We start from the raw sequence: 55,062 nt of genomic DNA on the forward strand, positions 1-55,062 counted from the left end.
GCGGCGAGAGTCTTTTTCAACATGCTTTCTATTCCTTGTGAGTCGAGGTTGAACATCAGGCTTTGCGCCCCAGCATACGAACCAGGGTCACATCACGATCAATGAAATGGTGTTTCAACGCAGCCACACCATGGAGGCCGGCGAACACCACCAATACCCAGGCCAGGTACAAATGCACCACGCCTGCGGTGTCTGCCTGGTCCGGTAGCCCGGAAACCAGTGCAGGAATCTCAAACAGGCCAAACACCGGGATCCCGACACCGTCTGCGGTGGAAATCAGGTAACCGGCAATCATCACGGCAAACAGCCCGAGATACAGGAATGCGTGGCCAAACGCAGCCCCCAGACGCGTCATGCGGCTATAACTGGCAAGCGGTGGCGGCGGCGGGCTGAGCAAACGCCAGACAATGCGCACCAGCATGATGGCGAACAGCGTGATGCCGATGCTTTTGTGCAGGTCCGGGGCGTCTTTGCGCCAGGTGCTGTAGTAGTCGAGACCCACCATCCACAGGCCCAACGCGAACAGACCGAACACCACCAGGGCCACGCCCCAGTGCAAAACAATGCTGACCCAGCCATAGCGGGCCGATGAGTTACGTAGCTGCATGTTCCAAATCCCGTAAGAACTGTGCCAAGACTATCGACTTACCTATCGATTTAAAGCGGAAAATTTCGCTTTGAAATATCGAGAAATACGATCAAGAGCGTATGCAGAGTAAGTTAACAAGAGATTAAGGACTATCCAGAAGAAACGTGACGGACTGTCCTGCGTTTACCACCAATTTACGCTTCCACCTCGCAATGGGTTGTGACACAGGTCTGCATTGCATAGGCTTGCGCGATTGTTTCGCCCGCGCACGTCGCGAGCCGCTTCGAGGAGAATGAAGATGGGTTTGAATAATCAGTGGATGCAACGCGACCTTGCGGTGCTGTGGCATCCCTGCACCCAGATGAAAGACCACCAGCAACTGCCGTTGATCCCGATCAAGCGTGGCGAAGGCGTCTGGCTGGAAGACTTCGAAGGCAAACGCTACCTCGACGCCGTCAGTTCCTGGTGGGTCAACGTGTTTGGCCACGCCAACCCGCGCATCAACCAGCGCATCAAGGACCAGGTGGACCAGCTGGAGCACGTGATCCTCGCCGGGTTCAGCCACCAGCCGGTGATCGAGCTGTCCGAGCGCCTGGTGAAGATGACGCCCGAAGGCCTGACCCGCTGCTTCTACGCCGATAACGGCTCGTCGTGCATCGAAGTCGCGCTGAAGATGAGCTTTCACTATTGGCTCAACCGTGGCCTGCCGAACAAGAAGCGCTTTGTCACCCTGACCAACAGCTATCACGGCGAAACCATCGCCGCGATGTCGGTAGGCGATGTGCCGCTGTTCACCGAAACCTACAAGGCCCTGCTGCTGGACACCATCAAGGTGCCGAGCCCGGACTGCTACCTGCGCCCCGACGGCATGAGCTGGGAAGAACATTCCCGGAACATGTTCCTGGCCATGGAGCAGACCCTCGCCGACAACCACGACACCGTGGCCGCCGTGATCGTCGAACCGCTGATCCAGGGCGCCGGCGGCATGCGCATGTACCACCCGGTGTACCTCAAGCTGCTGCGCGAAGCCTGCGACCGCTATGGCGTGCACCTGATCCACGACGAAATCGCCGTGGGCTTTGGCCGCACCGGCACGATGTTCGCCTGTGAACAGGCCGGCATCCGCCCGGACTTCCTGTGCCTGTCCAAGGCCCTGACCGGCGGCTACCTGCCGCTCGCCGCCGTGGTCACCACCGACGACGTGTACGACGCCTTCTACGACGACTACCCGACCCTGCGTGCCTTCCTGCACTCCCACAGCTACACCGGCAACCCGCTGGCCTGTGCGGCGGCCCTGGCGACCCTGGATATCTTCGAAGAAGACAACGTCATCGAAAACAACAAGGCCCTGGCCCAGCGCATGGCCACCGCCACCGCGCACCTGGTGGACCACCCCCACGTCTCGGAAGTGCGCCAGACCGGCATGGTGCTGGCCATTGAGATGGTGCAGGACAAGTCCACCAAGACCGCCTACCCGTGGCAGGAACGCCGGGGCCTCAAGGTGTTCGAGCATGCCCTGGAACGTGGCGCGTTGCTGCGGCCATTGGGCAGCGTGGTGTATTTCCTGCCACCGTATGTGATCACCCCGGAGCAGATCGACTTCCTGGCCGAAGTGGCCAGCGAAGGGATTGATATCGCCACCAACAGCAAGGTCAGCGTGGCGGTGCCCAAGGATTTCCACCCGGGGTTTCGTGATCCGGGCTGATTGAGTTCACTTGATTAATCGGGTGCCGCTGCTGCCTGACCTGTAGGAGCGAGCTTGCTCGCGAAAATCGTCAACGATAATGCGGGTATCCTGTTTAAACGCGGCGCCCTTACGTTCTTCGCGAGCAAGCTCGCTCCTACATGAACCTCCCCAGAGAACAGAAATGAGACTGTCCCGCTTTTTTGTCGACGCCCCACTGAGCCTTGGCGACCACGAGTTGCCGGAAGCCCAGGCGCATTACATCAGCCGCGTGTTGCGCATGAGCGAAGGCGACGCCGTGCAACTGTTCGACGGCTCCGGCCATGAGTTTCGCGCCAGCTTGCTGGAAGTCGGTAAAAAGCGCGTGGTGGTGCAAGTCACCGAGACTTTCGCCGGGCAGGTCGAATCACCGTTGCAGATTCACCTTGGCCAGGGCCTGTCCCGTGGCGAGCGGATGGACTGGGCGATCCAGAAAGCCACCGAGCTTGGGGTAAATGAAATCACCCCGATCTTCAGCGACCGCTGCGAAGTGCGCCTCAAGGACGAACGTGCCGATAAACGCCTGCAGCACTGGCGCCAGGTGGCGATCAGCGCGTGCGAGCAATGCGGTCGCTCGCGGGTGCCGGTGATTCACCCGCCGCTGTTGCTGGCGGATTGGCTGAAACAGGCAGAGGCGGACTTGAAACTGGTGCTGCACCCGGTAGCCGAGCCGCTGGTGAGCCACGCCAAGCCGGGAAGCCTGGCCTTCCTGATCGGGCCGGAGGGTGGCTTGACCGATGGCGAAGTCGAGACGGCCCAAGGTGCGGGTTTTCATGCCGCACGCCTGGGCCCTAGGGTGCTGCGCACCGAAACTGCGCCAGTCGTGGCGCTGGCCGTAGCCCAACAACTCTGGGGCGACTTCTAAACCCTGCCTTGCAAACCCAATCAAATGTGGGAGCGGCGGTGCGACGATTCGACTTGCTCGCGAAAGCGGAGTGCCAGTCAATACATGTGTGACTGATCCACCGCATTCGCGAGCAAGCCCGCTCCCACATTTTGATCGGGTTACCAACCTCAGACCTGTTTACTCCACCGGGTCACTCACCGGCTTGGCAATAATCGCCTTCAACTCACTGGTCATCGGGAATTCCAGGTTCAAGCCCTTGGGCGGAATCGGCTGTTCAAACCAGCGTTGGTAAATCCCGTTGATCTCCCCCGAGCTGTAAAGCCCGGCCAGGGTTTCATTGACCACCGCGAGAAACTGCGGGTCGTCCTTGCGCACCATGCAGCTGTAGATTTCCCGCGACTGCTCCTCCCCCACCACTACCCACTTGTGCGGGTCCTTGGCCTTGGCGCGCTCGCCATAGAGCAACGCGTCATCCATGTAGAACGCCGCCGCCCGACCCGATTGCAGCATCTGGAAGGCTTCGCCATGGTCCTTGGCGCTGATCACCGACATGTTCAGTTTGTGATCAACGTTGTAGCTCTTGAGGAACCGTTCGTTGGTGGTGCCGGCGGTGGTTACCACGTTCTTGCCTTGCAGGTCGGCGAAGCTTTTGATGCCGCTGTCGTTGGCGGTCAGCAACTGGCCTTTCACATAGATAAACCCGTAGGAAAACGCCACCTGTTTCTGCCGCTCGGCGGTCACGCCGGTGGAACCGCATTCCAGGTCCACGGTGCCGTTTTGCACCAGGGCAATGCGGGTCTGGGAGGTCACCAGGTTGTACTTCACGTTGAGCTTCGGCACCCCGGTTTTCTGCTGGATGCGCTCGACGACCTTGTTCGCCAGCTCCACCGAATAGCCCATGGGCTTGCCGCTGTGATCACCCACATAGGAAAACGGCACCGAGGCATCGCGGTAGCCGAGGGTGATGCTCTTGGCGTTGGCGATCTTGCTCAGCGTGCCTTCCAGGGGGGCTTCGGTTGCCTGGGTCTGTGCGCTCAATATCAGGGCCAGGAAGAGTATGGGGCTGCTGCGCAGCCCGACGGGGACGAGCCCCCTCGCCACAGTTTTTGCATTGTTATTCTCCGTTTTTGTTTTAGTTATGGACGGCGCACGGCAATGACGCTGATTTCAACGAGCACATCCGGTCGCGCCAACTGTGCCTGCAACGTGGTACGCGTCGGTGCCTGCCCCGGCGATAGCCAGGCGGACCAGGCTTCATTCATCGGCGCAAAACCCTCCTGGATATTGTTCAGGTAGATGGTCGCGTTCAGCAGATGATCCTTGTCGCTGCCGGCCTCGGCCAGCAGCGCATCAATCCTGGCCAGCACCTCTTCGGTCTGGGTCTTCACATCGCGGCCTTCGCCCGGCACCTGGCCGGACAAAAACACCAGGTCCTGAAGCACCACGGCGCCAGACAGGCGGCTGTTGCTGTTGATTCGGGTGATGGTCATCTAAACATCCTCAAGCGGCACGGGGCGCGAAGCCCTGCATATCAATGGAAGTGGTGTGCCGGCCAATCAACTCGGCCAGCACCTGGCCGCTGCCGCAAGCCAGGGTAAACCCAAGGGCGCCGTGGCCGAGGTTAAGCCACAGGTTGCTATAAGCGCTGGCGCCAATCAGCGGCACCCCCGTAGGCGTCGCCGGGCGCATGCCGGCCCATTCGACCGCCTGCGAGTAATCTCCGGCCAGTGGGAACGTCTCAAAGGCCTGACGTTTAATCAGCGCCAGGCGCTTGGGTTCAAGGCGGGTGTCGAAGCCGACGATATCCACCATCGCCGCCACCCGCAGTTGCTCACCGATGCGCGCGTAGACGATCTTGCGGTCGTAGTCGGTGATACTGATGTTCGGCGCCTGATGCTGCGCGCCAATCGGCACGCTCAGGCTGTAGCCCTTGAGGGGATAGAGCGGCAGCGACATGCCGGGCAAGGCCAGCTCGGGGCTGCGGTGCCCGGCGGCCAACACCAGGTGCTGCACGGGCAGCCGCTCACTGCCCATCTCGATCGCCTGCACGGTGCCCGCACTGTGGAGAATCCCCGTCACCTTGCGCCCCAGCAGGAACGTGCAACGCCCCGACGCTTCAAGCCGCGCCGCCAGCTGTTGGCAGAACCCATGGCAGTCACCGACTTCTTCATTGGGCGTATAGATGCCGCCAGCAAAACGGGCACCGTCCAGGGTCGGTTCCAGCCGGGCGCAGTCCGCCGCCGAAAGCACTTGTTGCTGCAACGGGTCCGTCACTTTATTCAGCGCACGTTCATAGCTGTCGAGGCTGCGAAAGGTCACCAGCTTGCCATTGCGCCGCCAGTGGAAATCCCCCAACTGGTCCTCTTCACGCCAGCGTTGCAGGGTGTCCTGGCTCAGGGACGCCAGGCGCAGCAGATGGGCCGCATTGCGCTGGTTCACCGTGCCACGGCAGGCACCCAGGAACGACGCCATCCAGCGCCACTGTGCCGGGTCCATGCGCGGGCGCAGCCTCAGCGGCGAGTCACCCCGCAACATCCAGCCGATGGCTTGCAACGGCACGCCCTTGTCGGCCAGCGGTGCGACATAGCGGTAGGACAGCTGCCCGCCGTTGGCGAAACTGGTCTCGCTGCCCAGGGTTTCCCGAGCTTCGACCACCGTCACCTGCATACCGGCACGCACCAGGGCGTAGGCACTCGCCAGGCCGATAACCCCACCACCGATGATGCAAACCTGCTGAGCCATGTGCGTCCCTTAACCGTGCGATATCAGGCTTGAAGGTTAGAGGCAGGTGACAGCGGCGGGACAATGAATAAAGATGGGTCACCCATAAACAAAGGTTATGGACTGCTCATGCGCTTGCGTCATATCGAAATCTTCCAGGCCATCCGCCAGACCGGCTCCATCAGCGCCGCGGCCCAACTGCTGCATGTCTCGCAGCCGGCGGTGAGCAAGGTGTTGCAGCATGCCGAGTTGCAGCTGGGGTTCCCGCTGTTCCTGCGCATACGTGGCAAGTTGCAGCCGACGCCGGAAGCATTGGCGCTGGAGCGGGAAGTCGACAAGGTGACCGAAAGCCTGCAAGGCGTGCGGCGCCTGGCGCAGAACCTGCGGCGTGAGCCAGGCCAGAGCCTGCGTATTGGCGCCACACCGGCGCTGGCCCTGTCGTTGCTGCCGCCGGCCATCCGCGAATGGACCCAACGCTACCCGGACATTGCCTGCGAGCTGTCCAGCGCCCACAGCCGCGAGCTGGTGCAAAACCTGTTGATGCGTGAAGTCGACGTGGCGCTGACGCTGCAGCCGCCCGATCACCCAGGGCTGAACGCCCAGCCGTTGGCCCACGGCGTGCTAGTGGCGCTGGCACCGCAGGGTTACTGGACGGAAAACGAGCTGGGCAAACCGTTGCCGCTGATGGCCCTGGCGGGCGCACCGTTGATTGGCCTGTCCAGCGCCGACCCGTTGTCGGCGAAGCTGGACAGCTACCTGGAAGCGGTCGATCCACCGCCCCGGGTCAGCATCGCAGTGCAGACCTATTCCCTGGCCAGGGCCATGGTCGAATCCGGCGCCGGGCTGGCGGTGATCGATCCGTTCACCGCCCTCGGCGCATCACCGGCCATCACTTGCATTCGCCCGCTGGCGCCACCGCTGCCAATCACCTTGTACGCCCTGACCCGCGCCGACGAACCGCCGCCGCATATGCTGGCGAGCCTGCTGGAGATCTTCGGCAGCCGGGCCCAGGAGCAGTTGGACCGGCTATAACACGTACCCCATGATCGCCACGAAATGCAGCAGGCTGCCGCCGATCACGAACAAATGCCAGATCCCGTGGGAGTGCCGCAAGCGGTCCTCCAGGGCAAAGAAAATAATGCCCACGGTGTACAACACCCCACCCGACGCCAGCCACGCAAACCCCGTGGGGCCCAGCGCGGCAATCAGCGGCTTGACCGCCACCAGCACAATCCAGCCCATCACGGCATAGATCACGATCGACAAAATCCGCGCTTCGGAGCGGGGCTTGATCTCCTGCAGGATGCCGATCACCGCCAGCCCCCACACAATCCCGAACAGCGTCCAGCCCCACGGCCCGCGCAGCGTCACCAGGCAAAACGGCGTGTAGCTGCCGGCGATCAGCAGGTAGATCGAAAAGTGATCGACCTTCTGCATGATCGCTTTCTTGCGCCCGCGCACGCTGTGGTAAACGGTCGACGCGCTGTACAGCACCAACAACGTGAAACCGTAGATCGCTACGCTGACAATCTTCCAGGGGTTGCCGTCCATACTGGCCACCACCAACATCCATACCGCACCCCACAAAAGCCGCAACCGCCCCGAGCAAGTGGCTCCAGGCGTTGAATCGTTCCCCGTGATACATGTGTCACTCACCTCGAATAACGGTTATCACCTCGACCATTCTGACGTCACCCACCCAATATCAGGTAACAACCTTTCTTCATTTGCCCAAATGGCCCGCGCCGATGGATGATTCGGGCCATAGCACCCTGCCCCGGACCCCCTCCATGCCCGACCTTGAACCTGCCCAGCCCCACCCGAGTCTGTGGCAGTTGTTTTACAACTTCGCCATGGTCGGCCTGTTTGGCTTCGGCGGCGTGATGCCCTGGGCGCGGCAGATGATGGTCGACCGCAGGCAGTGGGTCAGCGAACAAGGCTTCAACGAGCTGCTGACCACCGGCCAATTTTTCCCCGGGCCGAATATCGCCAACGTCGGCATCATCTACGGCCGGCGCCTACACGGCTTGCCGGGTGCGGTTGTGACCGTGGTCGGCTTGTATCTGTTCCCCTCGCTGATCACCGTGCTGGCCGGCTTCGCCTATGCCAAATGGTGGAGCCATGATGTGGTGCAGCAGATCTTCGGCGCGGTGATGCCGATCGCCACCGGGCTGATGCTCGGCACCACGCTGCGCCTGCTCAAGGCCATGCCGCGGACCCTGGCGAATTACAGCGCGTTCGTCCTGACCTTCGTGTTGATGGCGGTGCTGGTGTTGCCGTTGTGGATGGTCTTGTTGATCTGCATCCCAAGCTCCTTGGCCTTGAGTTTCATCGGTTCGCATAAGGTGGCCGGCTGATGCAGAGCGTGTTGTTTCACCTGATGATCCAATGCGCGCTGTGGTCGCTGATGGCGATTGGCGGCAACACCGTGGCCCTGAGCGATATCCATCGCTACACCGTCACCGACATGAACTGGATCACCGACGCCCAGTTCGTCGCCTTCTTCGCCCTGTCCCAGGCATTGCCCGGGCCCAACGGCATGTTCCTGGTGTTTATCGGCCAGCAAGCCGCCGGGTTGCCGGGGGCGCTGGTGGCGCTGACCGCCAAGCTGGTGCCCTGCTCGGTGCTCACCTACTTCGGCGCCGGCTGGCTGGAGAAACACACCGAGACGCCGTGGGTGCAGCGGGTAAAGCGCAGCCTGTTGCCGATCTCCATCGGGCTGATCCTGGCCGCCAGCTACATCCTGATGAACAGCCTGGAAAACAATGCCACCAGCCTGGTGCTGACCCTGGCCAGCGCCGCCGTGGTGTATTACACAAGGCTCAACGCAATCTGGCTGATCATCCTCGGCGTGCTGCTGGGCCTGTGCAGTGCATGGCTGGGAGTGAACTGGTTTTAGGGGCACAATCGACGGCATTCGAACAAGAGTCACGCCCATGCTGATCGACGAAGAGTTCACCCTCAAGAAGCTGGAAATTTTCCTGGCGTTCATGCGCACCGGCAACCTGGCGCGGGCGGCGGCTGAATTGCAGACCAGCAACGTCAGCGTGCACCGGGCGATCCACTCCCTGGAAAACGCCCTGCGCTGCCCGCTGTTCAAGCACGAAGGGCGCAACCTCACGCCGCTGGAAAGCGCCTATGTGCTGGAAGAGCGCGCGCAGAAGCTGGTGCAGGACGTGGTGGACAGTGTGCGGCTGACCCGCGAGGCCGCCGGCTTTTCCGCCGAGCGTTTCAAGCTGGGCTCGCTGTATTCGCTGACGGTGAAGACCGTGCCGCAGTTGATCATGGGGCTGAAGATTCGCCGCAGCGAACTCAACATCGACCTGATCCTCGGCTCCAATTTCGACTTGCTCTACAAGTTGAAGAACATGGAAGTCGACGCGATCCTGATCTCCCTCGACGAGCACGCCAACGATCCCGACTGCGAGCAGATCGCCCTGTTCTCCGACGATATTTTCCTCGCCACCCCGGCCGACTCACCCTTCGACCGCGAGCAGGAAATCGACCTGGCGGATGTGCGCGACGCCACCTTCATTACCCTCACCCAAGGCTTCGCCACCCATCAGGACGGCAACCGCGTATTCAAGCAGGCAGGGTTCGAGCCGAAGGTGGCGATGCAGGTCAACGACATTTTCACCCTGCTGAGCATGGTCAGCTCGGGGGTGGGTTATGCGCTGCTGCCGGGACGGATTGCGGCGGTGTATGAGAACCGGGTCAAGCTGATTCCCCTGCAACCGCGCTACCGTTTGCAGCAGCACATTGGCGTGGTGTTTCTGAAAGCCAAGGAGCGCGACCCGAACTTGCTCGCGCTGTTAGCGGAGTGCCGGATGTATGCGAACCGCCAAACCGGACAATGATCCCCTGTGGCGAGGGAGCTTGCTCCCGTTCGGCTGCGCAGCAGTCGTAAAATCAGCGCCCCTGTTGTTTCAGGAAGAATGCATTGGGACCGCTTCGCGCTCCAGCGGGAGCAAGCTCCCTCGCCACAAAAGCGGTCGCCAAATCTCGGGTTAGCCGACGATTCCTCGCACGATGAAGTAAAGCAACGAAGGCCCCAGCAAGCACCCAAGCCCAGTGTGAAAGGTGGCAGTCAACGCGCCATACGGCACCAGCCGCCGGTCCGTCGCCGCCAGGCCTGCCGTCACACCGCTCACCGTGCCGGCCAAACCACCGAACACCATGGCCGAGCGCGGGTTATCCAGGCCCATCCAGCGTGCCGCCATGGGCGTGCCGACCATCACCAGGATCGCCTTGATCAGCCCAGTCGCGATGGACAGCGCCACCACATCCGAGCTTGCACCCAACGCCGCCCCGGTCACCGGCCCAACGATGTAAGTCACCGCGCCCGCACCAATGGTGGTCATGCTGATCGCATCGCGATAACCAAACGCCCAGGCGATACTCGCGCCCACAATAAACGGCAACACCGTACCCAGCAGCAAGGCAATCGCACCAATCAAGCCGGCCTTGCGCGCCTCGGTGGCCTGTACTTCAAATGCCGTGGCCACGATGGCAAAGTCCCGCAGCATGGCGCCGCCCATCAAGCCGATCCCGGAAAACAGCGCCACGTCCGCCAGGCCTTTCTGCCCACCGGTCAAGGTGCCGCCCACCCAGGCCAGCACCAGCCCGATCACAATCGCGATGGCTGAGCCGTGGATGCGGCCGAAGGTCAGGCGCTTGGACAGCACCACCGAAATCCACATCACCACGCCGACAAATGCAAAGGCGGTGACCAAGCCGTTATTTGCCAGGCCTTTCTCGATGAGTTCCCACATATCAGCGACCTCCCGCGACAGGTGCAACCGCGATCAGCGGCTCTTCATCGGGCAACGGTTCGCCTTTGTGCGTACGGCTGATCAAGGCAATCGTGCACCCGCACACCACCACCGAACCAATCGCCGCCAGCACCGCCACCGGGCCGCCGTGCAGCGCGGTCACCACGTTTTGCTGAGCCGCCATCGCCACCACCACCGGGATGTACATGGCGCCCCAGAAGCCGACGCCCATCTCGCATTCCTTGGTCATGCCGCCGTGCTTGTGCATCCACAGCCGCGCGCAGATCAGCAGGATCATTGCGATGCCCACCCCGCCCACGTTGGATTTCACGCCCAGCAACACGCCGAGCATGTCTCCCAGAATCACGCCTGCCAACATGCAGATCGCCAGCAACGCCACACCGTAAATAATCATGATGGTTGTCCTCAAAGTGCTTCATCGAAATTGTTGTTTTTGTGCTTCGAAAGCCTTGGGCGGCAATGCCGATCCGATAAAGATGAATACCGTACCTGTGGCGAGGGAGCTTGCTCCCGTTGGGCTGCGTAGCGGCCCTGAAATCCTGGGAGCGCTGCGCACTCCAACGGGAGCAAGCTCCCTCGCCACAGGTCATGGGTGACCCGCTCTATCTCTTAACCGACCAGCATCAGCCTTGGTGGAGCTCTATCGGTGATGGTTTCCCTCCTCTCGCAGCAAGGCCTGCAAGGTGTCCAGACGGGCGCCTTCGAAGGCGATGACGGTGCCTTGCTCGAATACCCGGCGCGCGAGGCCCGTGAGCACGGCGCCGGGCGGCAGTTCGAGATGCAGGCGCACGCCACGCTCATAGGCGCTTTGCACGGTGCCGCGCCAATCGACGATGCGGCACATGTTGAAAGCGAGGTCGTCGCGCAGGTGTTCGGTGTTGTGGATCGGCCGGGCGCGGGTGCTGCTCAGGTAGGTAATGCTCGGCGTTTTCAGCGTCACTTCAGCGAAGGCTTGGGCCAGTGTTTCGGCAGGTTTTTCCAGCAGCGCACAATGGGACGGCACGCTGACGGCCAGGCGTTTGGCGACGCCGTTGCCGCGGACCAGATTGGCGACAGCTTTCATTGCCTCGTCGCTGCCGGCGATAACCGTCTGGTTATCGGCATTGATATTGGCCAGGTAAACCGGGGTTTGTGTGCTGTGGACCTGGGCGAGCAAGGCTTCGACGGTGGACAGGCCCGGGCCGATAAGCGCGGTCATGCCGTAGCCGTGGGGATACGCGTGTTGCATCAATTCGCCGCGCAGGCTGACGAGTTTCAGCGCGTCGGCAAAGTCCAGGGAGCCAGCAATTACAGCGGCTGGATAGGCGCCGATGGACAGGCCGGCGACGTAATCGGGGGTGTGTTCCAGCAAACGCGCACTGGCCACGCCGGCAATCAACAGACAGAGCTGCACGGCGCGGGTCGAGGCCAGCGCTTCGGCCGAGTCGAGTTTCAGCACGTCTTCATTCAAGGCAGCACTGGCTTCGTCCAGCACCGCGCGCGGCAGCTGCTGGAGCATGCCGGGACGCTGGGCGCCCTGCCCCGGGAATGCCAGGAGGCTACTCATGCCACGGCCTGCCACGGGTCGATCACCAACTGCGCGCCGCTGGCGTTCTTCAGCAGCACGCGACGCGAACCACCGGCCCATTCGCGCAATGCCACCGCGCCAAAGGGCGTTTGCAGTTGCAGGTCCACGGCGCACACCGCAGTATCGAGTATTGCCAGCAAGTCTTCGGCATCGCCGCGATCCATTCGCTCGGGCGTGCGCAAAATCAAATCCAGATCGCTCTTGGCGTGCAGCGCTTCGATGCCGCTGGCCAGTTCGAAACCGGCGCTGCCGGTGACGCCCCAGTTCTCCTTCGCCAGCACCGGGCGCAGTTGAGTGAGGGCCTGCAACGCCGGTAAATCCCGTGGCGAAATCACACCGCGCAGGTCTTCCGGCACCACGCGTCGCCGCACGGCGGCCATCGGCATCACGGCGGCGAAGCGCTGCTCGCGCAAACGCCCACGCACACCCACCGGCACATAGCCCAGCGGCGCGATGGCACGCCGCACCACCACCGGATGCCCAGCGGCCAATGCATCCAGCACCCAGGCCGGCGCATCAGCGGGGGCATGCACCGGGGTCATGCCCCAGAGCAAGTCGTGGGCGTTCACCATTGCTCCCGCAGCAGTTGACGCACATGGCTGGAGGCCGCGCGATTGGCGGCGCCCAGCCGGCCGCTCAGGTCACGGCCGCCTGCCTGCACATCTTTGATCGCCTGCAGCAGGCAATCGCTGACCCGCGCAATATCCTCGGCAGTGGGTTGCTCAATCTGGCTGACCGACAAGGTCTCCCAGAGCAAGCCAAGGCTCGCATAACTGTCGATGTCATAGGCCATCGGCGGCACGCTGGCGGCCAAGGCTTCCAGCTCTTCGACACTGCGCAGGGTCACCCGCGCCGCCGAGGCTTTGCCCATGGCATGCACCATCACGCCGGGATCGCGCAGGGCAATCAGGCGGTTGGCCTGATAACCATGGGCGAGGAACGCGCCGGACATCGCCTTGCCCACCAGCAGCGCGATCACCGGGTGACCGGCCAACCGGGCGCGAGCGTAGCTGTCGGCAGCGGCGGCCAGGGCTTGATGGATGCCCAGGGCCTCTTCGCGACGACCGTAAGCCTGGCTTGGCACATCGACGATGGCAATCAGCGGACGCTTGTCGCCGGTGTCGATCGCTTCATCAACCGCCTTGGCCAAGCCCCAGCCTTCCAGCAAACCGACTTCACCGTTGCGAGCGCGGGGGAAACGGTTTTGCGCATCGGTGACCACCGCGATAAAGCGCACAGGCTGATCACCGAGCACACCGTCGGCGACTTTCAGCGAGTTCGGCAAACCGCTCACCGGCGTTGCATCGCCGCTCAGTGCGTTGAACCACTGCAAACCTCTCATGGGCGTTCTCCCTGATACAGATCGCGAACCGTCGCCGGGTCGATTTGCGGTTCGGCGCTCAGTGCGGCCAGGCGTTCCAGATAGTGTTCGACCTGACGGCTGCGCTGTTTTTCCGGCAAGCCTTGTTGCAGCAGCTCAGTGATTTGCTGATGAATCTGCGCCACGTCGTCGGCCACATACCGGTCGGCCAAGCCGCTGTTAAAGCGTTGCTCACCGCCGGTCAGGCTCCAGATGAAGGGCCGGTCGCGGGAGTCGTATTCCTCAAGCCCGGCTTCCTGTTCGATCACCTGCGGGCCGTTCAGGCCAAGGCGCGCCTCACGGGTCACCAGCAGATAACTGCACAGGCCTGCCGCGATGGACATGCCGCCAAAGCAACCGACGCTGCCCGCCACCACTCCGATCACCGGCTGGTACTGGCGCAGGTCGACAATCGCTGCGTGGATATCGGCGATGGCGGCCAAGCCCAGGTTGGCTTCCTGCAAGCGCACGCCGCCGGTTTCCAGCAGCAGGATGGCGCGGGTCGGGATGCCGTTGCGGTTGTCCTCAGCGGCCAGTTCCAGTGCGCCGGCCATCTTCGCGCCGCCGACTTCACCGAGGCTGCCGCCCTGGAAATTGCCTTCGATAGCGGCGATGACCACCGGCAAGCCGGCGATGCTGCCCTTGGCGATCACCACGCCGTCATCTGCCTGAGGCACCACGCCCTGGCGACTCAGCCATGGCGACATGACGCGCTGGAACGGGTCGATCAGTTCGCGATAGCTGCCCGCATCGAGCAAGGCCTTGGCCCGCTGCCGGGCGCCGAGTTCGACGAAGCTGTGTTTGTTGAGCAAGTCAGTCATGACCGATCTCCTCGAAGCCCTGCTCCAGGCGCAAGCGCACCACGCCGGGTGTGGCGCCAAAGTCGTGGATATCGATGTTCAATGCAGGGGGTGTCTGCTCCTGGAAGATCCGTTCAAACAGATGCTGCCAACGTAGCTGCGCACCATTGACCGAGGTCTGCACCTGAATCGTCAGGGTGCCGGCGGTGCCCGGTTCCAGCAGCACTTCGAGGTCGCCGGAGCCGACGCAACCCACCAGCGCGCGGCCCTTGGCGGGCTGCCCGGCGGGGAATTCAAAGGATAAGGTTTCCATCACAGCGCTCCGTCGAGGCGGTCGATAAACAGGCAGGCGGCCAACAGGTCGGCGGCGCCACCGGGGGAGGCATTCAGCGCCAGCAGTTGCTGGTCCAGCTCATGCAGTTGGCGGCGGCCGGCGAGGCTTGCACTGCCACCGGCGTCCAGCACCGCTTGGGCGCCTTGTTGCATGGCCTGCAAGCCTTCAGGGCCGGCGCGGTAGAGCACGCAGGTGTCGGCCAGGTCAGTCATGATCGCCAGCAAGGCATCGAGGCGCGCGTTCTGTTCGCCGTGTTGTTGCAGGCGGCTTTTTTTCAGCTGTGGCAGGCCGCGCTGTAGCACTGACGGGAAGCCCAGTTGCGCTTCTTCACGGGCCCCCCGTGCGCCGTAGCGTTGTGCGACCTGGGCACCGTGGCTCAGCGGTTGAGGTGCGTAGCGATCGTTGAGCAAGGCCAGGCGGGCGGCGCGCAACGTCACCGCGCTGGCAGTGCAGGATTCGGGTTGCAGTGCGGCAGCGGCGACTAACAGGCCGAGGGCCCAGATCGCGCCGCGATGGGTATTTACGCCGCTGGTGGTGACGAGCATCGCCTGCTCACCTTCGCGACCGATGCGCCCGAGGGCTTCACGCAGGGGCAAACCGACTTCGCCAAATTCGACAGCGGCCTCGGCCATTTCCTTGAACGCCGGCCACAGCGACAGCGCCGAGGCGTGCATCAAGCCGAGGTGCAAATCGGTATGGGCACCGTTGCCGCGACGGTCCACCAGGGCGGGTTTCGGCGACAGGTCGGCTTCATCAATCAAGGCGTCGACGGCCATGTCGGCCAGGCGTTCGGCCAGTGTCAGGTCGTGCAGTTTGAGTGCGTGCATTTACCAGCTCCTGAACTTGGCGGGCGGGTTGTACAAGCCACCGGACCACTCCACCAGATCGGCCACGCTCTTGGCGGCCAGCAGCTCGCGGGTGGCATCTGTGCGGCGGATGCCGAGGTCTTCGGGCAGCGCGATCAGGCCTTCGCGACGCATGCGTGCGGTGTCCTTGGGGTTGTGGCGCATGCCGATGGCGGTCACCCCGGCGACGGCAGCGATCATCGCCTGGCGCTCTTCCAGGGAGCGGGCCTTGTACAGGTAGGCGATGCCTTCTTCGGTGAGCAGGTGCGTGACGTCATCGCCGTAGATCATGATCGGCGCCAGGGGCATGCCGCTTTTGCGGGCGACTTCCACCGCGTCGAGGGTTTCGACGAAGGTGGGTTTACCGCCTTCCTGGAACGTCTCGACCATCTGCACCACGAGCTTTTTGCCGCGTTCGAGCAAGGCTTCCGGGGCGTCGTCGTGGCGCATGTCGAGCCAGGCGGGTGTGCCGTGGCGGCGACCGCGTGGGTCATGGCCCATGTTCGGCGCACCGCCAAAGCCGGCGAGGCGGCCACGGGTGACGGTGGAGGAATGCCCGTCGCCATCGACCTGCAAGGTGGCGCCGATAAACAGATCCACCGCGTATTGGCCAGCCAGCTGGCAGAACATCCGGTTGGAACGCAACGAGCCGTCGCGGCCGGTGAAGAACACATCCGGGCGAGCGGCGATGTAGTTTTCCATGCCCAGTTCGGTGCCGAAGCAATGCACGCTTTCGACCCAGCCACTTTCGATAGCCGGGATCAAAGTCGGGTGTGGATTGAGCGTCCAGTTGCGGCAGATCTTGCCCTTCAGGCCCAGGGATTCACCGTAGGTCGGCAGGATCAATTCGATGGCGGCGGTGTTGAAACCGATGCCGTGGTTCAGCGACTGAACGTTGTGTTTTTCGTAGATGCCACGGATCGCCATCATCGCCATCAACACATGCACGGGCTTGATGTGCCGTGGGTCGCGGGTGAACAGCGGTTCAATGTAGAAAGGCTTGTCGGCGACCACCACGAAGTCGACCCAGCTTGCCGGGATATCAACGCGCGGCAGGTCGGTGACGTCATCCACCAACTGGTTGACCTGGACGATCACGATGCCATCGCTGAAGGCGGCCGGCTCGATCAGCGCGGGTGTGTCTTCGGTGCTGGGGCCGGTGTAGATATTGCCGGCGCGGTCGGCCATGAAACCGGCGGAGAGCACGACGTTGGGGATCAGATCCACCACCAGCCGCGCGTAGAGTTCGATGTAGGTATGAATCGCGCCAATTTCCAGCAGGCCGTCTTCCAGCAACTGACTGATGCGCAGGGATTGGGTGCCGGCGAAGGAGAAATCCAGCTTGCGGGCGATGCCCTTTTCAAACAGGTCCAGGTGCTCGGAGCGGCCGACGCTGGGCATGATCATGTGCAGGTCGTGGAGCTTGGCGGGGTCGGTCTTGGCCAGGGAGCGCGAGAGGAAATCGGCCTGCTTCTGGTTGTTGCCCTCCAGCACCACGCGGTCGCCGGGGAGGATCAGGGCTTCCAGGGCTTCGACAATGCGCTCGCTGGGCAGCACGGCGCCATCGGCGAAGGATCGCACCAGTGCGAGCCGGCGCTGCTTCTCATCGCGCCGCCGCGTCCAGCGCGAGTCGGGGGAAGTTATTGTTGTCATGGTCGCTCCACGGGATTTGCTGTCGTGGGCTGTACCTTAGGAGGGTATTGGGGGGGCATCAATCAAGCTGCGCGGTGAACCGTTACGATTGGAGTAATGGTTCGCCAGAAAACGCTGAGGCTCGGGCTAAGCGCAGTTCAAATGTGGGAGCGGGCTTGCTCGCGAATGCGGTGGGTCAGTTGATAAATCGGGTACTGACACACCGTATTCGCGAGCAAGCCCGCTCCCACATTTGCTCAGCGCTGTTCGGGAGAACGTGCGCAGAAGTCCCAAAAAAGGAACGATCAGTCCCTTTTTGGGACTGATCCCACTTCGTCACATCGCCGCTGGGCTCACCTGCTCCAACGCCTGATCAACCAGTAACTGCCCCAGCTCACTCATCTGCTGAATGGCCAGCACCACGCCGCGCTGGGAACCTTCCAATTCAAAGGCCAGGTTGGAAGTCAGGGCGTTGAGTGAGGCAAAGGTTTCAGAAGCGTTGGCCAGCAGGGTTTCGGTGGATTGAGAGGGCGTGACGGTAAAGAGTGACGATGAAGCGGAAGTAGGAAAGTAATGATCCATGGCACGCTCGGCGGCGGCCTGGAGTTTGCGGTGTTCGATTTCAGCGCTGTGGGGCGGATTGGGGGTAGGTTTGAACATGATGTGCAGCTCCGATATGTATTAGGGAAGCTGACACCATCCGCTTGCACGCGAATAAGGTGGCAGCTGTGCGCAGGTGTGCAAGACCGGGCATATCGGACCCCGGCAGACCCCAAGGGATCTCCCACGCACAGCCGCCATAAGAAATACAGCAGGCATAAAAAACGCCCGTTGAATGGCTATGGGCGTTGGTGCGCCGACATGTAACCGGACTTGCACGTCCGTGTCACCGTTTTTTGCGATGACGCACGAAGACTAGGCGCGATCGCAGGGCACAACAAGTTCATGCACAGCGCGAGAGGTTGCAGGAAAAATCCGACTGTAAAGCACACGCCGATGCGATCGTTCCCACGCTCTGCGTGGGAATGCATCCCGTGACGCTCCGCGTCACCACAGCGCGAGACTTGAGCCTTGCATCGCCAGTTGGACGCAGAGCGTCCAAGGCTGCATTCCCACGCGGAGCGTGGGAACGATCATCATCAGTCCCTTTTTGGGACTGCTCCCACTTCGTCACATCGCCGTTGGGCTCACCTGCTCCAACGCTTGATCAACCAGTAACTGCCCCAGCTCACTCATCTGCTGAATGGCCAGCACCACACCGCGCTGGGAACCTTCCAATTCGAAGGCCAGGTTGGAGGTCAACGCGTTGAGTGAGGCAAAGGTTTCAGAAGCGTTGGCCAGCAGGGCTTCGGTGGATTGAGAGGGCGTGACGGTAAAGAGTGACGATGAAGCGGAAGTCGGAAAGTAATGATCCATGGCACGCTCGGCGGCGGCCTGGAGTTTGCGGTGTTCGATTTCAGCGCTGTGGGGCGGATTGGGGGTAGGTTTGAACATGATGAAACTCCTAAACAGATGAGTAAGGAGCGCCACCGTTCGCTTGCACGCGAATAAGGGTGGCGACCGTGCGCAGGTGTGCAAGACCGGGCCTGTTTAGGACACCCAGCAGGTCCGAAGACCTCCTGCGCGCAGCCGCCATAAAGCAGCGAGCACAAAAAACGCCCGTTGAATGGCTGGGCGTTTGTACGCCTAAACAGTTTCGTCGGACTTGCACGTCCGTGTCACCGTTTTTTGCGATGACGGACGAAGACTAGGCGCGATCGCAGGGCACAACAAGTTCATGCACAGCGCGAGAGGTTGCAGGAAAAATCCGACTGTAAAGCGCACGCCGATGCGATCGTTCCCACGCTCTGCGTGGGAATGCATCCCGTGACGCTCCGCGTCACCACAGCGCGAGACTTAAGCCTTGCATCGCCAGTTGGACGCAGAGCGTCCGAGGCTGCATTCCCACGCGGAGCGTGGGAACGATCATCAACATGTGTAGCTCAGGCCAACCCCGCCTCCACCAACAACGCCTCCAACCCCATCAAGTCCGGCACCCTGGCCACATGCTCCCCCACCTGTACCGCCGCCAGTTCCAGCGGGCACAACGGCACGTCCACATAACTCAACTGGCTATCGAGCTTGTACGAACGCGGAATCCCCTGGATCACCAACGCAATAAACTTCAACGTCGGCCGTCCTCCAAGGGTGTTCAACACCACGATCCGCGCCCGCTCTCCCACCACGCCCGACTCGCCACACGCGGCCTCAAAGCTGATCAACGGCAACTGCCGATCCCGCCAGGTAACCTGCCGCAAATACCACGGCGGCGCGTCGCTGGCCGGTTCGCCGCGCTGGAAGTCGATCAACTCGGCCACAGCGACGTTGGGCAATAACAGGTGACGGTCGGCCAATGGCAGCAGCAAGCCGGTGAGTTGCGTAGCGCGGTGATCAAGCACGGGACTTGCTCCAATAAGCGATGCTTTCCAGCAACACCGACTCTTGATAAGGCTTGCCAAGGTAGTCGTTGACGCCAATCGCCATCGCACGATCACGGTGTTTTTGCCCGGTGCGGGAGGTGATCATGATGATGGGCATGCGCATCAGCCGTGGGTCGTCGCGCACCTGGATCGCCACTTCGAAGCCGTCCATGCGCGGCATTTCGATGTCGAGCAGCATCAGGTCCGGGGTGTGTTCTTCCAGCACGGCCATGGCGTCGATGCCGTCCTTGGCGGTGAGCACGTTCATGCCGTTGCGCTCCAGCAGGCGACTGGTGACTTTGCGTACGGTGACCGAGTCGTCCACCACCAGCACCAGCAGTGGACGCTTTTTCAGGGGGTCGTTGAGGATCAAGGGCGCCTCGACCGCCTGGGCCGGCAAGGCCGGTGGCCGCGCGCGGATATGCGCCAGCAGGTCGATGATCAGTACCACGCGGCCATCGCCCAGGATGGTTGCGCCCGACAGGCCCTTCACCCCGGCAAATTGCGGCCCCAGGCCCTTGACCACGATCTCCCGGGTGCCGGCCATGGCATCTACCTGCACCGCCACGCGCCGCTCGTTGCACTGCACCAGCAGCACCGGCAGCGGCTGGTATTGGCCGAGCAGGTTCGGGCGGCCCACGGTGTGCAGCAGGTCGCCAAGGTAGAACAGCTCGTAGCGCTGGCCGGCGTATTCGTAACGCGGTGGATTCAGTTGATAGTGCCCTTCCAGCTCATGGGGCATGACCCGCACCAGGCCTTCGATGGTGTTCAGCGGGATCGCGTATTGATCGTCCGCGCACTGCACCATCAACGCCTGGTTGACCGACACGGTGAACGGCAGGCGAATGCGAAAGTGCACGCCCTCCCCCGGCGTCGAATCGATAACCATCGAACCGCCCAGCTGGCGCACTTCTTCATGCACCACATCCATGCCGACGCCACGCCCGGAAATCTGGGTGATTTTTTCGGCGGTGGAAAACCCCGGTTGCAGGATGAACTGCAACACGTCGCGGTCGCTGATTTCCAGGTTGGGGTCGAGCAAACCGCGCTTGATCGCCTTGCGCCGAACCGCTTCAAGCGGCACGCCGGCGCCGTCGTCGCGCATGTCGAAAACGATGTCGCCGCCTTCGTGGGTCAGGTCCAGGGTGATCCGGCCTTTTTCAGGCTTGCCCGCCAGCAACCGCGCATCGCGGGATTCCAGGCCATGGTCGACGGCGTTGCGCAGCATGTGTTCCAACGGCGCGACCATGCGTTCCAGCACGTTGCGATCCATCTCGCCTTCGGCGTTACCGACGATAAATTCCACATCCTTGCCCAGTTCGCCCGCCACCTGCCGCACGATGCGTTTAAGCCGCGGCAGCATGCGTTCGAAGGGCACCATGCGCGTGCGCATCAGGCCTTCCTGCAGCTCGGTGTTGATCCGCGCCTGTTGCTGCAAAAGGTTGTGGGCGTCCTGGTTGCGACGCTCGAGGGTTTCCTTGAGGTCGAGCAGGTCGGAAGCGGACTCGAACAGGGCCCGGGACAGTTGTTGCAGTTGGGAATGGCGGTCCATTTCCAGTGGGTCGAATTCTTCGTAGCCCAGGCGTTCGGCCTCAGCTTGTTGGCGGCTGAGAATGCGGCCCTGGGTTTCGGTATCGAGGCGGCGCAGTTGGTCGCGCATACGCTCGATGGTGGTTTCCACTTCGTTGAGGGCAATGCGCGCATCGTTGACCTGCTGCTCGATGCGCCCACGGAAGATCGAGGTTTCACCGGCCAGGTTGACCAGGTCATCCAGCAAGTCGGCAGAGATCTTTACCATGTCGGCGGCCGGATCACTGGCCGGCACCGCCTCGGTTTTAGTGGCCGCCAACGCCACCGGCGCGGCCGTCACTTCAGCCGGATGCACCAGGCTTTTGATCCGCTCGATCAGCAGGTCCACCGAGCCCACCGGCATTCCCGCCGCCACGGCTTCGATCATCTGCGCCAGGCGGTCGTGGCAACCTTGCAGCAACGCGAAGAGTTCCGCCGACGGCGCCAGCAAACCAGCGGACAAGCCTTCGTAGAGAAACTCCAGCTCATGGGCCAGGTCGCCAATCGGGCCGATCTCGACCATCCGCGCGCCGCCCTTGAGGGTGTGCAGGTCACGCAGCAGTGTCTCGACTTCCTGGCGATTTTTTGGCTCGGCCTGCCAGCGCAACAGCGCGGCGCCGGAGCTGTCGAGGATGTCGGCGGCTTCTTCGAGAAAGATATCCAGCAGCTCGGGATCACTGCCCGGCGTCTCGACTTCGGCGGCTGCGGCGGGCGCCGCCTGTCCGATGCCGTGGCGCAACTCACGCAAGTGGCTGATCAGGTCGGTGGAGTCGATCAGCGGTTGTTGGTGTTGCAGCTGCTCAAGCAGCAGCGCCAGTCGCTCATGACTGGCCATCAACCCGTTCGCCAACTCGCTGGAGTAGCTGTAGCGACGGTCCACCAGGCCTTCGTAAAGGTTTTCCAACTCAAGGGCCAAGTCGCCCACCGCGCCGATTTCAGCCATGCGCGCGCCACCCTTGAGGGTATGCAAATCCCGTTGCAGCGACGACAGCGGTGCGGCGTTATCCGGGTCCAGCAGCCAGCGCTTCAGGGACTGGCCGGCGCTGTCGAGGATGTCCACCGCCTCTTCAAGGAAGATCTCGACGATCTCATCGTCTATCGCAAAGCCCTGGTCCAGCTTAGCCGTGGCGGCACCCAGTTCGGAGATGCTCAGCGCGCGGCTGCCATCGGTCTTGATCAGGCCGGTGGCGGACGGGTCGAGACCTTCATCCAGCAGCTCGCGCAGGGCTCGAACGCGTGCCGGCGCCGCGCTGATTTCCTGGCCGGCGGCCAGTTGGTCGAGCATGTTGATCAGGGCTTCGTGGGCCTGCTCAGCTTCGTGGAAGAAGCGCTCGCTGACCGCCAGGCTGCTTTCTTCCACCGCGCCGTAGAGGTCGAGCAAGGCTTCGCACAACTCATCCATCGGGTGCAGGTCGGCCAGGTGCGCGCCTTCGCCGAGGGTGGTCAGCTCGTCCAGCAGTGCGCTCAGTTCCTGGCGTTCGCCGGGGTGCTGTTGCCAGCGGCGCAGCAGGCTTTCGGCGTCCAGCAGGATGTCCATGCCCTGGGCCAGGAAGTTGGTGATCAACTGCGGGTCGCGCTTGATGCGCAGCCCTGTGCTGGGTGCATTCAGCAGGGCTTCAAGCTGGCTGTTCAACAGGTTTTGCGTGCGTTCGATCAAGGCTGCTGCGCCGTTGATAGGCGCGTGGGGATCACTGTCCAGCTGGCGCACACCACGCTGGAACAGCGCCTCAGCCTCCAGCAGTAATTCGATTTCATCCAGGTCCAGCGGCAGGCGATGGGCCTTGTATTCGCGGGTCAGGTGATCCAGCGGGCGCGCCAGTTCGGCTATAGGCAACACACCGGCCATGTAGGCGCTGCCCTTGAGGGTGTGCAGGGCGCGTTGCAGTTCATCGCTGACTTGCAGCGGCAGGTGCTCGGTGGCCTGTTGCAGGAAATGGTTGAGGCTGTCGAGGTGGCTCTGGGCTTCGTTGCGGAAGATTTCCAGCAACTGCGGGTCCAGGGCGGCCGGGTCTGTGGCCGAGGGTCCGACACCGCTGGCCAAGGCATGGGCGCGTGCCGCCAGTTCGTCTACGTCGTCGCGCTGGCGCTGGGCATCGTCGGCAAAATCGGTGATCAGCTCCGGCAGCAATTCCAGCACATCATCCAGCACCGCTTGCACATCAGGGCCCGGCGCAACGCTGCGTTCCAGCACGCGGTTGAGCAGGTTTTCCACGGCCCAGGCCAGCTCCGCCAACACCAGGGCGCGCACCATGCGGCCACTGCCTTTCAAGGTGTGGAAGGCGCGGCGCATTTCGCTCAGGGTGGCCTTGTCTGCCAGGCTCGCGGTGCCGGCGGGTACGTGGCGGTGCAGCACGTCGAGGACTTCGGCGGTTTCTTCGAGGAAGACTTCCCGCAGCTCGTCGTCGATGGGCTCTTCGCCGGCAGGCGGTGGCAGCAGGCTGCCAGGGCGTTGGAGGGCTGGCGGGTTAAGGCGCGAGGTAGGGCTGGCCAGCGCATCCGCGAGAAACGGGGTTTGTTCCGTCGGCGTATCATCCTGGGCGAGCAGCGCCTGGCGCCACGGCTTCTCGGCCGGCAAATAGCCCAGCGCTGCCAGGCCTTCGGCGGCCACTTCCAGCACCCGTTCGCCTGGGGCGTCGTGGTCCTGCAGCATGCGCTCCAGGTAGTACTCGAGGCTGGTGAGCACATCGGCAAAATGCTCAAGCTGCGCCTCGGAAGGCGCGGCCTCACTGACCATCAATTGCTCGTTGACGTAATCGTTGCAGCCGCGCATCAGGCTCGCCGCACGGGGCAGCGGAATCATCGCCAGCGCACCGCGCACCTGGGTCAGCAGCTCGGGCAGCGACTCCAGACGCTGGCGGTCCCAATGGGCCTCGATGCAGTCGATCACCAGCTCTTTGGCCTGGGTCAGGCACTGGCAGGATTCGCGGATCACCAGGTGGTGGATCTGCGTCAGATCGGTGGTGGGCAGGCGGCTTTCTTCCCGGCGCTCCGGCTCGACCGTGCCGACCATCCCGGCCAGCGTCGCCTCGACGTAGAGCAAGGCACCGGCGACGTCCATCAACACCGCATCGTTGGGCTCGCGCTGCCCCTGGGCCAGGCCGAGCACCACCGCCAATTGGTCGATGATCACTTTGCGCGGCTGGCCGAAACCCAATACCGCCAGGGTATCGGCGATCTGGCGCAAGGGCGCCAGCAAGGCCTCAAGGTCGGAGGCGTGCTGGCGGTCGCTGCGTACGAACAGGTCCAGGCGTTCCTTGACCCGCACCAGCTCCTCACACAACGCGCCGAGCACCGAGCCCATCGCGTCGCGGTCCGGGCCGGCCAGGCGGGCGCGTTCGGCGTCCACCACGGCGCTGTCGGGCAGGGCTTCATCGAGGCCATAACGTTCTTTCAAACTTTGCATCCGTGGAGTCGGTCGGGTGACTTTGGCGACGTAGAACAACAGGCTTTTGAGCAGCTCATCCGGGGCCGGGGTGTTGATGCCGTTGATACCCTGGATCAGCAGGCGCTTGAGTTCCTTGTCGCAGGCTTTGAGCAAACTGCGCAACGCCGGGCTGTTGGCGACCACGCCAATGAGCATGCCTTCCACCAGCGCCGAGGTCACCTGCCACAACGGTAACAGCGGCGCACCATGGCACAGGGCTTCGAGGCGGGCGAAAACCCGCGCCATGTCTTCCAGGTTGCTGGGGCCGTGGTCTTCGCGCAGCAAGCCGACCAACGCCTGTTGCAGCATCTGCCGCCACTGACGCAGCAGCTCGGGGAAATCTTCCGGCGTGCGCTGGGCCAGCGCTTCCTCGGGCAGCGGTGGGATCACCAGCAGTTGCGGGCTGAACAGGCTGGTTTCCGAGAGCAGGCTCTCGCCGCGCACGCTGCGCAGGTCGTTGAGCAGCGGCAGCACCACCAGGGGCAGGTCGCGGCGGGCGCCGTGCACGCGGTCGAGGTACAGCGGCAGTTGGCCGAGGCCCTGTTGCAGCAGGCGAATGCCTTCGTCGCGCTGGCTGACGCGCGCGCCTTGCAGGGCAAGGGCCAGTTGCTCCATTTCTTCGGCGAACAAGGCTGCGCCGTAGAACTCGACCATCAGCAAACTGCCGTGGACCTGATGAATGCATTCCAGGCATTGGCCGATGGCCTCGCTGCTGCCTTTTTCAACATAGGCGTCCAGCGCCGAACGGGCCTGCTTCAGGGTTTCGGCAATTTCGCCCTTGACCCATTCGAGGGCCACGTAGTCGTGCCGATCAACCATAACCGCTCCCGTCTGAATTCATGAGTTGCCGTGTTGCTTGAACATAACGCCCTGTAGGAGCGAGCTTGCTCGCGAAGAGCGCTAACGATGACGCGGGCATTCTGAATGAACGCGGCGCTCTCGGGTTTTTCGCGAGCAAGCTCGCTCCTACGGGGCTGGCGGCAAGGTGAACCCCGACACCGACCGCCGCAACTGACTGGCCATTTTTGCCAGGTTGCCGATGCTCTCGGCAGTGGCCGTGGAACCAGAAGAAGTCTGAGTGGTGATCTGCTGAATCACGTTCATCGTCAGGGAAATCTGCCCCGCCGACGACGTCTGCTGCTGCGCCGCGTTGGAGATACTCTGGATCAACGCCGCCAGGGTTTTCGACACGCCTTCGATCTCTTCCAGCGCCACGCCGGCGTCCTGGGCCAGCCGCGCACCGCGCACCACTTCGGTGGTGGTCTGTTCCATGGAGATCACGGCTTCGTTGGTGTCCGTCTGGATCGCTCGCACCAGGGTTTCGATCTGTCGGGTCGCCGCTGAAGAGCGCTCAGCCAGGCGCTGTACCTCATCGGCTACCACGGCAAAACCGCGCCCGGCGTCACCGGCCATGCTCGCCTGGATCGCAGCGTTGAGGGCAAGGATGTTGGTTTGCTCGGCAATGTCGTCGATCAGGCTGACGATGTCGCCAATCTCCTGGGACGACTCCCCCAGGCGCTTGATGCGCTTGGCGGTGTCCTGGATCTGTTCGCGGATGTTGTCCATGCCGTGGATGGTGTTGTGCACCACCTCATTGCCTTTGTTGGCAATCTCTACCGAACGCTCGGCCACTGCCGACGATTCGGCGGCGTTGGCCGATACCTGGTCGATGGACTGGGCCATCTGGTTGATCGCGGTGGACGCTTCGGCAATCTGTTGCGCCTGATGCTCCGACGCTTGGGCCAGGTGCATGGCGGTGGCCTGGGTGTCCTGCACCGCACCAGCCACCTGGCCGGCAGTGAGGTTGATGGTCGCCACCAGGTCGCGCAGCTGGTCCACGGAGTAGTTGATGGAGTCGGCGATGGTGCCGGTGAAGTCTTCGGTGACCGAGGCGGTGACGGTCAGGTCACCGTCGGCCAAGTCTTCAATCTCATCCAGCAGGCGCATGATCGCGTTCTGGTTGCGCTCGTTCTTCTCGGCGGTTTCCCGCAATTGGCGGTTGGTCTCGCGGACCATCACCAAGCCGATCAGGATGATCGAGGCCAGCGCCAGCAAGCCCAGCACGTAGCCGCCGATGGTGTCGAAGGTGCGCCCGTCGGCCAGGTTTTCAAAACCGGTGGCCAGGTGCGAGGCTTCGTCCAGCAGGGTTTGCGACAGGTTGAAAATATTGCTCGCCGAGGCGCGCACCTGGAACAACTGCGGCGAGGTCTCGAGGATTTCATCCACGGAGCCGGAGACGAATTCGAACAGCTCGGCGATTTCCGCCAGCCGCGCCCGCGCATCGTGATCTTCAACCTGAGAGATACGCAGCCCGGGGTTGCCCTGGAGCATGCCGTTGAGCACCTGGCCGAAACGGTTGGCATCGCGGCCAAAGGCATCGGCGGCCTGCACGGCGGTTTCGTCGCCCGCCAGCACGGTGTTCACCGCGCCGAGGATGCGTTCGGCCAGCAACGATTGGCGCTGGGCCAACGCCACCTGGCTGGCCGGAGCACCGCGTTGCAGGAGGATGTCGACGACCTTCTCCGACTCCATCTGCAATTGCGGAACGGTTTCCGCCAGGGTCGCGGCCACTTGATGCAGTGACAGCACCGTTTGCTCGCTGGCCAGAATCGCATCGGCGTTTTTCAGCAGCGCTTCCCAGTCGGTCTGCACGGCGCGCATTTCTGCGCGCACGGCGGTGGGTGCGGCAGGCAGGCCGGTGGCCGGGTCGCCTTTTTTCAGGTAACCCCAGCGCTGGGCAAAATCGTTGCGCGCATCCCCCAGCAGCTTGAACGCAGCGGCCTTGCCGGCGGCGGCCTCGGTGGCGTTCTTGGCGATGCGCTGGGACAGCACCCGCAGCTCACCGGCATGGCCGATGTACTGTTTGTCGTAGGTGGACTGGGTATTGAGGTACGCGAAGTTGGCGAACAACAGCATGATGAACACGATCAGCGCGATAAACAGCACGATGATCTGCGAGCGGCTGCGGGACGCTTCCTGGGGTTTGGCGGGGGTAACGGTACTCATGCGGCAACATCCATGAAGCCTGGAGCCTGGGCCAGGGCGAAGGGGCTGAAGACCTGCCACAGCTGATCGCCGTCGAACTGGCCCTGGATAAACGGCGCGTCGCCTGCGGTGCTCGTCGACAATGCGTCTTGTGCGAAATGCTGCATGCCCACCACCTCGTCCACCAACAGGCCGACAAACACGTCCTGATATTCCACCACCAGCACCCGCCGCTGCTTGCGCGCCACCGACAGGTCAAGGCCGAGGAACCCGCCCAGGTCCATCACCGGCAGCAAGCGCCCACGCAGGTTGGCCACGCCCTTGACCCACGGTTTGACGCCGGGCATCAAGGTGCAGCGCGGTTCGTGCAGCACTTCCGCGACCTCACCCATGGGCGCCACGTACCAGTGCTCACCCAGGCGAAACCCGATTCCGCTCCAGCTGTGCAGCCGGGTTTCCTGGGACGGCAGGTCGGCGGCCAGCAAGCGGCAGCGGCGGTCGATGTCCAGCAGCAGCTCGAAGGCGGTTTGCGACTCGGTCATGGGAACGTGCCGTCAGCCGGCCAGCACCTTGTTCAGGGTGGCGATCAGGGTTTCTTCGTCCACGGGCTTGGTCAGGTAATCCTTGGCGCCCTGGCGCTCGCCCCAGATCTTGTCGGTTTCCTGATCCTTGGTGGTGATGATGATCACCGGGATGTGCCCGGTTTCAGGGTCTTTGGTCAGTTGCCGGGTGGCCTGGAAGCCATTGAGGCCCGGCATGACGATGTCCATCAATACCGCGTCAGGCTTTTCCTGGCGGGCCAGCGCGACGCCGTCGCCGCCGTTCTGGGCCTTGAGGACTTCGTGACCATGCTTTTCGAGCATTTCAGTCAGTTTGTACATTTCAGTCGGCGAGTCGTCGACGATCAGAACACGTGCCATGGTTATCCCCACTTCTTTAGTAGACGCCAGCCCTCGTGGGGCCCTCGTCAGTGTGCTTGTTCTACTGCGGCGAAGCCCGGTACATAGGCCTTGATCGCGCTCAGCAGTTCTTCCTTGCTGAAAGGCTTGGTCAAAAATTGATCAGAACCGACGATGCGCCCCTTGGCCTTGTCGAACAGACCATCCTTGGAGGACAACATGATCACCGGGATCGACTTGAACGCCGGGTTGTTCTTCACCAACGCGCAGGTCTGATAGCCATCCAGGCGCGGCATCATGATGTCGACAAAGATAATGTGCGGGTGATGGTCAACAATCTTGGCCAGGGCATCGAAACCGTCGATGGCCGTGATGACGTCGCACCCTACGTTCTTCAACAGTGTTTCGGCCGTGCGGCGAATCGTTTTCGAATCGTCGATCACCATCACTTTCAAGGCGTTGGAATGCTGTTCCATATCTGCTCTACCATCGCCACAGCGAATAGGTTTTCGGTGTGTACTGCCTGATGTTGCACAGGACGAGCGTCAAAAGCCTCGGAATTCAAGGGCTGATGTGCCATGGCAGCCTTTTTAGCACAGTCTCAGAACGCAATCTATCGGCCGACCCGCGCGGTGGTTTTTCCTTGACCCACAACAGCCGCAGCGCCACTCTGACGCCACTTTTATGCGCCCTTATTTGCTAGAGGAAATCCCCCATGAGCGTTCGCGTCGGCATTGTCATGGACCCTATCGCCAGCATCTCCTATAAAAAGGACAGCTCGCTGGCCATGCTGCTGGCCGCCCAGGCCCGCGGCTGGAGCCTGTTCTATATGGAGCAGCCGGACCTTTACCAGGGCGACGGTGAAGCGCGGGCGCGGATGCGCCCGCTGCAGGTGTTTGCCAACCCTGAGAAGTGGTTCGAGCTGCAAGACGAAATCGACAGCCCCCTGAGCGACCTTGACGTGATCCTGATGCGCAAGGATCCGCCGTTCGACATGGAGTTCGTCTACTCCACCTACCTGCTGGAGCAGGCCGAACGCGCGGGCGTGCTGATCGTCAACAAGCCCCAGAGCCTGCGCGACTGCAATGAAAAGCTGTTCGCCACGCTGTTCCCACAGTGCACACCGCCCACCGTGGTCAGCCGCCGCGCCGATGTGCTGCGTGAATTCGCCGCCAAGCACGGTGATGTGATCCTCAAGCCGCTGGACGGGATGGGCGGCACGTCGATCTTCCGCCACCGCGCGGGCGACCCGAACCTGTCGGTGATCCTGGAAACCCTGACCGCGCTGGGCACCCAGCAGATCATGGGCCAGGCCTACATTCCGGCAATCAAGGACGGCGACAAGCGCATCCTGATGATCGATGGCGAGCCGGTGCCTTATTGCCTGGCGCGCATTCCGGCGGCCGGCGAGACCCGTGGCAACCTGGCAGCCGGCGGCCGAGGTGAAGCCCGCCCGCTGACGGACAAGGATCGCTGGATTGCCGCCCAAGTCGGCCCAACCCTGCGTGAAAAGGGCCTGCTGTTTGTAGGACTGGACGTAATTGGCGAGAACCTCACCGAGATCAACGTCACCAGTCCGACCTGTATTCGCGAGATCGACAATGCATTTGGCACGAACATCGGCGAAATGCTGATGGCAGCCATTGCCTCCAAGCTACAAGCCAAGTGACATAGAACAGCCGGACACAAACCAACATTGCGTTATCATGCGCCACCTGTGAAACGCGCGATGTTGGTTTTCTTGTCATGACGCTCCCGCCCGATCTGCCCCCCGAACTCTCCCACAGCGGCGTGCGCCCGGCTGATCGGCTCGGATTTACCCTGTTTCTCGCGGCGTTGATTCACCTGGCGTTGATCCTCGGCCTGGGCTTCACCTTTGCCGAACCCAAGCAGATCACCAAGACCCTGGAAATCACACTCGCCACCTTCAAAAGCGAGAAGAAGCCCGAGAAGGCTGATTTTCTCGCCCAGGACAACCAGCAAGGCAGCGGCACCCTCGACAAGAAGGCCGTGCCCAAGACCACCGAAGTGGCGCCTTTCCAGGACAACAAGGTCAATAAGGTCACGCCACCGCCAGCGCCCAAGCCGGAGGTGAAACAGGCTGCACCCAAGGCCGCTGTCACCACCGTCGCGCCCAAACCGCAAAAAGCCCCAACCCAGCGTGAAAAGGCCAAGACCGAACCCACGCCTGCCCCGCCGGCCCCGACGTTTGACAGCTCGCAACTCTCCAGTGAAATCTCCAGCCTGGAAGCCGAACTGGCCCACGAACAACAGCTGTACGCCAAGCGCCCGCGGATCTACCGCCTGAATGCTGCCTCCACCATGCGCGACAAAGGCGCCTGGTATAAGGACGAGTGGCGCAAAAAGGTCGAGCGCATCGGCAACCTGAACTACCCGGACGAAGCCCGCCGCCAGCAGATCTACGGCAATTTGCGACTGCTGGTGTCGATCAACCGCGACGGCACCTTGTACGAAGTGCAGGTACTGGAGTCCTCCGGCCAACCGCTACTGGACCAGGCGGCACAACGCATCGTGCGCCTGGCGGCGCCTTTTGCGCCGTTTACCGGGGACTTGAACGACATCGACCGTCTGGAAATCATTCGCACCTGGCGCTTTGCCAAAGGTGATCGACTGTCCAGTAACTAACCAACCCTGCTTTCTGTAGGAGCGAGCTTGCTCGCGAAGATCGTTAACGATAACGCGGGCTTTCTGGCTTAACCCGGCGCTCTCAGGTTTTTCGCAAGCAAGCTCGCTCCTACAGAGAATCAACACGCCAAACCAATTCCTGCGCATCCTCAGCTTGTCAGTTCGCCCCTCCAACGCCACACTAGCGGACATGAAAAATGTCAGCCCGACCTACCTCAAGCACCAATTCCTGATCGCCATGCCCCATATGGCCGACCCGAACTTTGCGCAGACCTTGACCTACATCGTCGAGCACACCGCCAATGGTGCGATGGGGTTGGTGGTCAACCGCCCGCAAGACCTGAACCTGGCCGATATCCTCGAGCAACTGCGACCGGACATCGACCCGCCCGCCAACTGCCAGCACGTACCGATCTACATCGGCGGGCCAGTGCAGACTGACCGGGGTTTTGTGCTGCACCCCACCGGGCCGAAATTCCAGGCGACCGTGGACCTTGAAGGGCTGTCGCTTTCCACTTCCCAGGATGTGTTGTTCGCCATCGCCGATGGCATCGGGCCTGATCAAAGCGTGATCACCCTGGGCTACGCCGGTTGGGAAGCCGGGCAACTGGAGGCCGAACTGGCGAGCAATGCCTGGCTGACCTGCCCGTTTGACGCCGACATCCTGTTCAACACCCCCAGCGAACTGCGCCTGGAAGCGGCGGCCGCCAAGCTGCGGGTCAACCTCAGCCTGCTGACCAGCCAGGCGGGGCACGCCTGATGGCCTTGCGTCTGATCCTCGGTTTTGACTACGGCACCAAACAGATCGGCGTAGCGGTCGGCCAGGTCATCACCGGCCAGGCCCGCGAGCTGTGCACCTTGAAAGCCCAGAACGGCGTGCCGGACTGGAACCAGGTCGAAGCCCTGATCAAGGAGTGGAAGCCCGACGCCGTCGTGGTCGGCCTGCCCTTGAACATGGACGGCACCCCGAGCGAGATGTGCCTGCGGGCCGAAAAGTTCGCCCGCCGCCTGAATGGCCGCTACAACCTGCCCTTCTATACCCACGATGAACGCTTGACCACCTTTGAAGCCAAGGGCGAGCGCCGCGACCGTGGTGGGCAGAAAGGCAGCTACCGCGACAACCCGGTGGATGCCATCGCCGCAGCCTTGCTGTTGCAGGGCTGGCTGGATGAAAACACCGCTTTATTTGAATCCTGAATTGCCGCATTGCTTTTTGTAGGAGCGAGCTTGCTCGCGAAAAACGTCAACGATTACGCGCGCGTCCAGTGATGCACGCGGTGCCTGTGAGTTCTTCGCGAGCAAGCTCGCTCCTACAGTGTCTTTTACGTTTGAGCCCGGACCTTGCCTGCGCAAGGCCTTGAAGGAGCCACCATGAGCCTGCCCAATCCCGCCGACCTGATCAGCCAGATGGCGATCCGCCTCAAGGCGCACCTGGAACACCGCGCCATCAGCGAGCCGCGCTTTATCGGCATTCGTACCGGTGGCGTATGGGTGGCCCAGGCGCTCTTGGAAGAACTGGGCAGCGACTCGCCCCTCGGCACCCTCGATGTGTCCTTTTACCGCGACGACTTCAGCCAGAACGGCCTGCACCCGCAAGTGCGCCCTTCGGCCCTGCCGTTCGAGATCGAAGGCCAGCACCTGGTGCTGATCGATGACGTCCTGATGAGCGGTCGTACCATCCGCGCCGCCCTGAACGAACTGTTCGACTATGGCCGCCCGGCCAGCGTGACGCTGGTCTGCCTGCTGGACCTGGATGCCGGCGAATTGCCGATCAGCCCGGACGTGGTCGGCGCCACCCTGTCCCTGGAAGCCCACCAGCGGGTAAAATTGTCCGGTCCTACGCCGCTCGAACTCGAACTGCAAGACCTTGCCCTTTAAACCGCCTTGTAAAGAGTCCCCGCGATGACGCCTCTAGATGCCAAGCGCCCGCTGCAGCTCAATGCTCAGGGCCAGCTGCAACACTTCCTGTCCCTCGACGGCTTGCCCCGCGAACTGCTCACCGAAATCCTCGACACGGCCGACTCGTTCCTCGAAGTCGGCGGCCGGGCAGTGAAAAAAGTCCCGCTGTTGCGCGGCAAGACCATCTGCAACGTGTTCTTCGAGAACTCGACCCGCACCCGTACCACCTTTGAGCTGGCGGCCCAGCGCCTGTCGGCCGACGTGATCACGCTGAACGTGTCGACCTCGTCGGCGAGCAAGGGCGAAACCCTGCTCGACACCCTGCGCAACCTGGAAGCCATGGCGGCCGACATGTTCGTGGTGCGCCACGGCGACTCCGGCGCTGCGCACTTCATCGCCGAGCACGTGTGCCCGAACGTGGCGATCATCAACGGCGGCGACGGCCGTCACGCCCACCCGACCCAGGGCATGCTCGACATGCTGACGATCCGCCGGCACAAGGGCAGCTTCGAAAACCTCTCGGTGGCCATCGTTGGCGACATCCTGCACTCGCGGGTAGCGCGCTCGAATATGCTGGCCCTGAAGGCCCTGGGCTGCCCGGACATCCGCGTGATCGCTCCCAAAACCCTGCTGCCGATCGGCATCGAGCAATACGGCGTGAAGGTCTACACCGACATGGCCGAAGGCCTGAAGGATGTGGACGTGGTGATCATGCTGCGTCTGCAGCGCGAGCGCATGGCGGGCGGCCTGTTGCCGAGCGAAGGCGAGTTCTATCGCCTGTTCGGCCTGACCACCGCGCGCCTGGCCGGCGCCAAGCCGGATGCCATCGTGATGCACCCGGGGCCGATCAACCGTGGCGTGGAGATTGAGTCGGCAGTGGCCGACGGCGCGCAGTCGGTGATTCTCAACCAGGTGACCTACGGCATCGCCGTCCGCATGGCCGTGTTGTCCATGGCCATGAGCGGGCAAACCGCACAACGTCAATTCGAGCAGGAGAACGCCCAGTGAAGCTCAGCATTCTCGGCGCCCGAGTCATCGATCCGGCCAGCGGCCTGGATCAAGTCACCGATCTGCACCTGGAAGCCGGCAAGATCATTGCCATCGGCGCCGCACCCGCAGGCTTCAGCGCCAGTGAAACCATCGACGCCAAAGGCCTGATCGCCGCGCCCGGGCTGGTGGACCTGAACGTCGCCCTGCGCGAACCGGGTTACAGCCGCAAAGGCAGCATCGCCAGCGAAACCCGCGCCGCCGCAGCCGGCGGCGTCACCAGCCTGTGCTGCCCGCCCCACACCAAGCCGGTGCTGGACACCTCGGCCGTGACCGAGCTGATCCTCGACCGCGCCCGCGAGGCCGGCAACTGCAAAGTGTTCCCCATCGGCGCCCTGAGCAAAGGCCTGGACGGTGAACAGTTGGCCGAGCTGATCGCCTTGCGCGACGCCGGCTGCGTGGCCTTCGGCAACGGTCTGGAAAGCTTTCGCAGCACCCGCACCCTGTGCCGCGCCCTGGAATATGCAGCGACCTTCGACCTGACGGTGATTTTCCACTCCCAGGACCGTGACCTGGCCGAAGGTGGCCTGGCCCACGAAGGCGCCACGGCAAGCTTCCTTGGCCTGCCGGGCATCCCGGAAACCGCCGAGACCGTGGCCCTGGCCCGGGACCTGCTGCTGGTGGAGCAAAGCGGCGTACGCGCGCACTTCAGCCAACTGACCAGCGCTCGGGGCGTGGCCCTGATCGCTCAGGCCCAAGCCCGCGGTTTGCCGGTAACGGCCGATGTGGCGTTGTATCAGCTGATTTTGACGGACGAGGCGCTGATCGACTTCTCCAGCCTGTATCACGTGCAGCCGCCCCTGCGTACCCGCGCTGACCGTGACGGTTTGCGGGCAGCGGTGAAGTCCGGGGTGGTTTCGGCGATTTCCAGCCATCACCAACCCCACGAGCGGGATGCCAAGCTGGCGCCGTTCGGTGCGACGGAACCGGGCATCAGCAGCGTCGAGCTGTTGCTGCCGCTGGCAATGACATTGGTGGAGGATGGCTTGCTGGACCTGCCGACGCTGCTGGCACGTCTCAGTGCCGGCCCTGCCGAGGCGCTGCGCCTGCCGGCGGGCAAGCTGGCGGTGGGTTCGGCGGCGGACCTGGTGCTGTTTGATCCGGCCAGCTCCACGATTGCCGGGGAACACTGGCTGTCCAAGGGCGAGAACTGCCCATTCATCGGCCATAGTCTGCCGGCGACTGTGCGGTACACCTTGGTGGATGGGCGGATCAGCTACCAGGCTTAAATCCGATCCAGAGTGGGCACAGTAAATGTGGGAGCGGGCTTGCTCGCGAAAGCGGTGGGTCAGTCAATAGAGATGTCGACTGACACATCGCATTCGCGAGCAAGCCCGCTCCCACATTTGGATCTTCACAAATCTTATCGACCGCCGCTGCGCTCGGCATTGCGGATCGAAACCTGCGTATTCAGCGTCCAGAAGTCATACAGCACGCCGATCAGGAATAACCCGCCGGTCAGCAAGTAAACGATCCCGCTGATCCATTTGCCCTGATACATGCGGTGCAACCCGAACACACCCAGGAACGCCAACAGGATCCAGGCCACGTTGTATTCAATCGGCCCGGCCGTAAATCGCAGGTCTGCTTCCCGGTCCATTGCCGGAATCAGGAACAAGTCGATCAGCCAGCCAATCCCGAACAAACCGAAGGTGAAAAACCAGATCGTCCCGGTCACCGGCTTGCCGTAATAAAAGCGGTGAGCACCGGTAAAACCGAAAATCCAGAGCAGGTAACCGATCACCTTGCTGTGGGTGTCTTGCTGCGAAACATCCTGTCGATAGGTGTTCATGGAGTACCTCTTTCGCCTCGATAGATAAATTTTTTCATTTTCTTTGTGACTTTTTTACGGGCGCCCGACGCACGGCAAATGGTATCTTCCCTCCCGCAAAGCCTTATGCCACCTGACCTGAGTCGGACAATAGCGACAATTCGTCGCGTTTTTCCTGAATTTGACCCCAGGGTTCAGTCGACAAACGGCCTTAGAACGACACTAAAACCTGTTATAAAGTTGCGCGCAAACCAAAAAGAGCCACGCCTAATGCGACCATTTTTCAAGACATGGCTAACCATTTGCCTATTAATGCCACTGGCCGCCCACGCCACCAATCGTGAGCAACGACTTCCAAACGTTAACGGTTTCACCCCTAAAGTTCACGCCACTACCAGCTCCGCCAAATCGGTAAAGCTGACCGTGAAGCGCCCGACTCAACTGAGCAAGGCCAACGGCAAGGCAGTTCCAGGGTTGATGGCCGTCAACACCAAGCAAAGCAGCAACGTCCTCAGCCGCGCCGTCAACGTGCTCGGTACTCCTTATCGTTGGGGCGGCAGCAGCCCAAGTAAAGGGTTCGACTGCAGTGGTTTGGTGAAATATGCGTTTAACGACGTAAAAGCCGTGGATTTGCCGCGCACTTCCAACGCCATGGCCGCCGGCCACGGGCAAAAGGTTGAGCGCAAGGATTTGAAACCGGGCGACCTGCTGTTCTTCAAACTGAAGAGCCGCCAAGTGAACCATGTTGCCATTTACCTGGGCAACGACCGCTTTATCCACGCACCGCGTCGTGGCAAGTCCGTGAGCATCGATACCCTGAAGAAGCCGTTCTGGGACAAGAACTACGTGATTGCCAAGCGTGTCCTGCCTAAAGAGCAGAACAATCTGCGGATTGTGCAGCGCTGATTGATCGTTCCCACGCTCTGCGTGGGAATGCCTCACTGGACGCTCCGCGTCCGCTCCTGTGACGCAGAGCGTCACGGGCTGCGTTCCCACGCAGAGCGTGGGAACGATCATGATCTTAAATATCCCCGGGCACCCTCGCCTTCTCCCGCGCATGCTCCCGGCTGATCAGCCCCTGGCTGACCAACGCCTTCAAACTCATGTCCAGCGTCGTCATCCCCAACGCCCCACCCGTCTGGATCGCCGAATACATCTGCGCCACCTTGTCCTCGCGGATCAAGTTACGAATTGCCGGCGTGCCGAGCATGATTTCGTGAGCCGCCACCCGCCCGCCGCCGACCTTCTTCACCAGCACCTGAGAGACCACCGCCTGCAATGACTCCGAGAGCATCGAGCGGACCATGGCCTTTTCCCCTGCCGGAAACACATCCACCACCCGATCCACGGTTTTAGCCGCCGACGTGGTGTGCAATGTGCCGAACACCAGGTGCCCGGTTTCCGCCGCCGTCAGTGCGAGCCGAATGGTTTCCAGGTCCCGCAATTCGCCCACCAGGATCACATCCGGGTCCTCCCGTAATGCCGAACGCAGAGCGGCCGAGAAACTGTGGGTGTCGCGATGCACCTGCCGCTGGTTGATCAGGGCGCTTTTCGGTTGATGGATAAATTCGATAGGGTCTTCAAGGGTGAGGATGTGCTGGCGGCGATGGGTGTTGAGGTAATCGATCATCGCCGCCAGGGTCGTGGACTTGCCGGAACCGGTCGGCCCGGTGACCAGTGCCAGCCCTCGGGGCAGGTCCGCGATGCGCCGGAACACCTCGCCCAACCCCAGGCTTTCCAGGCTCTGCACCGCCGAGGGGATGGTGCGAAACACCGCGCCCATGCCCCGGTGCTGCTGGAACACATTTACCCGAAACCGTGCGACCTCGGGCAACTCGAAGGCAAAATCCGTTTCAAGAGATGTTTCGAAATCCTTTTGCTGATGATTGTTCAGCAAAGGGCTGAGTAACTCCGCCACTTGCGTAGGGAGCAGCACCGGCCAATCGAGGGGCCAGACCTCGCCATCAACTCGCAGCATCGGCGCCAACCCGGCCGACAGATGCAGGTCCGAGGCCCGCCGGCGTACGCCGGCAGCCAGCAGTTCAGTGATATCCATAGGGCTTTCCATTTCCAGTAGAATGCCGCGGACTCCATATCCACGGGCGCAACTTGAATGTCGACCATAGCAGACAACATCAGCCTGGTTTCCGAGCGGATCCGAGCCGCGGCCCAAGCCTCGCAACGCGACGCAGACAGCGTGCACCTGTTGGCCGTGAGCAAGACCAAACCCGCACAAGCCATACGCGAGGCCTATGCCGCCGGGATGCGTGAATTTGGCGAGAACTATCTGCAGGAAGCCCTGGGCAAACAGGCCGAATTAACCGACCTGCCCTTGAGTTGGCACTTCATCGGCCCCATTCAATCGAACAAGACTCGTGCGATCGCCGAGAACTTCGCTTGGGTGCATTCCGTGGACCGCCTGAAAATCGCACAACGCCTGTCCGAGCAACGCCCGGCTGACCTGCCGCCGCTGAATATCTGCATTCAGGTCAACGTCAGTGGCGAAGCCAGCAAGTCCGGCTGTACACCCGCCGACCTGCCCGCCCTGGCCGAAGCCATCAGCGCCCTGCCGCGTCTGAAGCTGCGCGGTTTGATGGCGATCCCCGAGCCAACCGACGACCGCGCAGAGCAGGACGCAGCCTTCGCAACCGTACGCGACCTGCAAGCGAGCCTGAACCTGGGGCTCGACACACTTTCCATGGGCATGAGCCATGACCTTGAGTCGGCCATCGCCCAAGGGGCCACCTGGGTGCGGATCGGTACCGCGCTGTTTGGTGCCCGCGACTACGGCCAGCCGTGAAATGGCTGACTTCCATCTGAATAAGGACCTGTCATGAGCAACACGCGTATTGCCTTTATCGGCGCCGGTAACATGGCGGCCAGCCTGATCGGCGGCCTGCGGGCCAAGGGCCTGGAAGCACAACAGATTCGCGCCAGTGACCCGGGCGCCGACACGCGCTCCCGCGTCAGCGCCGAGCACGGCATCGACACCTTCGCCGACAACGCAGAAGCGATTGAAGGCGTGGACGTGGTGGTGCTGGCGGTCAAGCCACAAGCCATGAAAGCCGTGTGCGAAAGCCTGCGCCCAAGCCTCAAGCCCCATCAACTGGTGGTGTCCATCGCCGCCGGCATCACTTGCGCCAGCATGACCCACTGGCTCGGCGCCCAGCCGATTGTGCGTTGCATGCCCAACACCCCGGCGCTGCTGCGCAAGGGCGTGAGCGGCTTGTACGCCACCTCCGAAGTCACTGCCCAACAGCGTGATCAGGCACAAGAGCTGCTGTCCGCCGTGGGTATCGCCGTGTGGCTGGAACACGAGCAGCAACTGGACGCCGTCACCGCTGTGTCCGGCAGTGGCCCGGCGTATTTCTTCCTGCTGATCGAGGCCATGACCGCCGCTGGCGTGAAACTCGGCCTGCCACAGGAAGTCGCCGAGCAATTGGCCGAGCAAACCGCACTGGGTGCCGCGCAGATGGCCGTGTCCAGTGATGTCGACGCCGCCGAACTGCGCCGTCGCGTGACCTCGCCGGGCGGTACTACCCAAGCGGCAATCGAATCGTTCCAGGCCGGGGGCTTTGAAGCCCTGGTGGAAAAAGCACTGGGTGCCGCAGCACATCGTTCGGCCGAAATGGCCGAGCAGCTGGGCAAATAGTCGTCCCCCACATAGGAATCAAACATGCTCGGAATCAATGACGCTGCCATTTTCATCATCCAGACCCTGGGCAGCCTGTACCTGCTGATCGTGCTGATGCGTTTTATCCTGCAACTGGTGCGGGCGAACTTCTACAACCCGCTGTGCCAGTTCGTGGTGAAGGCCACGCAACCGCTGCTCAAGCCACTGCGCCGGGTGATCCCGAGCATGTTCGGCCTGGACATGTCCTCGCTGGTGCTGGCGCTGCTGCTGCAGATCCTGCTGTTCGCGGTCATCCTGTTGCTCAACGGCTACCAGGCCACCACGCTGCTGTTGCTGCCGTGGGCCTTGATCGGGATTTTCTCGCTGTTTTTGAAGATCATTTTCTGGTCGATGATCATCAGCGTGATCCTCTCGTGGGTCGCTCCCGGTAGCCGCAGCCCTGGCGCAGAGTTGGTGGGGCAGATCACTGAACCGGTGCTGGCACCGTTCCGTCGCCTGATACCGAACCTGGGTGGCCTGGATATCTCGCCGATCTTCGCGTTTATTGCGATTCAGCTGCTGCAAAGCTGGGTGATTCCGCGCCTGGCTTTCTACGCGTTCATGCCCAAAGAACTGTTCGGTCTGATCTGACGACAATGTGGCGAGGGCGCTTGCTCCCGCTGGGCTGCGCAGCAGCCCCAAAAAGGCCGACCGCGTTGCATCTGCAAAATCGCGGCAGCCGGACTGGGACCGCTTCGCGCTCCAGCGGGAGCAAGCTCCCTCGCCACAAAAGCCTTAAAAACACCAGCAGCCGGCCTTTGCTTGCCGCTGGGTGCAGCGGTCTTTAGACTTACGCCTCATTTAAACGAGAGCAGGGTCGATGCCAGCTGCCTTCCCCCCGATTCTGTTGGACTGGTCGTGCCCCAAGTGGCGCACTTCAGCGAACCGCTGGCCCTGGCCTGCGGCCGTTCGCTGCCCGCCTACGACCTGATCTATGAAACCTACGGCCAACTGAACGCCACGGGCAGCAATGCCGTGCTGATCTGCCACGCCTTGTCCGGCCATCACCACGCTGCAGGGTTTCACAGCATGGACGAGCGCAAGCCCGGCTGGTGGGACAGCTGCATCGGCCCGGGCAAACCGATCGACACCAACAAGTTCTTCGTCGTCAGCCTGAACAACCTCGGCGGCTGCAACGGCTCCACTGGCCCCAGCAGCCTCAACCCGGAAACCGGCAAACCGTTTGGCGCCGATTTCCCGGTACTGACCGTGGAAGACTGGGTGCACAGCCAGGCGCGCCTGGCCGACGTACTGGGCATCGCCCAATGGGCCGCCGTGATCGGCGGCAGCCTGGGCGGCATGCAGGCCCTGCAATGGACCATCACCTACCCGGACCGCGTGCGCCATTGCCTGGCCATCGCCTCGGCCCCCAAGCTGTCGGCGCAGAACATCGCCTTCAACGAAGTGGCGCGCCAGGCGATCCTCACCGACCCGGAGTTCCACGGCGGTTCGTTCCAGGAAGCCGGCGTGATCCCCAAGCGCGGGCTGATGCTCGCGCGCATGGTCGGGCACATCACTTACCTGTCGGATGACTCCATGGGCGAGAAATTCGGCCGTGGCCTCAAGAGCGAGAAGCTCAACTACGACTTCCACAGCGTCGAGTTCCAGGTCGAGAGCTATCTACGTTATCAGGGTGAGGAGTTTTCCGGGCGTTTCGACGCCAACACCTACCTGCTGATGACCAAGGCCCTGGACTACTTCGACCCGGCGGCGAACTTCGACGATGACCTGGCGCGCACCTTCGAGGCGGCCACCGCCAAGTTCTGCGTGATGTCGTTCACCACGGACTGGCGCTTCTCCCCGGCCCGCTCGCGGGAGTTGGTGGATGCGCTGATGGCCGCGAAGAAAGACGTCTGCTACCTGGAGATCGACGCACCGCAAGGCCACGACGCCTTTCTGATCCCGATCCCGCGTTACTTGCAGGCCTTTAGCAATTATATGAACCGAATAGCACTGTGAGAACGCCATGAGAGCCGACCTGGAAATCATCCAAGACTGGATCCCCGCCGGCAGCCGCGTGCTCGACCTCGGTTGCGGCGATGGCGAACTGCTGAGCTGGCTGCGCGACAACAAGCAAGTCACCGGCTATGGCCTGGAAAACGACCCGGACAACATCGCCCAGTGCGTGGCCAAGGGCATCAACGTGATCGAGCAGGACCTGGACAAGGGCCTCGGCAACTTTGCCAGCAACAGCTTCGACATCGTGGTCATGACCCAAGCGCTGCAAGCCGTGCACTACCCGGACCGGATCCTCGACGAAATGTTGCGGGTCGGCCGCCAGTGCATCATTACTTTCCCCAATTTCGGCCACTGGCGCTGCCGCTGGTACCTGGCCACCAAGGGCCGCATGCCAGTGTCGGATTTCCTGCCCTACACCTGGTACAACACGCCCAACATCCACTTCTGCACCTTCGAAGACTTCGAAGCGCTGTGCAGCGAGCGCGAAGCCAAAGTCATCAACCGTCTTGCCGTCGATCAACAGCACCGTCACGGCTGGGCGAGTAAGCTATGGCCCAACCTGCTGGGTGAGATCGGGATCTACCGGGTCAGCAGCCCGGGCCTGACGGACCACCAGATTGCCGTCTAACCATTTTCAAGGAGGACGAACATGAGTCGTTTGGCTACTTTTTTACTCACCGCGTGCCTGAGCGTCAGCGCTATGGCGGCGGATGTTATCGACAGTAATCGCAAGAAGGAATTCGGCGATATCACGGTGCACTACAACACCCTGACCACCAGTTTCCTGACACCGGAAATGGCCCAGGAAGCCGGGATCGTACGCAGCAAAGAGCTGGGCATGATCAATGTGTTCGTGAACAAGGGCGTCGAATCGATAGACGCCACCGTCACCGGCACGATCAAAGACCTGAGCGGCAAGAGCGAGATGCTGACGTTCAAGAAGATCATCCAGAATGGTTCTACGCTTTACGTCGCCCAGTACCCGGTGCCGCAGCAGGAAACCAAGATTTTCACCATCAACGTTGAAACCGGTGGCAAAGCCCACGGTTTCAGTTTCAACCAGGAACTGTTTCCGGCCGAATGATGAACCTCACACAACTCGTACTCGCCAGCCATAACGCCGGCAAGCTCAAAGAACTCCAGGCCATGCTCGGCGACTCGGTGCAATTGCGCTCGATTGGCGAGTTCAGCCAGGTAGAGCCGGAAGAGACTGGCCTGTCGTTCGTCGAGAATGCCATCCTCAAGGCCCGCAATGCCGCGCGCATTTCCGGCCTGCCGGCACTGGCTGACGATTCGGGCTTGGCCGTGGACTTCCTCGGTGGCGCTCCGGGCATCTACTCGGCGCGTTATGCCGACGGCAAAGGCGACGCGGCCAACAACGCCAAGCTGCTCGACGCCCTCAAGGACGTGCCCGACGCGATGCGCGGCGCACAGTTCGTCTGCGTGCTGGCCCTGGTCCGTCACGCCGATGATCCATTACCGATCCTCTGTGAAGGCCTGTGGCACGGGCGCATCCTGCACGCAGCCAGCGGCGAGCACGGTTTTGGCTACGACCCGCTGTTCTGGGTGCCGGAGCGCAATGTCTCCAGCGCCGAACTGAGCCCGGCCGACAAGAACCAGATCAGCCACCGCGCCCGCGCAATGGATTTGCTGCGCCAGCGTCTGGGCCTGAAATGACCCAGAACACCTCCGCGCAGCCACTGATCCTCGGTGGCGCGCAAACACCTCGGGCGGCCTTGCCTCACCTGCCGCCCCTGGCGCTGTACATCCACATCCCGTGGTGCGTGCGCAAATGCCCTTATTGCGACTTCAACTCCCACACCGCCAGCAAGGTGCTGCCAGAGGAAGAGTACGTCGACGCATTGCTGGCCGACCTCGATCAGGACCTGCACGCGGTGTATGGCCGTGAGCTGAGTTCGATCTTTTTCGGCGGCGGCACCCCGAGCCTGTTCAGCGCCACTGCCCTGGGCCGGTTGCTCAAGGGCGTGGAAGCGCGCATCCCGTTTGCCAGCGACATCGAGATCACCCTGGAAGCCAACCCCGGTACCTTCGAGCAAGAGAAGTTCGTGGCGTACCGCAAGCTGGGGATCAATCGGCTGTCGATAGGTATCCAGAGTTTCCAGCAGGAAAAACTCGAAGCCCTGGGCCGCATCCACAACGGTGACGAAGCCGTGCGTGCCGCCGGCATGGCGCGCCAGGCCGGGTTCGACAACTTCAACCTGGACTTGATGCACGGTTTGCCCGATCAGTCCCTGGACGACGCCCTGGGCGACCTGCGCCAGGCCATTGCCCTCAAGCCCACGCATCTGTCCTGGTATCAACTGACCCTGGAACCCAACACCGTGTTCTGGAACCAGCCGCCCGTGCTGCCGGAGGACGACACCCTGTGGGACATTCAGGAAGCCGGCCAGGCGCTGCTCGCCGAACACGGTTACGCCCAATACGAAGTCTCGGCCTACGCCCAACCGGGCCGGCCGGCGCGGCATAACCTGAACTACTGGAGCTTTGGCGACTTTATCGGCATCGGTGCCGGTGCCCACGGCAAGCTCAGCCATCCGGATGGGCGCATCGTGCGCACCTGGAAAACCCGGGCGCCGAAGGACTACCTCAACCCGGCGAAAAACTACCAGGCCGGCGCGAAAGAACTGACCAACGAAGAGTTACCGTTCGAGTTCCTGATGAACGCCCTGCGCCTCACCGACGGCGTCGAAGCCAGGCTTTATGCCGAGCGCACCGGCCTTGAGCTGGCGAGTCTCGATGAGGCCCGTCGTGAGGCAGAACAAAGTGGCTTAATGCAGGTCGAACCGTCACGCCTGGCGGCCACCGACCGCGGGCAACTCTTTCTCAATGACCTGCTGCAGAAGTTTTTGAGCTGATTGCTCTTAAGGAAATCGAATGGATCTGGTACTCGACCTGCTCGCCACCGTATCCCGCTGGAGCCGTAGCAACCTGTCGGAAATCTCCCTGGCGTTGGTAGGCTGCCTGCTGGTGCTGTTTGGCGCCGACATCAAGGGCTGGGTCGAAGCACGACTGGGCAGCATCGCGGGCGCGCTACGCGTGCCGCTGATGGCGCTGGTGTGCATGATCGGCAGCGGTGCTGCGCTGATCTATGCCACGCCGTGGATCGTTCGCGGGTTGAGCCAGTTCAACAACTACAGCCTGGCGCCGGTGTTGTTGGTGGTGCTGGTGTTAATTGGGGTGGTGGCGGATCGCCGCTGACCTTAAGCGCGGCACAAAACAAAATGTGGGAGCGGGCTTGCTCGCGAATGCGGTGTGTCAGTCAGCGTAAATGTCGACTGATCTACCGCATTCGCGAGCAAGCCCGCTCCCACATTTTTTACTGCATTTCAAGCCTGGGACTTATCAGTCCACTTTCTCGAACTTCAAATCCCAAACCCCATGCCCGAGTCGCTCGCCGCGACGTTCGAACTTGGTGATCGGCCGTTCAGCCGGGCGCGGGACGCATTTGCCGTCTTCCGCCAGGTTGCGGTAGCCGGGGGCGACGTTCATCACTTCCAGCATGTATTCGGCGTACGGCTCCCAGTCGGTGGCCATGTGCAGGATGCCGCCCACTTTCAGCTTGCTGCGCACCAGCTCCGCGAAGGAAGCCTGGACGATGCGGCGCTTGTGGTGACGGCTCTTGTGCCACGGGTCGGGGAAGAACAGCATCAGGCGGTCGAGGCTGTTGTCGGCGATGCAGCGGTTGAGCACTTCGATCGCGTCGCAGTCGTAGACCCGCAGGTTGGTCAGGCCCTGAGTCAGCACGCCGTTCAGCAGCGCGCCAACACCCGGACGGTGGACTTCAACCCCGATAAAATCCTGCTCCGGCGAAGCTGCAGCCATTTCCAGCAGGGAATGGCCCATGCCGAAGCCGATTTCCAGGGAGCGTGGCGCCGAGCGGCCGAACACCTGGTCGTAATCCACCGGTGCGTCCACCAGCGGCAGGACGAACAGCGGCGTGCCCTGCTCCAGGCCCTTTTGCTGACCTTCGGTCATGCGACCGGCGCGCATCACAAAACTCTTGATGCGGCGGTGCTTGGACTCGTCGCCTTCTTCCAGGGTGTTCGGCGTTTCGTTTGATTCAGTCATCAATGGCTCTTACTTGATCAGACCATCCAGCGGCGAGGAGGCGCTGGCGTAAAGTTTTTTCGGCATGCGCCCGGCGAGGTACGCCAGACGGCCGGCGACGATTGCGTGTTGCATGGCTTCGGCCATCATGATCGGCTGCTGGGCATGGGCGATGGCCGAGTTCATCAGCACCGCATCGCAACCCAGTTCCATGGCGATGGTGGCGTCAGAGGCAGTGCCCACGCCCGCATCCACCAGCACCGGGATCTTGGCTTCTTCGAGGATGATCTGCAGGTTGTACGGATTGCAGATACCCAAACCGGAACCGATCAGACCGGCCAGCGGCATCACGGCGATGCAGCCGATTTCGGCCAGTTGGCGGGCGATGATCGGGTCGTCGCTGGTGTAGACCATCACGTCGAAGCCTTCCTTGACCAGGGTCTCGGCGGCCTTGAGGGTTTCGATCACGTTGGGGAACAGGGTTTTCTGGTCGGCCAGCACTTCCAGCTTCACCAGGTTGTGGCCGTCGAGCAGCTCACGGGCCAGGCGGCAAGTGCGCACGGCTTCGATGGCATCGTAGCAACCAGCCGTGTTCGGCAAGAAGGTGTAGCGATCCGGCGACAGCACTTCGAGCAGGTTCGGCTCGCCCTCGATCTGGCCGAGGTTGGTGCGGCGCACGGCGAAAGTAACGATCTCGGCACCCGAGGCTTCGATGGCCAGGCGGGTTTCTTCCATGTCGCGGTACTTACCGGTACCGACCAGCAAACGGGACTGGTAGGTACGACCGGCCAGGACAAAAGGCTTGTCGCTACGAACGATGCTCATGGGAAATCCTCGAGTTGGGGTGAGGTTCTACAGAATGCGGGTTGGCGCTCTGGAGCGCCGGGCGGCTACCCGCCGCCGATGGCATGGACCACTTCGACCTGGTCACCTTCGGTGAGCGCGGTCTCGGCGTGCTGGCTACGCGGGACGATATCCTGGTTGAGCTCCACTGCGACGCGACGCCCGGTCAAATCCAGACGGGTTAGCAGGGCCGAAACGGTTTCACCGTCGGGCAGTTCAAAGGATTCGCCGTTCAACTGAATGCGCATGCCACGGGCCGCCATCGTTTTTAGGGGCCAGCATTCTAGCGTGATTGGCGTTGCTGGCCCAAGCCCCTTGGTCAGGCAGCCTGTAGACGCCACGCCGCCAAACCGAGGAAGAACCAGCCCAGCAGGAACGCTAGGCCACCAAACGGGGTGATGATGCCGAGCTTGCTGATGCCGGTCATGGTCAGCACATACAGGCTGCCGGAGAACAGCAGGATGCCGATGGTGAACGAGATGCCCGCCCAGGTGACCAGTCGACCGGGAATGTGCACCGCCAGCAATGCCACGCCGAACAGCGCCAGGGTGTGCACCAGTTGGTAGGTCACGCCGGTGTGGAAAATCGCCAGGTACTCGGCGCTCAGGCGGTTTTTCAGGCCGTGGGCGGCAAACGCGCCTAGGGCAACGCCGGTGAAACCGAAAAAGGCAGCCAGCATCAGAAAGCCACGCAACATGAGGAACTCCAATCAGACTCAGTGGGCAGGGTCTGTATAATGGCCCGCTCAACGGGTTCGGCCAAGCCATCTCTATGCTGCGTCTCCTCTTCAAGCGTTTTCTCAAAGTCCTCAAGTGGTTTGCCATCGGCAGCGTGCTGCTGGTGCTGCTGTTCCGTTTCGTGCCGCCACCGGGAACTGCGCTGATGGTTGAGCGCAAGGTCGAATCCTGGGTCGACGGCGAGCCAATTGACGTACAGCGCACCTGGGTGCCGTGGGATCAGATCTCCGACGAGCTTAAAGTGGCGGTGATGGCGGGCGAAGACCAGCGCTTCCCGCAGCATTGGGGTTTTGATTTCGACGCGATCCAGGCGGCGTTGCTGCATAACGAGCGCGGCGGCTCGATTCGCGGCGCCAGCACCTTGAGCCAGCAGGTGTCGAAGAATCTGTTTTTGTGGACCGGCCGCAGCTATTTCCGTAAGGGCCTGGAAGCCTGGTTTACCGGGCTGATCGAGATTCTCTGGCCCAAGCAGCGAATTCTTGAGGTGTACCTCAACAGCGTGGAATGGGATGAAGGCGTGTTCGGCGCAGAAGCGGCGGCGCGGCATCACTTTGGGGTGAGCGCCAAGGCGCTGACCCGCCAGCAGGCCAGCTACCTGGCGGCGGTGTTGCCTAACCCACGGGTGTGGAGCGCCAGCCATCCAACATCGTATGTGGCGCGACGGGCGGCGTGGATTCGGCAGCAGATGAGTCAGTTGGGTGGCGACAGCTATTTGAATGAGCTCAATAACTCGCGCAAAGCGCCCTGGGCTGACTAACCCGTCACTCCGGCCGCCGCTACTCCCCCGTAGCAGCTGTCGAGCCTTAGCGAGGCTGCGTCAGGCGCGACGCGGTGTTGAAGACTGCGGCGCGGCCCACGCAGCCTCGCTAAGGCTCGACAGCTGCTACGGGGGGGACGGGGAGACGGGAGGACGGGTAGCGCTAATGGCCGGACCTTGCGCAAACAAAAATGCCCCGATCTCTCGATCGGGGCATTTTTTTGTCACTTCGCTGCCGTTTAGGCGGCGATCGACAGTTTCAGCTTGTTCATCGCACTCTTCTCGAGCTGACGAATCCGCTCGGCCGACACGTTGTACTTCTGCGCCAGGTCGTGCAGCGTGGCTTTTTCTTCTGCCAGCCAGCGTTGGTAGAGAATGTCACGGCTGCGGTCGTCCAGCACTTCCAGCGCTTCATGCAGGTTGTGGTTGGAGTTGTCGCTCCAGTCAGCGTCTTCCAGTTGACGCGCCGGGTCGTACCGGTGGTCTTCCAGGTAGTTGGCCGGCGATTGGAAGGCGCTGTCGTCGTCCGCTTCAGCGGCCGGGTCGAAGGCCATGTCATGGCCGGTCAGGCGACTTTCCATCTCGCGCACTTCACGTGGCTCAACGCCAAGGCTTTCGGCCACGCGATGCACTTCTTCGTTGTTCAGCCACGCCAGGCGTTTCTTCTGGCTGCGCAGGTTGAAGAACAGTTTGCGCTGGGCCTTGGTGGTCGCGACTTTCACGATGCGCCAGTTGCGCAGGATGAATTCGTGAATTTCCGCCTTGATCCAGTGCACAGCAAACGACACCAGGCGCACACCCATTTCCGGGTTGAAGCGCTTTACAGCTTTCATCAGGCCAACGTTGCCTTCCTGAATCAGGTCAGCCTGGGCCAGGCCGTAGCCGGAATAGCTACGGGCGATATGTACGACAAAACGCAGGTGGGCGAGCACCATCTGCCGAGCCGCCCCCAAATCCTGCTCATAGTAGAGACTCTCGGCCAGTTCACGCTCCTGCTCGGGCGTCAGCAATGGAATGCTGTTGACCGTGTGCACATAGGCCTCCAGGTTCGCACCCGGGACCAGAGCATAAGCAGGTTGCAAAGAAGTGGTCATACGAAAAAACCTCCGACTCACATAACTCGTGCAGTTCAGCACTGCGAAAATTGACCGGGAACCGTAGGACAAGTTCCCTAAACCACTGATACGGTCAATACAAACGAAACCACATTACCCTGACATTAACTACTTCGGTGCCAGCTCACGTAAATGCCGTGCGACCGCAATCCACGCACCGATATACCCCAAGAGCACTGCCCCAAGCAACAATGACAGACCATCGGCTGCCGGCACGCCGGCCAGGGCAAAGTCGCTGCCGTACAGGCCGGCAAGCCCCACCACCGCGTCGTTCAGCCAGTTCAGGCCAAAAGCCAGTACCCCCCAGGACAAAATCCCCGCACCGAAGCCATAAAGCGCGCCCATGTACAGAAAAGGACGACGCACATAGCTGTCCGTGCCGCCGACGAGTTTAATCACTTCTATCTCGGTGCGGCGGTTTTCAATATGAAGACGAATGGTATTGCCTATCACCAAAAGTAATGCAGACACCAGCAACACCGTCAGGCCGAACACAAACCGGTCGCCCAGCTTGAGAATCGCCGCCAACCGCTCTACCCAGACTAGATCAAGTTGGGCCTGCTGCACCTTCGGCAGCTCTGCGAGTTTTTGTCGCAGGGCTTCCAGGGTCGTCTTGTCGACTTCGTTCGGGGTGACCAGCACCACGCCTGGCAGCGGGTTTTGCGGCAGCTCCTTGAGCGCCTCACCCAGGCCGGACTGTTGCTGGAACTCTTCCAGGGCCTGGTCGCGGCTGATGTATTCAGCCTCGGCCACACCTGGAAGCTCTTTGATCTCGTCGCGCAGGGACTCGCCGTCTTTGGTGCTGGCATCCAGGTTCAGGTACAGCGAAATCTGCGCCGCCCGCTGCCATGAGCCGCCAAGGCGCTCGACATTATTGAGCAGCAGCGACAACCCCATCGGCAGGCTCAAGGCCACGGCCATCACCAGGCAGGTGAAGAAGCTGCCAATCGGCTGTTTGCCCAGGCGGCGCAGGCTGTCTACCAGGCTGGCGCGGTGGCTTTCGATCCAGGCATGCACCAGGGTGCCGAAATCCGGGCCATCGTCTTCGTCGCGTTTTTTCTTCTGTGGCTGCGGGTCGGCCGCCTTTGGCGCGACGCGCTCGGAAACCTTAGGGCTGCGTGTTGCACTCATACCCCAGCCTCCCCGTCACCAATCAGGCGGCCGCGTTGCAGGGTCAACATGCGGTGACGCATGCGGGCGATCAGCGCCAGGTCGTGACTGGCGATCAGCACGCTGGTGCCCAGGCGGTTGATGTCTTCGAACACGCCCATGATTTCTGCCGCCAGGCGCGGGTCGAGGTTACCGGTAGGTTCGTCCGCCAGCAGCAAGGCCGGGCGATGCACAATGGCGCGGGCGATGCCGACGCGCTGTTGCTGGCCGGTGGACAGGTCGCCCGGGTAGAGGTCGGTCTTGTCCGAGAGCGCGACACGCTCCAGGGCCGAATCCACGCGCTTGATGATTTCGGCCTTGGACAGCCCGAGAATCTGCAACGGCAAAGCAATGTTGTTGAACACCGTGCGGTCGAACAGCAACTGGTGATTCTGGAACACCACGCCGATCTGCCGGCGCAGGAATGGAATCTGTGCGTTGCTGATGGTCGCCAGGTCCTGGCCCGCCAGCAGCAGCTTGCCGGTGGTTGGACGCTCCATGGCCAGCAGCAGGCGCAGCAAGGTACTTTTACCGGCACCCGAATGGCCGGTCACAAACAAGAATTCGCCGCGGCGCACCCGGAAACTCAGCTCATGCAAGCCGACATGCCCGTTGGCGTAGCGTTTACCGACCTGTTCGAAACGAATCATGAACGCTCCCGCTCGGCAAACAGTGCCTGTACAAAGGGTTCGGCTTCAAAAGTGCGCAGGTCGTCGATGCCTTCACCGACGCCGATATAACGAATCGGCAACCCGAACTGCTTGGCCAGGGCGAAGATCACGCCGCCTTTGGCCGTGCCGTCGAGCTTAGTCAATGCCAGGCCGGTCAGTTGGACCGTCTGGTGGAATTGTTTGGCCTGGCTGATAGCGTTCTGGCCAGTACCGGCGTCCAGCACCAACAACACCTCGTGGGGCGCGTCGGCGTCGAGCTTGCCGATCACGCGGCGAACTTTCTTCAATTCTTCCATCAGGTTGTCTTTGGTGTGCAGGCGACCGGCGGTATCGGCGATCAGCACATCAATGTTGCGGGCCTTGGCAGCCTGCACCGCATCGAAGATCACCGAAGCCGAATCGGCGCCGGTGTGCTGGGCGATGACCGGGATCTTGTTGCGCTCGCCCCAGACCTGCAACTGCTCCACGGCAGCAGCACGGAACGTGTCACCGGCGGCCAGCATGACCTTCTTGCCTTCCAGCTGCAGCTTCTTGGCCAGCTTGCCGATGGTGGTGGTCTTGCCGGCGCCGTTGACGCCGACCACCAGAATGACAAATGGCTTTTTCTGCGTATCGATGACCAGCGGTGCTTCCACCGGCTTGAGCATGGCCGCCAGCTCGGCCTGCAGCGACTTGTAGAGCGCATCGGCGTCGGTCAGCTGCTTGCGCGCGACCTTCTGGGTCAGGCTCTGGATGATCACGGCGGTGGCTTCGACGCCCACGTCGGCCGTCAGCAGGCGGGTTTCGATGTCTTCCAGCAACTCGTCATCGATGGTCTTTTTGCCGAGGAACAGGCTGGCCATGCCTTCGCCGATACTGGCGCTGGTCTTGCTCAGGCCTTGCTTGAGGCGGGCAAAGAAGCCGGTTTTGCTGGTTTCGGTGGGCGCGGCAGGTGCTTCGACTTCGATGACAGCAGGAGCGGCAACCACCACCGGAGCCGGTACAGGCTCGACCACCACCGGCGCTGGCGCCTCGACGATGACCTGCGGCGGCTCGACAACCACAGGAATCGGCGGTGCAACCTGCTCGGCCTGCACATCCTCGACCAGCGCCACCGGCTCTTCAGCCACCGGCAACTCCGGCCATGGCGTGTGCTCGGGTTCAGGCTCTACCTCGGCTACCGGCTGCAACACCGGTTCAGCCATCGGCAACACCACCGGGGCCGGAGTTTCGGCAACCGGTTCGGCTTCTACTGGGGATTCAGGGATCGGTTCTGCTTGAACCTGCGGCTGTTCGACGACGGTTTCCTGCGGCTTTTTGCGCAGCCATCCGAACAGGCCTTTTTTCTCGCCAGCCGCAGCTGGGGTCTTCTTGTCGTCGTTGGAACCAAACATGGAGACGGCTATCTCAAGGTAGCGACGCGCCAGGGGGCACGTCGGTAAATAAAATTCGATGCGTAACAGACTGTTTTTTAGCCAGCTCGTTCATGCGCAACATTTTGTAAGGCCTAAATAGGGCCTCAACAAGACAGCCGTAGTGGCCGTCCCTAGGTCGGATCAGTATCCTAGCACCTCCTCGCCCGCCGACGCTAAGACCAAGCGGGCAGCTCAACAGGTTTAAAAACGAATGAATGCTCTAGCCCGCCGCGCCGCAGGCCTGCTGCTCAGCACAGTTTGTCTGCCCCTTTCAGCTTTGGCTGCCGACCCACAACCCACCCACGAATTCACCCTGGACAACGGCCTCAAGGTCGTCGTGCGCGAAGACCATCGCGCGCCGGTGGTGGTTTCCCAGGTCTGGTACAAGGTTGGCTCAAGCTATGAAACCCCGGGCCAGACCGGTTTGTCCCACGCCCTGGAACACATGATGTTCAAGGGCAGCGCCAAGGTCGGCCCCGGCGAAGCCTCGCTGATCCTGCGTGACCTGGGCGCCGAAGAAAACGCCTTCACCAGCGACGACTACACCGCTTACTACCAGGTGCTGGCCCGTGACCGCCTGGGCGTTGCCTTCGAGCTGGAAGCCGACCGCATGGCCAGCCTGCGTCTGCCGGCCGACGAATTCAGCCGCGAGATCGAGGTAATCAAGGAAGAGCGCCGGATGCGCACCGACGACAACCCGATGTCCAAGGCCTACGAGCGCTTCAAGGCCATGGCCTACCCGGCCAGCGGCTACCACACGCCGACCATCGGCTGGATGTCCGACCTGGACCGCATGAAGGTTGAAGAACTGCGCCACTGGTACCAATCCTGGTACGTGCCGAACAACGCCACCCTGGTAGTGGTGGGCGACGTGACCCCGGATGAGGTCAAGACCCTGGCCCAACGCTACTTCGGCCCGATCCCCAAGCGCGACGTGCCACCGGCGAAAATCCCGCTGGAACTGGCCGAGCCCGGCGAACGCCTGCTGACAATGCACGTACAGACCAAACTGCCCAGCGTGATCCTTGGTTTCAACGTGCCCAGCCTCGCCACCGCTGAAGACAAGCGTTCGGTCAACGCCTTGCGCCTGATCTCGGCCCTGCTGGACGGCGGCTACAGCGCGCGCATCTCGACGCAACTGGAGCGCGGCGAAGAGCTGGTATCCGGCGGTTCGTCGAGCTACGACGCCTACACCCGCGGTGACAGCCTGTTCACCCTGACCGCCACGCCGAACCTGCAGAAGAAAAAGACCGTGGCCCAGGCTGAAGCCGGCCTGTGGCGCCTGCTGGATGAACTGAAGGCCAAGCCACCGAGCGCAGAAGAACTGGAGCGTATCCGCGCCCAGGTCATCGCCGGGGTGGTTTACCAGCGCGACTCGATCACCAGCCAAGCCACTGCTATCGGCTCCCTGGAGACCGTCGGCCTGTCCTGGAAACTCATGGACACCGAGCTGGCCGAGCTGCAAAGCGTAACCGCCGAAGATATCCAGAAAGCTGCACGCACCTATTTCACCCGCGAACGTCTCAGCGTCGCCCATGTCTTGCCTGAGGAGACCGCTCATGAGTGAACGTAAAAACAACCGTCTGGTGCTGCCCGGCCTGATCGTGGTCACGTTGGCTGCCGCGTGCGCGGTGTATTTCCTGCGCCCGAGCGAATCCGTCGCCAGCCAGGCGCTGGAGCAGGCCAAGTCCGCCAACACGCTGCAATCCCTGGCCGAGCTGGACGACAAGGCACCGACCAACCGCAAGCTCGACGTGCAAACCTGGACCACCGCCGAAGGCGCCAAGGTGCTGTTCGTCGAAGCCCATGAACTGCCGATGTTCGACATGCGCATCCTGTTCGCCGCCGGCAGCAGCCAGGACGGCGACACGCCTGGCCTGGCGTTGTTGACCAACGCGATGCTCAACGAGGGCGTGCCGGGCAAGGACGTCAGCCAGATTGCCGCCGGTTTCGACGGCTTGGGTGCCGATTTCAGCAATGGCGCCTACCGCGACATGGCGCTGGTTTCCCTGCGCAGCCTGAGCGCCAGCGACAAGCGTGATGCAGCCCTGTCGCTGTTTGACGACGTGATCGGCAAGCCGACTTTCCCCGCCGACTCCCTGGCGCGGATCAAGAACCAGCTGCTGGCCGGCTTTGAATACCAGAAGCAGAACCCCGGCAAACTGGCGAGCATCGCGCTCTTCAAGCAGCTCTATGGCGACCACCCTTACGCCCATCCGAGCGAAGGCAACGCCGAAAGCGTGCCCAAGGTCACCCTCGCGCAGTTGAAGGACTTCCACGCCAAGGCCTATGCCGCCGGCAACGCGGTGATTTCTGTAGTCGGCGATCTGACCCGCGCCGAAGCCGAAGCCATGACCGCCAAGGTCTCCGCTTCACTGCCCAAAGGCCCGGCGCTGGCGAAGATCGCCCAACCGGTCGAGCCGAAGGCGGGTACCACGCACATCGAGTTCCCGTCCAAGCAGACAACCCTGCTGCTGGCGCAACTGGGCATCGACCGCGCCGACCCGGACTACGCCGCGCTGTCCCTGGGCAACCAGATCCTCGGCGGCGGTGGCTTCGGCACCCGCTTGATGAGCGAAGTGCGCGAGAAACGCGGCCTGACCTACGGCGTATACTCCGGCTTCTCACCGATGCAGGTGCGCGGCCCGTTCATGATCAACCTGCAAACCCGCGCCGAAATGAGCGCTGGCACCTTGAAACTGGTGCAGGACGTGCTGGCCGACTACCTGAAGACCGGCCCGACACAAAAAGAACTCGACGACGCCAAGCGCGAACTGGCCGGCAGC

The 55,062-nt window shown here is 62.2% G+C and carries 57 protein-coding genes and 2 pseudogenes (2 of these 59 cut by a window edge); 26 read left to right on the forward strand and 33 right to left on the reverse strand.

The annotated features are described in order from the left end of the window. Positions 1-23, reverse strand: partial view of a YceI family protein gene (locus tag NVB75_RS17855; protein ID WP_258342598.1) — the start only. 574 nt of this gene lie to the left of the window's left edge; the window shows 23 of its 597 coding nt (coding positions 1-23); its start codon is at positions 21-23; its stop codon lies beyond the left edge, outside the window. A 32-nt stretch (positions 24-55) separates the two neighbouring features. Beyond that, positions 56-607, reverse strand: coding sequence for a cytochrome b (locus tag NVB75_RS17860; protein ID WP_010167627.1), 552 nt, complete (start codon positions 605-607; stop codon positions 56-58). 280 nt (positions 608-887) lie between these two features. On the opposite strand from NVB75_RS17860, the gene NVB75_RS17865 reads away from it, so the two are divergent. Next, on the forward strand, positions 888-2,294 hold the full coding sequence (locus NVB75_RS17865) for an adenosylmethionine--8-amino-7-oxononanoate transaminase (RefSeq protein ID WP_258342600.1): 1,407 nt from the start codon (positions 888-890) through the stop codon (positions 2,292-2,294). A gap of 163 nt (positions 2,295-2,457) precedes the next feature. Next, the gene (locus NVB75_RS17870; protein ID WP_258342602.1) at positions 2,458-3,177 is read left to right on the forward strand and encodes a 16S rRNA (uracil(1498)-N(3))-methyltransferase; all 720 of its coding nucleotides are present in this window, start codon (positions 2,458-2,460) and stop codon (positions 3,175-3,177) included. Between the two features lie 159 nt (positions 3,178-3,336). Here NVB75_RS17870 and NVB75_RS17875 read toward each other — a convergent pair whose 3' ends face one another. The 3 genes from NVB75_RS17875 to NVB75_RS17885 form a co-directional block, all read right to left on the reverse strand. Next, positions 3,337-4,218, reverse strand: coding sequence for a transporter substrate-binding domain-containing protein (locus NVB75_RS17875; protein ID WP_258348668.1), 882 nt, complete (start codon positions 4,216-4,218; stop codon positions 3,337-3,339). Between the two features lie 77 nt (positions 4,219-4,295). Next, positions 4,296-4,649: a RidA family protein gene (locus NVB75_RS17880; RefSeq protein ID WP_258342604.1), complete on the reverse strand. Its 354-nt coding sequence runs from the start codon at positions 4,647-4,649 to the stop codon at positions 4,296-4,298. Positions 4,650-4,659: 10 nt separating this feature from the next. Beyond that, positions 4,660-5,901: a D-amino acid dehydrogenase gene (locus NVB75_RS17885; RefSeq protein ID WP_258342606.1), complete on the reverse strand. Its 1,242-nt coding sequence runs from the start codon at positions 5,899-5,901 to the stop codon at positions 4,660-4,662. 108 nt (positions 5,902-6,009) lie between these two features. On the opposite strand from NVB75_RS17885, the gene NVB75_RS17890 reads away from it, so the two are divergent. Then, a complete protein-coding gene (locus NVB75_RS17890) occupies positions 6,010-6,912 on the forward strand; it encodes a LysR family transcriptional regulator (RefSeq protein WP_258342607.1) in 903 nt (300 codons plus the stop codon). Here NVB75_RS17890 and NVB75_RS17895 read toward each other — a convergent pair. After that, positions 6,907-7,525: pseudogene (locus NVB75_RS17895) on the reverse strand (hemolysin III family protein). The gene NVB75_RS17890 and the pseudogene NVB75_RS17895 overlap by 6 nt on opposite strands. A 145-nt stretch (positions 7,526-7,670) precedes the next feature. On the opposite strand from NVB75_RS17895, the gene NVB75_RS17900 reads away from it, so the two are divergent. The 3 genes from NVB75_RS17900 to NVB75_RS17910 are packed head-to-tail and all read left to right on the forward strand — an operon-like array spanning position 7,671 to position 9,737. Further along, the gene (locus NVB75_RS17900; RefSeq protein WP_093204131.1) at positions 7,671-8,237 is read left to right on the forward strand and encodes a chromate transporter; all 567 of its coding nucleotides are present in this window, start codon (positions 7,671-7,673) and stop codon (positions 8,235-8,237) included. Then, positions 8,237-8,779 (forward strand): chromate transporter, encoded by a 543-nt coding sequence (locus NVB75_RS17905; protein WP_258342611.1) that lies wholly within the window; start codon positions 8,237-8,239, stop codon positions 8,777-8,779. The genes NVB75_RS17900 and NVB75_RS17905 overlap by 1 nt, the downstream gene beginning before the upstream one ends. 37 nt (positions 8,780-8,816) lie before the next feature. After that, positions 8,817-9,737 carry a LysR substrate-binding domain-containing protein gene (locus NVB75_RS17910; RefSeq protein ID WP_258342612.1) on the forward strand — a complete coding sequence of 307 codons (921 nt, stop codon included), beginning with the start codon at positions 8,817-8,819 and terminating at the stop codon, positions 9,735-9,737. A 150-nt stretch (positions 9,738-9,887) separates the two neighbouring features. On the opposite strand, the gene madM is transcribed toward NVB75_RS17910, so the two are convergent. From madM to pilG, 17 genes are all read right to left on the reverse strand, one after another. After that, positions 9,888-10,652, reverse strand: coding sequence for a malonate transporter subunit MadM (gene madM / locus NVB75_RS17915; RefSeq protein WP_258342614.1), 765 nt, complete (start codon positions 10,650-10,652; stop codon positions 9,888-9,890). A 1-nt stretch (position 10,653) separates the two neighbouring features. Beyond that, positions 10,654-11,067 carry a malonate transporter subunit MadL gene (gene madL, locus NVB75_RS17920; RefSeq protein WP_102604131.1) on the reverse strand — a complete coding sequence of 138 codons (414 nt, stop codon included), beginning with the start codon at positions 11,065-11,067 and terminating at the stop codon, positions 10,654-10,656. Positions 11,068-11,313: 246 nt separating this feature from the next. Then, complete coding sequence (gene mdcH / locus NVB75_RS17925) at positions 11,314-12,219, reverse strand: malonate decarboxylase subunit epsilon (protein ID WP_258342619.1); 906 nt, start codon at positions 12,217-12,219, stop codon at positions 11,314-11,316. Beyond that, positions 12,216-12,812, reverse strand: coding sequence for a malonate decarboxylase holo-ACP synthase (locus NVB75_RS17930; protein ID WP_258342621.1), 597 nt, complete (start codon positions 12,810-12,812; stop codon positions 12,216-12,218). The genes mdcH and NVB75_RS17930 overlap by 4 nt, the downstream gene beginning before the upstream one ends. Continuing rightward, positions 12,806-13,582: a biotin-independent malonate decarboxylase subunit gamma gene (mdcE, locus tag NVB75_RS17935; protein WP_258342623.1), complete on the reverse strand. Its 777-nt coding sequence runs from the start codon at positions 13,580-13,582 to the stop codon at positions 12,806-12,808. Before mdcE ends, NVB75_RS17930 begins: the two co-directional genes overlap by 7 nt. Next, positions 13,579-14,421, reverse strand: a complete 843-nt coding sequence (locus NVB75_RS17940; RefSeq protein ID WP_258342624.1) for a biotin-independent malonate decarboxylase subunit beta — start codon at positions 14,419-14,421, stop codon at positions 13,579-13,581. The genes mdcE and NVB75_RS17940 overlap by 4 nt, the downstream gene beginning before the upstream one ends. Continuing rightward, the gene (locus tag NVB75_RS17945; RefSeq protein ID WP_003216806.1) at positions 14,414-14,713 is read right to left on the reverse strand and encodes a malonate decarboxylase subunit delta; all 300 of its coding nucleotides are present in this window, start codon (positions 14,711-14,713) and stop codon (positions 14,414-14,416) included. The genes NVB75_RS17940 and NVB75_RS17945 overlap by 8 nt, the downstream gene beginning before the upstream one ends. After that, entirely contained in the window at positions 14,713-15,561 is an 849-nt protein-coding gene (locus NVB75_RS17950; protein ID WP_008434131.1) for a triphosphoribosyl-dephospho-CoA synthase, read from the reverse strand. Before NVB75_RS17950 ends, NVB75_RS17945 begins: the two co-directional genes overlap by 1 nt. Beyond that, positions 15,562-17,232: a malonate decarboxylase subunit alpha gene (gene mdcA / locus NVB75_RS17955; protein ID WP_258342626.1), complete on the reverse strand. Its 1,671-nt coding sequence runs from the start codon at positions 17,230-17,232 to the stop codon at positions 15,562-15,564. It lies immediately after the preceding gene. Between the two features lie 315 nt (positions 17,233-17,547). Next, positions 17,548-17,871: a DUF6124 family protein gene (locus NVB75_RS17960; protein ID WP_258342628.1), complete on the reverse strand. Its 324-nt coding sequence runs from the start codon at positions 17,869-17,871 to the stop codon at positions 17,548-17,550. Between the two features lie 510 nt (positions 17,872-18,381). After that, a complete protein-coding gene (locus NVB75_RS17965) occupies positions 18,382-18,705 on the reverse strand; it encodes a DUF6124 family protein (protein ID WP_258342630.1) in 324 nt (107 codons plus the stop codon). Between the two features lie 488 nt (positions 18,706-19,193). Further along, positions 19,194-19,649 (reverse strand): chemotaxis protein CheW, encoded by a 456-nt coding sequence (locus NVB75_RS17970; RefSeq protein ID WP_003213725.1) that lies wholly within the window; start codon positions 19,647-19,649, stop codon positions 19,194-19,196. Continuing rightward, positions 19,642-25,482: an Hpt domain-containing protein gene (locus NVB75_RS17975; protein ID WP_258342632.1), complete on the reverse strand. Its 5,841-nt coding sequence runs from the start codon at positions 25,480-25,482 to the stop codon at positions 19,642-19,644. The genes NVB75_RS17970 and NVB75_RS17975 overlap by 8 nt, the downstream gene beginning before the upstream one ends. 147 nt (positions 25,483-25,629) lie before the next feature. Next, positions 25,630-27,669 carry a methyl-accepting chemotaxis protein gene (locus tag NVB75_RS17980; RefSeq protein ID WP_258342633.1) on the reverse strand — a complete coding sequence of 680 codons (2,040 nt, stop codon included), beginning with the start codon at positions 27,667-27,669 and terminating at the stop codon, positions 25,630-25,632. Next, a complete protein-coding gene (locus tag NVB75_RS17985) occupies positions 27,666-28,190 on the reverse strand; it encodes a chemotaxis protein CheW (RefSeq protein WP_177025598.1) in 525 nt (174 codons plus the stop codon). The genes NVB75_RS17980 and NVB75_RS17985 overlap by 4 nt, the downstream gene beginning before the upstream one ends. Before the next feature lie 12 nt (positions 28,191-28,202). Next, the gene (gene pilH, locus NVB75_RS17990; protein ID WP_017476512.1) at positions 28,203-28,568 is read right to left on the reverse strand and encodes a twitching motility response regulator PilH; all 366 of its coding nucleotides are present in this window, start codon (positions 28,566-28,568) and stop codon (positions 28,203-28,205) included. Positions 28,569-28,615: 47 nt separating this feature from the next. Next, a complete protein-coding gene (gene pilG / locus NVB75_RS17995) occupies positions 28,616-29,023 on the reverse strand; it encodes a twitching motility response regulator PilG (RefSeq protein ID WP_003213736.1) in 408 nt (135 codons plus the stop codon). A 239-nt stretch (positions 29,024-29,262) separates the two neighbouring features. Between pilG and gshB the strand changes: the two genes are divergently transcribed. The 7 genes from gshB to NVB75_RS18030 all read left to right on the forward strand — a co-directional run bounded on the left by gshB (position 29,263) and on the right by NVB75_RS18030 (position 35,368). Then, positions 29,263-30,216, forward strand: a complete 954-nt coding sequence (gshB, locus tag NVB75_RS18000; protein ID WP_010167673.1) for a glutathione synthase — start codon at positions 29,263-29,265, stop codon at positions 30,214-30,216. Between the two features lie 77 nt (positions 30,217-30,293). Continuing rightward, positions 30,294-31,193 (forward strand): energy transducer TonB, encoded by a 900-nt coding sequence (locus NVB75_RS18005; protein ID WP_017476513.1) that lies wholly within the window; start codon positions 30,294-30,296, stop codon positions 31,191-31,193. A 190-nt stretch (positions 31,194-31,383) separates the two neighbouring features. After that, entirely contained in the window at positions 31,384-31,953 is a 570-nt protein-coding gene (locus tag NVB75_RS18010; RefSeq protein WP_258342638.1) for a YqgE/AlgH family protein, read from the forward strand. Further along, a complete protein-coding gene (gene ruvX / locus NVB75_RS18015; protein ID WP_003213744.1) occupies positions 31,953-32,390 on the forward strand; it encodes a Holliday junction resolvase RuvX in 438 nt (145 codons plus the stop codon). The genes NVB75_RS18010 and ruvX overlap by 1 nt, the downstream gene beginning before the upstream one ends. A gap of 174 nt (positions 32,391-32,564) precedes the next feature. Further along, complete coding sequence (pyrR, locus tag NVB75_RS18020) at positions 32,565-33,071, forward strand: bifunctional pyr operon transcriptional regulator/uracil phosphoribosyltransferase PyrR (RefSeq protein ID WP_167664095.1); 507 nt, start codon at positions 32,565-32,567, stop codon at positions 33,069-33,071. A gap of 24 nt (positions 33,072-33,095) precedes the next feature. Next, complete coding sequence (locus NVB75_RS18025) at positions 33,096-34,100, forward strand: aspartate carbamoyltransferase catalytic subunit (protein WP_167664094.1); 1,005 nt, start codon at positions 33,096-33,098, stop codon at positions 34,098-34,100. Further along, the gene (locus NVB75_RS18030) at positions 34,097-35,368 is read left to right on the forward strand and encodes a dihydroorotase (RefSeq protein ID WP_063026517.1); all 1,272 of its coding nucleotides are present in this window, start codon (positions 34,097-34,099) and stop codon (positions 35,366-35,368) included. Before NVB75_RS18025 ends, NVB75_RS18030 begins: the two co-directional genes overlap by 4 nt. A 134-nt stretch (positions 35,369-35,502) precedes the next feature. On the opposite strand, the gene NVB75_RS18035 is transcribed toward NVB75_RS18030, so the two are convergent. Next, positions 35,503-35,931, reverse strand: a complete 429-nt coding sequence (locus tag NVB75_RS18035) for a TM2 domain-containing protein (RefSeq protein WP_076012988.1) — start codon at positions 35,929-35,931, stop codon at positions 35,503-35,505. Positions 35,932-36,180: 249 nt separating this feature from the next. On the opposite strand from NVB75_RS18035, the gene NVB75_RS18040 reads away from it, so the two are divergent. Further along, entirely contained in the window at positions 36,181-36,816 is a 636-nt protein-coding gene (locus NVB75_RS18040; RefSeq protein ID WP_076012989.1) for a C40 family peptidase, read from the forward strand. 115 nt (positions 36,817-36,931) lie between these two features. Here the strand turns inward: NVB75_RS18040 and NVB75_RS18045 are convergent, their stop codons facing one another. Continuing rightward, positions 36,932-37,966: a type IV pilus twitching motility protein PilT gene (locus NVB75_RS18045; RefSeq protein WP_258342641.1), complete on the reverse strand. Its 1,035-nt coding sequence runs from the start codon at positions 37,964-37,966 to the stop codon at positions 36,932-36,934. Positions 37,967-38,023: 57 nt separating this feature from the next. On the opposite strand from NVB75_RS18045, the gene NVB75_RS18050 reads away from it, so the two are divergent. From NVB75_RS18050 to NVB75_RS18090, 9 genes and pseudogenes are all read left to right on the forward strand, one after another. Next, positions 38,024-38,710 carry a YggS family pyridoxal phosphate-dependent enzyme gene (locus tag NVB75_RS18050; RefSeq protein ID WP_076012991.1) on the forward strand — a complete coding sequence of 229 codons (687 nt, stop codon included), beginning with the start codon at positions 38,024-38,026 and terminating at the stop codon, positions 38,708-38,710. Between the two features lie 33 nt (positions 38,711-38,743). Continuing rightward, positions 38,744-39,562 (forward strand): pyrroline-5-carboxylate reductase, encoded by an 819-nt coding sequence (gene proC, locus NVB75_RS18055; RefSeq protein ID WP_258342643.1) that lies wholly within the window; start codon positions 38,744-38,746, stop codon positions 39,560-39,562. Positions 39,563-39,586: 24 nt separating this feature from the next. Further along, the gene (locus NVB75_RS18060) at positions 39,587-40,174 is read left to right on the forward strand and encodes a YggT family protein (RefSeq protein WP_017476523.1); all 588 of its coding nucleotides are present in this window, start codon (positions 39,587-39,589) and stop codon (positions 40,172-40,174) included. 229 nt (positions 40,175-40,403) lie between these two features. After that, positions 40,404-41,542 (forward strand): annotated as a pseudogene (locus tag NVB75_RS18065) (homoserine O-acetyltransferase). A gap of 7 nt (positions 41,543-41,549) precedes the next feature. Beyond that, positions 41,550-42,170, forward strand: a complete 621-nt coding sequence (gene metW, locus NVB75_RS18070) for a methionine biosynthesis protein MetW (RefSeq protein ID WP_076012994.1) — start codon at positions 41,550-41,552, stop codon at positions 42,168-42,170. A gap of 21 nt (positions 42,171-42,191) precedes the next feature. Continuing rightward, a complete protein-coding gene (locus NVB75_RS18075; protein WP_258342645.1) occupies positions 42,192-42,626 on the forward strand; it encodes a DUF4426 domain-containing protein in 435 nt (144 codons plus the stop codon). Continuing rightward, entirely contained in the window at positions 42,623-43,219 is a 597-nt protein-coding gene (rdgB, locus tag NVB75_RS18080; protein ID WP_008434161.1) for an RdgB/HAM1 family non-canonical purine NTP pyrophosphatase, read from the forward strand. Before NVB75_RS18075 ends, rdgB begins: the two co-directional genes overlap by 4 nt. Next, positions 43,216-44,418, forward strand: coding sequence for a radical SAM family heme chaperone HemW (gene hemW, locus NVB75_RS18085; RefSeq protein WP_256124507.1), 1,203 nt, complete (start codon positions 43,216-43,218; stop codon positions 44,416-44,418). The genes rdgB and hemW overlap by 4 nt, the downstream gene beginning before the upstream one ends. 19 nt (positions 44,419-44,437) lie before the next feature. Continuing rightward, on the forward strand, positions 44,438-44,761 hold the full coding sequence (locus NVB75_RS18090) for a DUF3392 domain-containing protein (protein ID WP_003213776.1): 324 nt from the start codon (positions 44,438-44,440) through the stop codon (positions 44,759-44,761). A 144-nt stretch (positions 44,762-44,905) separates the two neighbouring features. On the opposite strand, the gene trmB is transcribed toward NVB75_RS18090, so the two are convergent. The 4 genes from trmB to NVB75_RS18110 form a co-directional block, all read right to left on the reverse strand. Then, positions 44,906-45,631, reverse strand: a complete 726-nt coding sequence (gene trmB / locus NVB75_RS18095) for a tRNA (guanosine(46)-N7)-methyltransferase TrmB (protein WP_010167706.1) — start codon at positions 45,629-45,631, stop codon at positions 44,906-44,908. A gap of 9 nt (positions 45,632-45,640) precedes the next feature. Beyond that, on the reverse strand, positions 45,641-46,435 hold the full coding sequence (locus tag NVB75_RS18100) for a thiazole synthase (RefSeq protein WP_003234615.1): 795 nt from the start codon (positions 46,433-46,435) through the stop codon (positions 45,641-45,643). A gap of 65 nt (positions 46,436-46,500) precedes the next feature. Further along, positions 46,501-46,701: a sulfur carrier protein ThiS gene (thiS, locus tag NVB75_RS18105; protein WP_063026500.1), complete on the reverse strand. Its 201-nt coding sequence runs from the start codon at positions 46,699-46,701 to the stop codon at positions 46,501-46,503. Positions 46,702-46,772: 71 nt separating this feature from the next. After that, the gene (locus NVB75_RS18110) at positions 46,773-47,150 is read right to left on the reverse strand and encodes a DUF423 domain-containing protein (protein WP_093204045.1); all 378 of its coding nucleotides are present in this window, start codon (positions 47,148-47,150) and stop codon (positions 46,773-46,775) included. A 74-nt stretch (positions 47,151-47,224) separates the two neighbouring features. Here NVB75_RS18110 and mtgA point away from each other — a divergent pair, with 74 nt between their 5' ends. Continuing rightward, positions 47,225-47,947: a monofunctional biosynthetic peptidoglycan transglycosylase gene (gene mtgA, locus NVB75_RS18115; RefSeq protein ID WP_063026496.1), complete on the forward strand. Its 723-nt coding sequence runs from the start codon at positions 47,225-47,227 to the stop codon at positions 47,945-47,947. 239 nt (positions 47,948-48,186) lie between these two features. Here the strand turns inward: mtgA and rpoH are convergent, their stop codons facing one another. From rpoH to ftsY, 4 genes are all read right to left on the reverse strand, one after another. After that, the gene (gene rpoH / locus NVB75_RS18120) at positions 48,187-49,041 is read right to left on the reverse strand and encodes an RNA polymerase sigma factor RpoH (RefSeq protein ID WP_003176698.1); all 855 of its coding nucleotides are present in this window, start codon (positions 49,039-49,041) and stop codon (positions 48,187-48,189) included. 129 nt (positions 49,042-49,170) lie between these two features. After that, entirely contained in the window at positions 49,171-50,193 is a 1,023-nt protein-coding gene (gene ftsX / locus NVB75_RS18125) for a permease-like cell division protein FtsX (protein ID WP_017476532.1), read from the reverse strand. Beyond that, a complete protein-coding gene (ftsE, locus tag NVB75_RS18130) occupies positions 50,190-50,861 on the reverse strand; it encodes a cell division ATP-binding protein FtsE (RefSeq protein WP_017476533.1) in 672 nt (223 codons plus the stop codon). The genes ftsX and ftsE overlap by 4 nt, the downstream gene beginning before the upstream one ends. Then, complete coding sequence (ftsY, locus tag NVB75_RS18135; RefSeq protein ID WP_258342648.1) at positions 50,858-52,255, reverse strand: signal recognition particle-docking protein FtsY; 1,398 nt, start codon at positions 52,253-52,255, stop codon at positions 50,858-50,860. The genes ftsE and ftsY overlap by 4 nt, the downstream gene beginning before the upstream one ends. A 232-nt stretch (positions 52,256-52,487) precedes the next feature. Between ftsY and NVB75_RS18140 the strand changes: the two genes are divergently transcribed. Together NVB75_RS18140 and NVB75_RS18145 are read left to right on the forward strand one after the other, a co-directional pair. Then, on the forward strand, positions 52,488-53,843 hold the full coding sequence (locus NVB75_RS18140; RefSeq protein ID WP_258342650.1) for a pitrilysin family protein: 1,356 nt from the start codon (positions 52,488-52,490) through the stop codon (positions 53,841-53,843). Continuing rightward, a protein-coding gene (locus tag NVB75_RS18145; RefSeq protein WP_258342651.1) for a pitrilysin family protein crosses the window boundary here: on the forward strand, positions 53,836-55,062 show its 5' portion. Its footprint extends 264 nt past the window's final position; the window shows 1,227 of its 1,491 coding nt (coding positions 1-1,227); the start codon lies at positions 53,836-53,838; the stop codon falls past the right edge of the window. Before NVB75_RS18140 ends, NVB75_RS18145 begins: the two co-directional genes overlap by 8 nt.

Source organism: Pseudomonas sp. CBS (genome assembly GCF_024734645.1).
In the GTDB taxonomy this organism is placed as follows: Bacteria; Pseudomonadota; Gammaproteobacteria; order Pseudomonadales; family Pseudomonadaceae; genus Aquipseudomonas.

Bases quoted from the DNA above. Each gene is read 5' to 3' on its own strand.
- NVB75_RS17860 (WP_010167627.1), bottom strand. From the start codon at position 607: ATGCAGCTACGTAACTCATCGGCCCGCTATGGCTGGGTCAGCATTGTT.
- NVB75_RS17865 (WP_258342600.1), top strand. From the start codon at position 888: ATGGGTTTGAATAATCAGTGGATGCAACGCGACCTTGCGGTGCTGTGG.
- NVB75_RS17870 (WP_258342602.1), top strand. From the start codon at position 2,458: ATGAGACTGTCCCGCTTTTTTGTCGACGCCCCACTGAGCCTTGGCGAC.
- NVB75_RS17880 (WP_258342604.1), bottom strand. From the start codon at position 4,649: ATGACCATCACCCGAATCAACAGCAACAGCCGCCTGTCTGGCGCCGTG.
- NVB75_RS17885 (WP_258342606.1), bottom strand. From the start codon at position 5,901: ATGGCTCAGCAGGTTTGCATCATCGGTGGTGGGGTTATCGGCCTGGCG.
- NVB75_RS17890 (WP_258342607.1), top strand. From the start codon at position 6,010: ATGCGCTTGCGTCATATCGAAATCTTCCAGGCCATCCGCCAGACCGGC.
- NVB75_RS17900 (WP_093204131.1), top strand. From the start codon at position 7,671: ATGCCCGACCTTGAACCTGCCCAGCCCCACCCGAGTCTGTGGCAGTTG.
- NVB75_RS17905 (WP_258342611.1), top strand. From the start codon at position 8,237: ATGCAGAGCGTGTTGTTTCACCTGATGATCCAATGCGCGCTGTGGTCG.
- NVB75_RS17910 (WP_258342612.1), top strand. From the start codon at position 8,817: ATGCTGATCGACGAAGAGTTCACCCTCAAGAAGCTGGAAATTTTCCTG.
- madM (WP_258342614.1), bottom strand. From the start codon at position 10,652: ATGTGGGAACTCATCGAGAAAGGCCTGGCAAATAACGGCTTGGTCACC.
- madL (WP_102604131.1), bottom strand. From the start codon at position 11,067: ATGATTATTTACGGTGTGGCGTTGCTGGCGATCTGCATGTTGGCAGGC.
- mdcH (WP_258342619.1), bottom strand. From the start codon at position 12,219: ATGAGTAGCCTCCTGGCATTCCCGGGGCAGGGCGCCCAGCGTCCCGGC.
- NVB75_RS17930 (WP_258342621.1), bottom strand. From the start codon at position 12,812: ATGGTGAACGCCCACGACTTGCTCTGGGGCATGACCCCGGTGCATGCC.
- mdcE (WP_258342623.1), bottom strand. From the start codon at position 13,582: ATGAGAGGTTTGCAGTGGTTCAACGCACTGAGCGGCGATGCAACGCCG.
- NVB75_RS17940 (WP_258342624.1), bottom strand. From the start codon at position 14,421: ATGACTGACTTGCTCAACAAACACAGCTTCGTCGAACTCGGCGCCCGG.
- NVB75_RS17945 (WP_003216806.1), bottom strand. From the start codon at position 14,713: ATGGAAACCTTATCCTTTGAATTCCCCGCCGGGCAGCCCGCCAAGGGC.
- NVB75_RS17950 (WP_008434131.1), bottom strand. From the start codon at position 15,561: ATGCACGCACTCAAACTGCACGACCTGACACTGGCCGAACGCCTGGCC.
- mdcA (WP_258342626.1), bottom strand. From the start codon at position 17,232: ATGACAACAATAACTTCCCCCGACTCGCGCTGGACGCGGCGGCGCGAT.
- NVB75_RS17960 (WP_258342628.1), bottom strand. From the start codon at position 17,871: ATGTTCAAACCTACCCCCAATCCGCCCCACAGCGCTGAAATCGAACAC.
- NVB75_RS17965 (WP_258342630.1), bottom strand. From the start codon at position 18,705: ATGTTCAAACCTACCCCCAATCCGCCCCACAGCGCTGAAATCGAACAC.
- NVB75_RS17975 (WP_258342632.1), bottom strand. From the start codon at position 25,482: ATGGTTGATCGGCACGACTACGTGGCCCTCGAATGGGTCAAGGGCGAA.
- NVB75_RS17980 (WP_258342633.1), bottom strand. From the start codon at position 27,669: ATGAGTACCGTTACCCCCGCCAAACCCCAGGAAGCGTCCCGCAGCCGC.
- NVB75_RS17985 (WP_177025598.1), bottom strand. From the start codon at position 28,190: ATGACCGAGTCGCAAACCGCCTTCGAGCTGCTGCTGGACATCGACCGC.
- pilH (WP_017476512.1), bottom strand. From the start codon at position 28,568: ATGGCACGTGTTCTGATCGTCGACGACTCGCCGACTGAAATGTACAAA.
- pilG (WP_003213736.1), bottom strand. From the start codon at position 29,023: ATGGAACAGCATTCCAACGCCTTGAAAGTGATGGTGATCGACGATTCG.
- gshB (WP_010167673.1), top strand. From the start codon at position 29,263: ATGAGCGTTCGCGTCGGCATTGTCATGGACCCTATCGCCAGCATCTCC.
- NVB75_RS18005 (WP_017476513.1), top strand. From the start codon at position 30,294: ATGACGCTCCCGCCCGATCTGCCCCCCGAACTCTCCCACAGCGGCGTG.
- NVB75_RS18010 (WP_258342638.1), top strand. From the start codon at position 31,384: ATGAAAAATGTCAGCCCGACCTACCTCAAGCACCAATTCCTGATCGCC.
- ruvX (WP_003213744.1), top strand. From the start codon at position 31,953: ATGGCCTTGCGTCTGATCCTCGGTTTTGACTACGGCACCAAACAGATC.
- pyrR (WP_167664095.1), top strand. From the start codon at position 32,565: ATGAGCCTGCCCAATCCCGCCGACCTGATCAGCCAGATGGCGATCCGC.
- NVB75_RS18025 (WP_167664094.1), top strand. From the start codon at position 33,096: ATGACGCCTCTAGATGCCAAGCGCCCGCTGCAGCTCAATGCTCAGGGC.
- NVB75_RS18035 (WP_076012988.1), bottom strand. From the start codon at position 35,931: ATGAACACCTATCGACAGGATGTTTCGCAGCAAGACACCCACAGCAAG.
- NVB75_RS18040 (WP_076012989.1), top strand. From the start codon at position 36,181: ATGCGACCATTTTTCAAGACATGGCTAACCATTTGCCTATTAATGCCA.
- NVB75_RS18045 (WP_258342641.1), bottom strand. From the start codon at position 37,966: ATGGATATCACTGAACTGCTGGCTGCCGGCGTACGCCGGCGGGCCTCG.
- NVB75_RS18050 (WP_076012991.1), top strand. From the start codon at position 38,024: ATGTCGACCATAGCAGACAACATCAGCCTGGTTTCCGAGCGGATCCGA.
- proC (WP_258342643.1), top strand. From the start codon at position 38,744: ATGAGCAACACGCGTATTGCCTTTATCGGCGCCGGTAACATGGCGGCC.
- NVB75_RS18060 (WP_017476523.1), top strand. From the start codon at position 39,587: ATGCTCGGAATCAATGACGCTGCCATTTTCATCATCCAGACCCTGGGC.
- metW (WP_076012994.1), top strand. From the start codon at position 41,550: ATGAGAGCCGACCTGGAAATCATCCAAGACTGGATCCCCGCCGGCAGC.
- NVB75_RS18075 (WP_258342645.1), top strand. From the start codon at position 42,192: ATGAGTCGTTTGGCTACTTTTTTACTCACCGCGTGCCTGAGCGTCAGC.
- rdgB (WP_008434161.1), top strand. From the start codon at position 42,623: ATGATGAACCTCACACAACTCGTACTCGCCAGCCATAACGCCGGCAAG.
- hemW (WP_256124507.1), top strand. From the start codon at position 43,216: ATGACCCAGAACACCTCCGCGCAGCCACTGATCCTCGGTGGCGCGCAA.
- NVB75_RS18090 (WP_003213776.1), top strand. From the start codon at position 44,438: ATGGATCTGGTACTCGACCTGCTCGCCACCGTATCCCGCTGGAGCCGT.
- trmB (WP_010167706.1), bottom strand. From the start codon at position 45,631: ATGACTGAATCAAACGAAACGCCGAACACCCTGGAAGAAGGCGACGAG.
- NVB75_RS18100 (WP_003234615.1), bottom strand. From the start codon at position 46,435: ATGAGCATCGTTCGTAGCGACAAGCCTTTTGTCCTGGCCGGTCGTACC.
- thiS (WP_063026500.1), bottom strand. From the start codon at position 46,701: ATGCGCATTCAGTTGAACGGCGAATCCTTTGAACTGCCCGACGGTGAA.
- NVB75_RS18110 (WP_093204045.1), bottom strand. From the start codon at position 47,150: ATGTTGCGTGGCTTTCTGATGCTGGCTGCCTTTTTCGGTTTCACCGGC.
- mtgA (WP_063026496.1), top strand. From the start codon at position 47,225: ATGCTGCGTCTCCTCTTCAAGCGTTTTCTCAAAGTCCTCAAGTGGTTT.
- rpoH (WP_003176698.1), bottom strand. From the start codon at position 49,041: ATGACCACTTCTTTGCAACCTGCTTATGCTCTGGTCCCGGGTGCGAAC.
- ftsX (WP_017476532.1), bottom strand. From the start codon at position 50,193: ATGAGTGCAACACGCAGCCCTAAGGTTTCCGAGCGCGTCGCGCCAAAG.
- ftsE (WP_017476533.1), bottom strand. From the start codon at position 50,861: ATGATTCGTTTCGAACAGGTCGGTAAACGCTACGCCAACGGGCATGTC.
- ftsY (WP_258342648.1), bottom strand. From the start codon at position 52,255: ATGTTTGGTTCCAACGACGACAAGAAGACCCCAGCTGCGGCTGGCGAG.
- NVB75_RS18140 (WP_258342650.1), top strand. From the start codon at position 52,488: ATGAATGCTCTAGCCCGCCGCGCCGCAGGCCTGCTGCTCAGCACAGTT.